This is a genomic window from Streptomyces virginiae (assembly GCF_000720455.1).
GTDB classification, from domain to species: Bacteria; Actinomycetota; Actinomycetes; order Streptomycetales; family Streptomycetaceae; genus Streptomyces; species Streptomyces virginiae.
Window position 1 is genome coordinate 168,129 of sequence record NZ_JOAK01000004.1, and the last position, 55,392, is coordinate 223,520.

Consider the following 55,392-nt stretch of genomic DNA (forward strand, 5'->3'; position numbering starts at 1 on the left):
CGCCCGACGACGTTCATGCCGCGGCGCCGGAAGACGTCCTCCAGGACGGCGGCCGCGTCGGGGTCCTCGCCCGGCAGCACGCGGTCGCGGGAGGACACCAGGGTCACCCGGGAGCCGAGCGCCTGGTACGCGCCGGCGAACTCGGCGCCGGTCACACCGGAGCCGACCACGATGAGCTCCTCGGGGAGCTCCTCCAGGTCGTAGACCTGGGTCCAGTTCAGGATGCGCTCGCCGTCGGGCTGGGCGTCGGGGATCTCGCGCGGGGTGCCGCCGGTGGCGATGAGGACGGCGTCGGCCGTCAGGATCGTCTCGGTGCCGTCGGCGGCGGTGACGATGACGTCCCGGGTGCCGTCGATGCCCTGCGGGCCGCCCAGCTTGCCGCGGCCGCGCATGACCTTGGCGCCGGCCCGCGTGACGGAGGCGGTGATGTCGTGCGACTGGGCGAGCGCGAGCCGCTTGACACGCCGGTTCACCTTGCCGAGGTCCACGCCGACCACGCGCGCCGCCTGCTCGATGTGCGGGGTGTCGTCGGCGACGATGATCCCCAGCTCCTCGTAGGAGGAGTCGAAGGTGGTCATCACCTCGGCGGTCGCGATCAGGGTCTTGGAAGGTACGCAGTCGGTGAGGACCGAGGCCCCGCCCAGGCCGTCGCAGTCCACGACGGTCACCTCCGCGCCGAGCTGGGCGCCGACCAGCGCTGCCTCATACCCGCCGGGTCCGCCGCCGATGATCACGATCCGGGTCACGAAAAGTCCGCCTCACGTCTACCCGGCCGGCTGCCGCCCCGGCCGGCGTCCGGGGGGTCCTCCCCGGGGGATGCATTCCGTGCTCCATTGTCCCGCACGCTTCAAGGTGCTTCGCGCCCGGTCCCCGCCGGGGACTCCGTCCGGGTGTACCCCCGCCTGGCACACCTCCACGGCCACCCCTCCCGTACCCTCGACCTCATGTCGCTCTACGCCGCGTACGCCGGCAACCTCGACCCGCGGCTGATGACGCGCCGCGCTCCCCATTCGCCGCTGCGCGGCACGGGCTGGATCAACGACTGGCGGCTGACCTTCGGCGGCGAGCAGATGGGCTGGGAGGGCTCCCTCGCCACGATCGTCGAGGCGCCGCGCCACCAGGTCTTCGTCGCCCTGTACGACATCGCCCCGCTGGACGAGGACTCGATGGACCGCTGGGAGGGCGTCGGGCTCGACATCTACCGGCGCATGCGGATCCGGGTGCACACGCTGGACGGCGAGGAGGCCGCCTGGTGCTACGTGCTCAACGGCTACGAGGGCGGCCTGCCCTCGGCGCGCTACCTGGGCGAGATCGCCGACGCGGCCGAGTCCGCGGGCGCCCCGCACGACTACGTGATGGAGCTGCGCAAGCGCCCCTGCTGACCCCGGCGCGGGGCTCCCGCGGCCGACGCCCGCCGGTCACCGCAGGTCACGGTGGGTCACGGCGGACATTTGGTCGGAAACGACAAGACAACGATCCGAGCATGGTGAGCTGTGCCATCTACGCGCGTAGGCAATGAGCGGCTACGCTCGTCTGCGTGAACGCATCTGTTACCGATCCCACCGCCGCCGCCGACGCCGCAGCCGCCCGCCTGCGGGAGCTCACCGGTGCCGAGACCCACGATGTCGCCCTCGTCATGGGCTCCGGCTGGGCCCCGGCCGCCGAGGCCCTGGGCGCCCCCGAGGCCGAGTTCCTCGTCACCGAGCTGCCCGGGTTCCCCCCGGCCGCCGTCGAAGGACACGGCGGCAAGGTCCGCTCGTACAAGATCGGCGACAAGCGCGCGCTGGTCTTCCTCGGCCGCACCCACTACTACGAGGGCCGTGGCGTCGCCGCCGTCGCCCACGGTGTCCGCACCGCCGTCGCCGCGGGCTGCAAGACCGTCGTGCTGACCAACGGCTGCGGTGGTCTGCGCGAGGGCATGCAGCCCGGCCAGCCGGTCCTGATCAGCGACCACATCAACATGACGGCCACCTCGCCGATCATCGGCGCGAACTTCGTGGACCTGACGAACCTGTACTCGCCCGAGCTGCGCGCGCTGTGCAAGGAGATCGACCCCTCCCTGGAGGAGGGCGTCTACGTCCAGTTCCCCGGCCCGCACTACGAGACCCCGGCCGAGATCAACATGATCCGCGTGATGGGCGCCGACCTCGTCGGCATGTCCACCGTGCTGGAGGCCATCGCCGCCCGTGAGGCCGGCGCCGAGGTGCTCGGCATCTCCCTGGTCACGAACCTGGCGGCGGGCATCTCCGGCGAGCCGCTGAACCACGAAGAGGTCCTCCAGGCCGGCCGTGACTCGGCCGCGCGCATGGGCAAGCTGCTGACCCAGGTCCTCGCCCGCATCTGAGGCCCCGGGACCGTACGAGAGGTAAGGCGGAAGTAGTGCAGGAACAGGACGACCTGATCACCCGGGCGCAGGCCTGGCTGGCGGAGGACCCCGACCCGGAGACGGCGGCCGAGCTCGCCGGGCTGATCGGGGCCGGCGACACGGCGGAACTGACCGACCGTTTCTCCGGCACCCTCCAGTTCGGCACCGCCGGTCTGCGCGGTGAGATCGGCGCGGGCCCGATGCGGATGAACCGCAGCGTGGTCATCCGGGCCGCGGCGGGCCTCGCGGCCTACCTGAAGGCCCAGGGCCACGCCGGCGGCCTGGTCGTCGTCGGCTACGACGCCCGCTACAAGTCGGCGGACTTCGCCCGCGACACCGCGGCCGTCATGACCGGCGCCGGCCTGCGCGCGGCCGTCCTGCCCCGCCCGCTGCCCACGCCCGTCCTCGCGTACGCCATAAGGCACCTGGGCGCCGTCGCCGGCGTCGAGGTGACCGCGAGCCACAACCCGCCCCGGGACAACGGCTACAAGGTCTACCTCGGCGACGGCTCGCAGATCGTCTCCCCGGCGGACACGGAGATCGCGGCGGAGATCGCCCGCGTCGACACGCTCGCCTCGGTGCCCCGCCCGGAGTCCGGCTGGGAGGACCTCGGCGACGAGGTCCTGGAGGCCTACCTGGCCCGTACCGACGCCGTCCTGACCCCCGGCTCCCCCCGGGGCGTGCGGACCGTCTACACGGCCATGCACGGTGTCGGCAAGGACGTCGTCATGGCGGCCTTCGCCCGGCACGGCTTCCCGGAGCCGGTCCTGGTCGCCGAGCAGGCCGAACCGGACCCGGCCTTCCCGACGGTGGCGTTCCCCAACCCGGAGGAGCCGGGCGCGATGGACCTGGCCTTCGCCAGGGCCGCCGAGGTCCAGCCCGACATCGTGATCGCGAACGACCCCGACGCGGACCGTTGCGCGGTGGCCGTCCCCACCGCGGACGGCTGGCGGATGCTGCGCGGCGACGAGGTCGGCGCGCTGCTCGCGGCGCACCTGGTCCACAAGGGCGCGACCGGCGTCTTCGCCGAGTCCATCGTCTCCTCCAGCCTCCTGGGCCGGATCGCGGAGGCGGCGGGCGTCGGCCACGAGGAGACCCTCACGGGCTTCAAGTGGATCGCCCGCGTCGAGGGCCTGCGCTACGGCTACGAGGAGGCGCTCGGCTACTGCGTGGACCCCGAGGGCGTCCGCGACAAGGACGGCGTGACCGCCGCCCTGCTGGTCGCCGAACTGGCCTCCGAGCTCAAGGAGCAGGGCCGCACGCTGAGCGACCTGCTGGACGACCTGGCGATGGCCCACGGCCTGCACGCCACCGACCAGCTGTCGGTCCGCGTCTCGGACCTGTCGGTGATCGCCTCGGCGATGGCCGCGCTGCGGGCGGAGCCGCCGGTCTCGCTGGCGGGCCTGCGGGTGGTCTCGGCGGAGGACCTGGCGAAGGGCACGGAGTCGCTGCCGCCGACGGACGGCCTGCGGTACTACCTGGACGGCGCGTACAAGGCCCGTGTCATCGCGCGGCCGTCCGGCACGGAGCCGAAGCTGAAGTGCTACCTGGAGGTCGTGGTCCCGGTGGCCGAGGCCTCCGACCTCGCGGCCGCCCGCGTGACCGGCCAGGAAGTCCTGGACGCGGTCAAGAAGGACCTCGCGGCGGCGATGGGCCTCTGACCCGTCGGCACCGGACCGGGTCCGGGGCTCCGGCCCCGCCCGGCCAGGCTCCCGCCCCGTCCGGCGGGGCCTGGCCACCCGCTTCCCCCGGCCCCCTGAGCACCGGCTCGGGGGGCCGTCGGCGTATCCGGGCCGCTGCGCGGAGCTTCTCCCCCGCCCCGCCCTTTCGCCGTTTCCCGGGCTCCGCCCGGACCCGCGGCGCCGGGCTCAGCGTCCGGCGGACGGGGACGCCGTCGGCCGGACGATCTCGCCCAGCGTCGGGACCGACTCCGGACGGGAGCGGACCGCGTCCGTGCACTCCCACGCCCGCGGCGGATCGGCGTCCGGCCCGCCCAGGACCACCGGGCCCGGCCCGGCCGACACCGTCTCGCTGCCCGCCAGGGTGCACACGATCTGTGACAGCGCCACCGGCGGCAGGTCCTCCGGCTTGCGGCTGAGCCGTACCGTGCCCGCCGGGTCGCCCGCCTTCGGGGCGCCCGCCGTCAGCCCGGCCGGGACCCCGGTCGTGAAGCCGGCGTCCCGCTCCTCCGCGCTCGGCGTCCGCTCCAGCGTCTCCAGCAGCGCCTGCGCGGCCTGCGTGACGGGATCCCGTACGGTGCCCTTCTCCGGCATCGCGACCAGTCGCTCCACACCCACCAGCTGCGAACCGCAGACCAGCTCCACCGTGGCCGGGAAGCCCGGCGCGCCGCTCTGCCCGCCCGGCTGCGCCGGGGTGTCGCACGAGACGCGCGACGGCGCCGCGCCCACGTCCACGGGCACGGTCGTCGCCCGGATCCCGCAGCCCGCCGTCGCGAGCAGCGCCATCCCGACGAGCGGGACCAGTACGGCCGGTACCACCGGCAGGGCCCTACGCATCCAGGTCACCACTGATCGCCTTTCCCACGTCCACCGGCAGCCGCAGGGTGAACAGCGCCCCGCCACCCGGCACGTTGGCCGCGGTGATGTCACCGCCGTGGATGTGCGCGTTCTCCACGGCGATCGACAGGCCGAGCCCGCTCCCGTCCGACTTCGGCCGCGACGCGCTCGCCTTGTAGAAGCGGTCGAAGACGTGCGGCAGGACCTCCTCGGGGATGCCCGGCCCGTTGTCCTGGACCGCGATCACCAGCCAGTCACCTTCCACGGTCACCGAGACCCGCACCGGCGATCCGCCGTGCTTGAGCGCGTTGCCGATCAGGTTGGCCAGGATGACGTCGAGGCGGCGCGGGTCGAGCCGCACCGTGATGTCCCGCTCGGCGTCGAGTTCGACCGCGTCGAGCCAGGCCCGGGCGTCGATGCAGGCCGTGACCTGGTCGGCGACGTTGACGTCGTCCAGGACCAGCTTGGCCGTACCCGCGTCGAAACGGGTGACCTCCATCAGGTTCTCGACCAGGATGTTCAGCCGGCGGGTCTCGCTGACCACCAGGCCGACCGCCGGTGCGATCATCGGATCGAGGTCCTCGACCTCTTCCTCCAGCACTTCGGCGACCGCCGTCAGCGCCGTCAGCGGGGTGCGCAGCTCGTGCGACATGTCCGCGACGAAGCGCCGGCTGGCCTCCTCCCGCGCGCTCATGTCGGCGACCTTCTTCTCCAGCGCCTCGGCCGTCTTGTTGAAAGTGTGGGACAGGTCGGCGAGTTCGTCCGTGCCCGACACGTCGAGCCGGTGGTCCAGTTCGCCCTCGCCGAGCCGCCGCGCCGCGTCCCCGAGCCGCTGTACGGGCTTGAGCACGGTACGGGCCGCGGCCTGCGCGAGCAGCGCGGAGCCGAGCAACGCGAGGCCGGTGGCGATGGTCAACGACCAGGCGAGCGCGTTCAGGTCGTCCCGTTCCTGGGCGAGGGACTTGTACATGTAACCGGTCGGCCCGCCGCCCACGATCCGCGTTCCGCCGACCAGGTAGGGGTTGCCGCGCGGCTTCGTCCGCTGCCAGTACACGTGGTATTCGGCATCGTTGGCCGCGGTCGTCTTCTGCCGGTCGTTCACGGCGTTCTGCAGGGACTTCGGCACGTCCGCGAGCCGGAAGTTGTCGGGCCCGGCCGCGCCGTACATCTGACGGTTGTCCTTGCCCTCCTGCACGAGCAGCACGCTGTAGCCGGGGCTGCTGCCCGCCATCAGCTCGGCGGTGCGCTGCAGCTCCTCGGGCGTGGGGTCGGCGGGCAGCGCGGCGGCACGGTTCTGCATCTCCTGCCGGAAGTCGCCGAGGGCGGCCTCCTGGACACGGGTCAGCACGGCCTCGCGGTTGAGCCAGTAGGCGATCCCGGACGCGGACACGGCGGCCGTCAGGGCGACCAGCGCGAAGACCACGAGGAGCCGCAGCCGCAGGCTGGTCCAGCGCCGGCCCGCGAGCAACGACCGGATCACTGCGGGGAGTCCAGGCGGTATCCGACGCCCCGGACCGTACGGATGAGGGTGGGTGAGGAGGGCACGTCCTCGACCTTGGCGCGCAGCCGCTGGACGCAGGCGTCCACGAGCCGCGAGTCGCCGAGGTAGTCGTGCTCCCAGACCAGGCGCAGCAGCTGCTGGCGGGAGAGGGCCTGTCCGGGCCGGCGGCTCAGTTCGAGGAGCAGCCGCAGCTCGGTCGGCGTGAGCTGGAGGTCCTCGCCGTTCTTCGTCACCGTCATGGCGGCCCGGTCGATGACGAGGGAGCCGAAGCTCGCCGAGTCGCTCGACTCGCGTTCGCCGCGGCGCAGCACGGCCCGGATGCGGGCGTCGAGGACCCGCCCCTGGACGGGCTTGACCACGTAGTCGTCGGCTCCGGACTCCAGGCCGACGACCACGTCGATGTCGTCGCTGCGCGCGGTGAGCAGGATGATCGGCAGTTGGTCGGTACGGCGGATCCGCCGGCACACCTCGAAACCGTCGATCCCGGGCAGCATCACGTCCAGCACGATCAGATCCGGCCGCTGCTCGCGGAGCAGTTTGAGGCCGTCCTCGCCCGTCGCCGCGGTGGCCACACGGTGGCCCTGGCGAGACAGGGAGAGTTCGAGGGCCGTGCGGATGGCGTCGTCGTCCTCGATCAGCAACAGGAAAGGCACGGGCTCATTCTGTCCCATAGCCCGTCGGGAGTTCGACCGTCAGGTGGACGAGATCCTGCGGGAGTCCGCCGACGTCCTTCCGATGGTCGCTGTGACAGTGCTGTGACAGTCGACGGACACCCCGGTTAAGTCGGCCGGGCAGTCTTCTTGTCAACGCACAGCGATCCGAAGCAGAGACACTCCACGACGGGGGGCGCGAGATGAACACGCTGCACAGCACCAGCACCAGCGCGGTTGTCACGCGGCTGCACGATGTGAACCGCCGGACGGGTGTCCGTACGGTGGCGGTCGCCCGGCCCCGGCCGGCCCACGTCGTAGCCATTGACGCAAACCAGTACCAGGCGGTTCCCGCCCAGCAGCAGACCCCGTCCTCCACGTCGGAGGCGGAGTTCACGGCGTACGTCCAGGAGCGGCGGGCCGCCCTGTACGCCACGGCCTTCCACCTGACCGGTGACCGTTACGAGGCCGAGGACCTGCTGCAGAGCGCACTGTTCTCCACATACCGCGCCTGGGACCGGATCAGCGACAAGGCGGCGGTCGGCGGGTACCTGCGCCGCACGATGACGAACCTCCACATCAGCGCGTGGCGTCGGCGGAAGCTGAACGAGTACCCGACGGAGGAGCTGCCGGAGACGGCGTCGGACACGGACGCGATGCGCGGTACGGAGCTGCGCGCGGTGCTGTGGCAGGCGCTGACCCGGATCCCGGAGCCGCAGCGCACGATGCTGGTGCTGCGCTACTACGAGGGCCGTACGGACCCGGAGATCGCGGAGATCCTCGGGATCAGCGTCGGCACGGTGAAGTCGAGCATCTGGCGCTCGCTGCGGCGCCTGCGGGAGGACGAGTCGCTGAGCTTCGGCCGCGACGAGGCGGAGTCCTTCGAGGAGCTGGTCGCGTAACGCGACCCACATGGACCATCGGGCCGGGGGGCCCGTCCTGCGGGGGTGGGACGGGGGCCGTTGGGGGGAGAAGAGGCGGGATCAAGGGGCCGGGGGTCCGCCTGATCCCGCCTTTTCACGTCCGCGGGTCAGCAGTTCACGGGGCCGCTCTCGGCGATCAGGCCGGGGTCGTCGTGCGGTGGCGGCCCGCGGCGGCCGCGGCCAGGCGGCCCAGGGCCTCGTCGCGGCCGCAGGCGTGTGCGCCGAGGGCGACGTGGCGGGCGACGATGCCGCGTTCGGCGCGCATCAGCCGCAGACCCCTGCGCAGCAGGAACGGCACGGACTTGCGGCCCTCGCGCAGATCGCGGGCCAGCCGGCGGCGGAAGGTCGTCGAGGGGCGGCCGCGCAGGCAGATGGCGTCGGCGAGGAGGCCGAGTTCCTGACAGCGGGCGGCGACGTCCGCGGCGAAGATGCCCTCCGCGATGAACAGCGGGGTGCGCGCGATGTCGAGGGTGTCCCAGCCGGTGCGGGAGCTGGTGGAGATGTCGTACACCGGCACGTCCGTGCGTCCCGACGCGCACAGTTCGGCGATCGCGGCGACGGCGGTGTCGGCGTCCCACGAGAGCGGGGAGTCCCAGTCGATGTCGGAGCTGCCCTCCACCAGCGGGAGGGTGGGGTCCTCGCACTCCTTGTAGAAGTCGTCGAGGCGCAGCACGGGGAGCCCGGAGCGGGCGGCCAGGGAGGATTTGCCGGAGCCCGACGGACCGGTCAGCAGGACGACCCGGGTCGGCGAAGGAGAGGAAGAGCTCACGGGACACCAGTCTGAACCATTCCCCCGGGTAGGGGATCCTCCCGGTGACCGGTTGGTGTCCAGGAACACACCTCCACTACGCTGCGTGCGCACGCGACTACGACCACAGGCGGGATCCTCATGGCACGTCACGCAGCCCCTTCGGCACCGAACCGGCTCCGCAGCGCGGGTCTGACCCTCTCCATGGCCGGCGCCGCGCTGGCGATGGCGGCGGGGGGTGCGCAGGCCGGTGAGCTGGACGTTCCGGCGGCCCTGGCGGGGGTCACGGACCCGATCGCGAACCTCAAGGTGAACCCGCTGGCCCACACCGGTGTGGACCCGCTGGACAACGGGGTCGCCACCAAGGTCGCGGACTTCCCGGCGGTGGGCACGACAGCGGTCACGGGGATCCTCACCCAGGGCCCGTCGGTCGGCGAACTCCCCACGGCGGCGGTCTCGTCCCTCCTGGGCCCCCTGGCCCCCCGCTGAGCCCCGGCGAGTGAGCCGAAGGCGGCGCGCCGGCGAAGGCGGGCGAGCGCCCGGAGGAACCGTGAGGAACGAGCGGTTTCGAGGACGTACGCCCGCCTGGAGCCGGCAGCAGCGCCGCCGGAGGCGAACCGAGCCCGGGAAAAGGGGAGGACGAGCGGTTTCGAGGACGCACGCCCGCCTGGAGCCGGCAGCAGCGCCGCCGGAGGCGAACCGAGCCCCAAAAAACGCGAGAGGCCCCGGCAGCGCGGGGGACGCTGCCGGGGCCGGTCTCGTAGGGGGCGCGTCTAGTAGGACGAGCCGCCCGCGCCCAGCGACCCGGTGGGGTGCCAGACGGTCTTGGTCTCCAGGAACGCCGTCATGCGCGACGTGCCCGGGTCGGCGTTCCAGTCGTCCACAGGCTGTGGACGCAGGACGCGCTTGAGGTTGTCGGCCGCGGCGATCTCCAGCTCCTTGGCCAGGACGGGGCCGGCGCCGGCCAGGTCGATCGCGTTGACGTCCTGGTGGGAGGCCAGGTGCGGGCCCATCTCGTCGGCCTTGCCGGACAGGATGTTGACCACGCCGCCGGGCAGGTCGGAGGTGGCGAGCACCTCGCCCAGGGAGAGGGCGGGCAGCGGGGACTTCTCGCTGGCGATGACGACGGCGGTGTTGCCCGTCGCGATCACCGGGGCGATCACGCAGACCAGGCCCAGGAACGAGGAGTCCTGCGGGGCGACGACCGTGACGACACCGGTCGGCTCCGGGGTGGAGAGGTTGAAGAACGGGCCCGCGACCGGGTTGGCCCCGCCCACGAGCTGGCCGATCTTGTCGGTCCAGCCCGCGTACCAGACCCATCGGTCGATGGCGGCGTCGACGACGGCGGCCGCCTTCGACTTGGACAGGCCCTCGGCCTCGCCGACCTCGCGGACGAACTGCTCGCGGCGGCCCTCCAGCATCTCGGCGATGCGGTAGAGGATCTGGCCGCGGTTGTAGGCGGTGGCGCCGGACCAGCCGCCGAAGGCCTTGCGGGCCGCGACGACCGCGTCACGGGCGTCCTTGCGGGAGGACAGCGGGGCGTTGGCCAGCCACTTGCCCTTGGAGTCGCTCACCTCGTACACCCGGCCGCTCTCGGAACGGGGGAACTTGCCCCCGACGTACAGCTTGTAGGTCTTGAAGACGTTCAGACGCACAGAGGACTCAGACATCGAGGTAGGCCTCCAGACCGTGGCGGCCGCCTTCGCGGCCGAAGCCCGATTCCTTGTAGCCGCCGAAGGGCGAGGTCGGGTCGAACTTGTTGAACGTGTTGGCCCACACCACACCGGCGCGGAGCTGGTTCGCGACCGCGAGGATGCGCGAGCCCTTCTCCGTCCAGATGCCGGCGGAGAGCCCGTACTGGCTGTTGTTGGCCTTGGCGACGGCCTCGTCGGGCGTGCGGAAGGTCAGTACGGACAGCACCGGGCCGAAGATCTCGTCGCGGGCGACGGTGTGCGCCTGGGTGACGTTGCTGAAGAGCGTCGGGGCGAACCAGTAGCCGGCGGACGGCAGCTCGCACGCCGGGGACCAGCGCTCGGCGCCCTCGGCCTCGCCGGTGTCCGCGAGGGCGGTGATCCGGGCGAGCTGCTCGGCGGAGTTGATCGCGCCGATGTCGGTGTTCTTGTCGAGCGGGTCGCCCAGGCGCAGCGTGGAGAGGCGGCGCTTGAGGGAGTCCAGCAGCTCGTCGTGGATCGACTCCTGGACGAGGAGGCGGGAGCCCGCGCAGCAGACCTGGCCCTGGTTGAAGAAGATGCCGTTGACGATGCCTTCGACGGCCTGGTCGATGGGGGCGTCGTCGAAGACGATGTTGGCGCCCTTGCCGCCCAGCTCCAGGGTGACCTTCTTGTCGGTGCCGGCGATCGAGCGGGCGATGGCCTTGCCGACCGCGGTGGAGCCGGTGAAGGCGACCTTGTTGACGTCCGGGTGCTCGACGAGGGCCGCGCCCGCGTCGCCGTATCCGGTGAGGATGTTGACGACGCCCTTGGGCAGGCCCGCCTGGCGGCAGATGTCCGCGAAGAAGAGCGCGGAGAGCGGGGTGGTCTCGGCGGGCTTCAGGACGACCGTGTTGCCGGTGGCGAGCGCCGGGGCGATCTTCCAGGCGAGCATCAGCAGCGGGAAGTTCCACGGGATGACCTGGCCGGCGACGCCGAGCGGGCGCGGGTTCGCGCCGTAGCCCGCGTGGTCGAGCTTGTCGGCCCAGCCCGCGTAGTAGAAGAAGTGCGCGGCGACCAGCGGGAGGTCCGCGTCGCGGGTCTCCTTGATCGGCTTGCCGTTGTCCAGGGTCTCCAGGACGGCGAGCTCGCGGCTGCGCTCCTGGATGATCCGGGCGATGCGGAAGAGGTACTTGGCCCGCTCGGAGCCCGGCAGCGCGGACCACTTCTCGAAGGCCTTGCGGGCGGCCTTGACGGCGCGGTCCACGTCGGCGGCGCCGGCCTGGGCGACCTCGGACAGGACCTCCTCGCTGCTGGGCGAGACGGTCTTGAAGACCTTGCCGTCGGCGGCGTCGGTGAACTCGCCGTCGATGAAGAGCCCGTAGGAGGGGGCGATGTCGACGACCGAGCGGGACTCGGGAGCCGGTGCGTACTCGAAGAGGGATGCCATGGTGATCAGTCCACCGTCACGTAGTCGGGACCGGAGTAACGGCCGGTGCTCAGCTTCTGGCGCTGCATCAGCAGGTCGTTGAGCAGGCTGGAGGCGCCGAAGCGGAACCAGGTGTTGCTCAGCCAGTCCTCGCCCACGGTCTCGTTGACCAGGACCAGGAACTTGATCGCGTCCTTGGTGGTGCGGATGCCGCCGGCCGGCTTCACGCCGATCTGGATTCCAGTCTGCGCCTTGAAGTCGCGGACGGCTTCGAGCATGAGCAGGGTGTTGGCGGGGGTGGCGTTCACGCCCACCTTGCCGGTCGACGTCTTGATGAAGTCGGCGCCCGCGAGCATGCCGATCCAGGAGGCGCGGCGGATGTTGTCGTAGGTCGACAGTTCGCCGGTCTCGAAGATGACCTTCAGGCGGGCGGCGCTGCCGTCGGGGCGGACGCAGGCCTCCTTGACGGCCTTGATCAGCTCGTACGTCTCCAGGTAGCGGCCGGCGAGGAAGGCGCCACGGTCGATGACCATGTCGATCTCGTCGGCGCCGGCGGCGACGGCGTCGCGGGTGTCCGCGAGCTTGACGGGCAGGGCGGCGCGGCCGGCCGGGAAGGCGGTGGCGACGGAGGCGACCTTGACGTCGGCGCCGTTCAGCGCGGCCTTGGCGGTGGCCACCATGTCGGGGTAGACGCAGACGGCGGCCGTCATCGGGGTCGTGCGGTCGGTCGGATCGGGGTTGACGGCCTTGGCGGAGAGCGCCCGGACCTTGCCCGGGGTGTCCGCGCCTTCCAGCGTCGTCAGGTCGATCATCGAGATGGCCAGGTCGATGGCGTACGCCTTGGCCGTCGTCTTGATCGAACGGGTGCCGAGGGAGGCCGCGCGGGCCTCCAGGCCGACAGCGTCGACGCCGGGCAGCCCGTGCAGGAAGCGGCGCAGCGCACTGTCGGACGTCGTCACGTCAGCGAATGCGGTGAGGGTGGTGGGCATGGTCACCAGATGAGCATATCTACGCGCGTAGCGACCTGTCACCCCCCTCGCCCGGTTCTGGCCGATCCGCTATGGAATCGACACCTCCACACCGACACCCGTTTGCCCGTTACGCGACCATGACAGGAGGCGGATCGTCCGCCCGCACAAGATCCATAGATTTGTCCCCAGCAGCCCGCCACACCTGACCCGGTGAACCAGACCGAACAGAGACAACGCGGCATGCGGCTCTCCTCCGCTCTCCTCATCGACGCTTCAAGGAGTCGTTATGCGTACCGCCCTCCGCACCTCCCTCGTCACCGTCGCCCTCGCCGGCGCGATGCTCGTCCCGGCCGCGGGCGCCGCGTTCGCTGCGCCCGCCACGGCCCCGCAGTCCGCCTCGGCCCCGGCCTCGGACAACAGCCGCTACGAGGGCGAGCCCGTCTACATCGGGGAGGGCCTGGTCGCGGTGCTGCGCAACAAGGCGGAGGGCCCCGAGGCGTGGATCCGCGAGGTCGGCCCCCACTGGAAGCCGGGCGACGACTACATGGTCCGCGTCGTGACGAAGCTGGACCGGACCCTGCCCCACGACAAGGCCAAGGGCCTCGACCTCGAACTCACCAAGGCCGCGAGCGCCCGTCCCGTCCTCGTCGTCACCGCCGCGGACGGCAGCGCCAAGTCCTACCCGCTGCCGGCGGGCGAGGCCAGCACGGACTGCCGGGTCGGTCCGGTGGGGCAGGAGATAGGCGCGGGCATGTCGGCCGAGCTGTACCTCTCCGAGCTGGGCCCGAAGGTGCTGCTCTTCGAGGCCGGCGACGGCGGCCGCGGCTTCGCCCAGCTGGACCGCACCCACCCCTCGCTGCCCGAGTCCGCCGGCTTCATCGCCCGGATCGTGAACCCGAGCGGCGCCAAGCCCGTCTTCGAGTGGAAGACGCAGGGCGGCAACGACACGGTCGGCCGGGTCGCGTTCCCCGCCTTCCCCGAGGGGTGCAAGCCGAGCTACGCGTTCAGCGACGACAAGCCGGTGACGAAGCCCACCACCCCCGCCTCCACCCCCGCTCCGGTGAAGCCGCAGACCGCGGGCCAGACGGCGGTGGTCCCGAAGGGCCCGGTCGCCGCGGGCGTCGAACTCCCGGTCGAGACCGCCGCGGACACCGTCGACACCGCCACCATGACGGCCGGCGCCGCCCTGGTCGCCGCCTTCGGCGCGCTGGCCGCCAGCGTGGTCCTGCGCCGCCGCCGCGCCACCCGCGACTGACGCCCCCGTCCCTGACCCCCTGCCCTCCTCCGGCGGGCCACCGATGCGGTGGCCCGCCGCTCCCGGAGCACTCCATGGCCCACCGCGTCCGCCCGCTGCTCGCCGCCGTCCTCCTGGCCGCCGCCCTGACCGGCTGCGGCGCGGCCACCGCCGGCGCGCCCGCGCCCGGGGCGGCCTCCCCCTCCGCCGCCCCGCCCGCCGTCACGCCCACCACCGCCCCCGCGACCCACGCCCCGGCCGCCCCGCTGCCCGCGTCCGAGCCCGTTCGCGTGAGGATCCCCGCAGCCGGTGTGGACGCCTCACCGGTGCTGAAACTGGGGCTGGCCGCCGACGGCACCGTCGAGGTGCCCTCCGTGGCCGACGGGGACAAGATCGGCTGGTACACGAAGGGCGTCACGCCCGGTGAGACCGGACCCGCCGTGCTGATCGGCCACTTCGACACCGCCCGCGGCCCGGCCGTGCTCAAGGACGTCTCGCGGGTCCGCACCGGCGAGGAGATCACGGTCTCCCGCGCCGACGGCAGCACCGCCGTCTTCCGCGTCCGCGAGCTGGAGCAGGTCGCCAAGGACCGCTTCCCGACCGCCAAGGTGTACGGCGACACCCCCCGCCCGGAGCTGCGCGTCATCACCTGCGGCGGCGAGATCACGGACGGCCACCGCCCCGACAACATCATCCTGTACGCCGATCTCGTGGGCTGATACGCCCGGGCGGCGCAGTGGGGCAGAATCGACCCCATGAGCAGCCAGCAGCCGACCGATGAACCGGTCTACGACGACCGGGTCTACCGCTCCTCCATGGGCGTCGTCTCGGGGGTGCTGCTGCTCGCGCTGACGGCGTGGCTCTGCGGGGACGCGGTGGTCCGCGGCTCGGGGAACACCCCCTGGATCGCGCTGGCGGTGGCGCTGTGCGTCGTACCGCTGATCGTGGCGTTCACGATCCGCCCGGCCGTCTTCGCCAACGACGACCGGATGCGCGTGCGCAACCCCTTCCGGATCATCGAGCTGCCGTGGGCCGCCGTGGACGCCGTGCGCTCCGGTTACTCGGCGGAGGTGCTGGCCGAGGGTTCGAAGTACCAGCTGTGGTCCGTGCCCGTCTCGCTACGCGAGCGGAAGAAGGCCAACCGCCAGCGCCTTCGCCACGAGGGGCTCCGCGACCGGGAGGAGCGGTCCCCCGGGCGGTCCCCCGGCGAGAAGGCCCGGGTCCAGGCCGAGCCGATGCGGGCCAGCGCGGACCGCATCGTCGACGAGCTCCAGCGGATGGCCGAGCGCGGGGCCGAGCGGGCGGGTGCCCAGGGCAGCGTGCGCGTGCAGTGGTCGTACGAGATCATCGCGCCCGCGGTGGCCGGCGCACTGCTGCTGATCGTCCTGTTCGCCACCCGCTGAGCGGCCGGACGGCCCCTGGACGGTTCGTGCCCGCCGCCACACCAGCGAGGCGGAACCGGGGCTACCAGGTGATGCGTCCTCGCAGGTGTGCAGCGTATTGAGGCCGACGGCAGCACCGCCGGCGCCACCGCGATCCCCCTCCGTCTCCGACTCCTGGCCGGGGTCCTGCTCGCCGCCCATCTCCTGGTCGTCGGCTGGCTGACCCTGCGGCCCCTCGACGTCCCCTGGGCCGCCGCCGGCAATCTGACCCCGCTGGAGGGGATCCGGGCCGACCTCGCCCTGGGGCCGCTGGAGGCCACGCGGCGGATCGGGGAGGGGCTGGCGCTGCTGGCCCCGCTGGGGGTGCTGGTGCCGCTGGTCAGCGGGCGGCTCCGGCTGTCGCGGCTGGCCGCGTGGTCCTCCCTGGTACGGACCGCCGCGGCGGGCGCGCTGGTCTCGCTGAGCATCGAGATGCTCCAGAGCGGGGTCCCGGGCCAGGTCGTCGACGTGGACTCGGTGCTGCTGAACACCCTCGGCGTACTGATCGCGCACGCGGCCGTCGTACCGGCGCTGCGGGCCAGGCTGCGCCGCTCACATGCCGTTTATCAGGGGGACACCCCGAGGATTTCCAGGGTCGGGCTCGGCCCCTGGACCGACGTTCTGTCCGCGGTCCAGCGGGAGTATTGAGTCATCGCAAGAAAGCGATCCCGACGAAGGAGAACCTCATGAGCGCCCTGGTCCGCCCCCGTGACGGCCGTTGGATCGGCGGAGTCTGCGCCGGACTCGCACGGCGTTTCGGAATTTCCGCGAACACGATGCGCGCCGTATTCGCCGTCTCGTGCCTGCTGCCCGGCCCGCAGTTCCTGATCTACATCGCGCTGTGGGTGCTGCTGCCGAACGAGAAGTCCACCTCGACCGCCTGGTAGTGGGGCCGTTCAGCCGGCCTTGCGGACCTTCTCCAGCTGCTTGTCGGTCACTTCCTGCGGCACCTGGGTCTTCTGCTGGGCCGCCGCCACGTTGAGGGCCATCAGCCGTACGACGGTGTCCCCCTGGCGTACGACGACCAGGTGGACCTGCGCCGAGACGCCCTGGCCGGCCGCGGTCGTGGTCCAGCTGACGCTCTCGTCGCCGCTCGTGCGGTAGTCGGCGGCGCGGACCTCGCGGTAGCTGCCGGTCTGCTTGTCGACCGTGGCGGAGAAGCCCGTACCGCAGGCGGCGACGGCGGCCTTGAGCCGGGAGATCAGTGCCTTGGCGTCGCTCTCGGAGTAGGAGCTGACGGACGCGGAGACCGCGAGCCCCATCTGCTTCTGGGATCCGATGCCCCGGTTGACGGTCTCGCGCGCGGCGGGGTCCGGCTTGTCGCCCATGATGTCGGCCAACGGCTGGCAGGCCTTCTTGTCGGCCTGCGGCTGACCGTCCGGGGCGTTGGGGTTCTTCCCCTGGGCGGAGATCTGGTAGCCGGGCAGGTCGCCCTGGGCGAGCGCGGACCGTTCCAGCTTGGTGCCGCCGGTCTTCGGGGAGGCGGATCCCGCCGGGTCCGGGGACGCCGCGGGGGCGCCGGGCGCGCCGGCGGCGCTGCCCTCGGAGCCCTTGGGGTCGGGGGACCTGCCCGTCGCGGGGGCGTTCGTACTGCTGCAGCCCACCGCCGCGAGGAGCAGTGCGGGGACCAGCGCGACCAGCGTCGCTCGTGCATTGATGCGCATGACCGAGAACCTCATACCCAGTGCGTCGGCGGGCAGTTGGTGGTGATCGTGGCACACCGCACGGCGGCACACACACCTCGTCGAAGAGGCGTGCGACCGCCGTGCGTGCGTTCGTCCGTGTCGCGTCGGCGTCAGCCGTTGAGGGCGCCGGTGACCGGGCCCAGCAGGCCGGTGACCGCGGCGGTGGGGTCGCTCGGCTGTCCTTCTTCGTGCTTCATCTGCTGCTGGCTGGTGACGCCCTCGAGCGCGCCGGTGGCGGTGCCCAGCGCATCGGTGATGCCGATGGCGGGGACGGCGGCGGAGGCGGTACCGGCGGCGACGGCGGCGAGGGCGGCACCGACGGCGGCGGCACCGAGGAACTTGGCAGCTGACTGCTTCATGAAAGGTATTCCTTGCGACGGGGAATTGAGCGGCTCCGCAAACTAGTCACTTCAAACCCTCGCCCGCAAACATCCTTTAATACGAGAAAGCGCCCGGAAATTGCCTCTCCCGGGCGCTTTCAGTACGTCATGCCATGGCCTATGCCGAGACGGAACCGCTGGTGGAAGCGGTCTGACGGAACAGCCACTCCGACTTCAGCTCCGCATAGCCGGGCTTGATGACCTCGTTGATCATGGCCAGTCGTTCATCGAAAGGAATGAACGCGGACTTCATCGCATTGACGGTGAACCACTGCATGTCGTCGAGGGTGTAGCCGAAGGTGTCCACCAGGTGCTCGAACTCGCGGCTCATGCTGGTGCCGCTCATCAGGCGGTTGTCGGTGTTGACCGTGAGCCTGAAGTGCAGCTTCCGCAGCAGACCGATCGGGTGCTCGGCGTACGAGGCGGCCGCGGCCGTCTGCAGGTTCGAGGTCGGGCACATCTCCAGGGGGATGCGCTTGTCCCGGACGTAGCTGGCCAGGCGGCCCAGCGTGACCGAGCCGTCCTCGGCGACCTCGATGTCGTCGATGATCTTCACGCCGTGGCCGAGGCGGTCGGCGCCGCACCACTGCAGGGCCTGCCAGATCGACGGCAGGCCGAAGGCCTCACCGGCGTGGATCGTGAAGTGGTTGTTCTCGCGCTTGAGGTACTCGAAGGCGTCGAGGTGGCGGGTGGGAGGGAACCCGGCCTCGGCGCCGGCGATGTCGAAGCCGACCACGCCGTTGTCGCGGTAGCGGTTGGCCAGCTCGGCGATCTCCAGGGCGCGGGCCGCGTGACGCATCGCGGTCAGCAGGGCGCCGACGCGGATGCGGTGGCCGTTGGCCTTGGCGCGGCGCTCGCCCTCGCGGAAGCCGTCGTTCACGGCCTCGACGACCTCTTCGAGGGTCAGGCCGGCTTCGAGGTGCTGCTCGGGGGCGTAGCGGATCTCGGCGTACACGACGCCGTCCTCGGCCAGGTCCTCGGCGCACTCGGCGGCGACGCGGAAGAGGGCCGCCTTCGTCTGCATGACCGCGCAGGTGTGGGCGAACGTCTCCAGGTAGCGCGGGAGGGAGCCGGAGTCGGCGGCCTCGCGGAACCAGATGCCGAGCTTGTCGGCGTCGGTCTCGGGGAGGTTCTCGTAACCGACCTCGCGGGCCAGCTCGATGATGGTCCCGGGACGCAGTCCACCGTCGAGGTGATCGTGCAGGAGCACCTTCGGGGAACGACGGATCTGATCCGGGGTCGGCAGGTTGGGGGTCTCGCTCGTCATCTGCGCACTCTACTCCTACGCGCGTAGAGCGTCGTGTCCCCGCCGGGCGTCGATATGTAACAGAGACCGCGCGGACGGATGGCGTACACCCGAAGGTCTGAGACTGTTCCGCCATGGCACAGCATGCGCCGCCGGCGCGCGGGGCCCGCCTGGGGCGGGCGGCCGGCGCGAGAACCGGCTCGGTTCCGACGGAAAGCCCGGTCAACGGGGTGGTGCTCCTGCTTCCCGGGGCGTCCAGACTCTCCCCCGGCCCCATGCGGCCGCTGGCGCGGGCGCTGGCCCGGGCGGGCGGAGCTGACGGGCTGGTCACGCACGCCGTCATCCACGGCGGGGAGTCCTCGCGGGCGGAACAGGCGCGGTGGGCGGCCGACGAGGCGGTGCGGCGGTACGGGGACGTGCCGGTGTGCCTGGCCGGCTACGACGCGGGAGGGCTGGCAGCGCTGCGGGCGGCGGGGCACGGGGCCGTCAACTCGGTTCTGGCACTGGCCCCTTGTTTAGAGGACGGGACGCCCGCCGGCTCCCCTGAACCGGTGAAACACCTGTCGGGACGGCAGGTGCTGATCGTGCACGGCACGAACGACGCGCGCAGCGACCCGGAGGTCTCCTTCCGGCTGGCGGAGCGGGCGAAGAAGGCGAACCGCTCGACCTGCCGTTTCGAGGTGCACTCGGACGGACACGGACTGCGCGAGCACCAGGCGGAAGTGGTGGCGCTGGGCGTGGACTTCGTCCTGGGCGCGGTCTTCTCGGGCAGGTACTCGCGCCCCGTCACGGACGCCCTGGCCGCACCGCCGCCGCTGGGCCTGAGGATGCCGCTGGCCTCGGGCTTCGGCAGGTCACTGCGGGGGTGAGGGCGGGTCGGGGGCGCTGCCGCAACGAAGTCCGCGGGGCGGGCCGCGCGGCGTACCGTGAGAAGTGGACTCGGGGTGCCCGCCCCTCCCACCGGAGGCGATCGGCCATGGCAGCGATGGACCGCAGGAACTTCGACGAGCCGGACGAGAGCAGGCCCTTCGTCGGCGGCATGGGCAGGCTGGACCTGGTGGACACGGGGGACGGGGCCGTCGGCCGGGCCGTCTTCGAGCCGGGCTGGAAGTGGTCGGAGCACATCAAGCCGCTGGCCGGGACGGAGAGCTGCCGGGCCGACCACACCGGGTACGTCGTGAGCGGCCGGATGAAGGTCGTCATGGACGACGGGGAGAGCGCCGAGTTCGGTCCGGGCGACTACATGCGGGTGCACCCCGGACACAACGCCTGGGTGGTGGGCGACGAGCCCTGCGTGACGCTGGACTGGACCGGCTTCTCCGACTACGCGAAGCCCACCGGCTGACGGCTGGCGGCCGGGTCCCCCCGTCCCCCCGGGTCTCCCGGCGGTCGCGCCGGGCCGTCCCTGCCCGCCGCTCCGCCCCCTCTCGGTCGGATGGCCCGGACGGCCCGGCGCGATCGTGCTCCCCCTTCACGCCGTGTGACCACTGTGCCTCTTCGGCATGTGCCGAATGGGTCGTCTCAGGCGTCGTCTTGCCGCCTTGCGGGAACACGAGGGGTTTACGAACAGGTCCAGACCGGGACGAATAGCCACATGTCAGCCGAGGGAACCGGAGCGTCCGGGGCGGCGGCCGGGGCAGCCGGTGTGCCCGGGGAGCTGACGCCCGCCGCCCGGCGCCTGTACGCGTACGCCGTCGAGCGGCACGCCTTCGACGCCTGCGAGGCGACGCGGGCCCTCGGCGTGCGCGCGGCCGCCGCGATCACCGAGCTGGCCGCCGCGCACCTGCTCCAGCGGGCGCCGGGCGGCGGACCGGACCGCTGGAGCGCGGTGGCGCCACGGGCGGCCGCGGCCCGCGCCCTGGCCCCGCTGGCCCTGCTCGTCAGGGAGACCCACGACGAGATGGACCGGCTGCGGGGACGGCTGGAGGCGCTCGTACCGGCCTACGAGGCGGGGACCGCGCACCGGGACCTGAGCGGCGCGGGGCGCCTGGAGCTGGTCACGGACCTCGGCGCCGTACGGGGGCTGATCGCGGAGCTGGCGGCGGCGTGCGAGCAGGAGCTGCTGACCTCGCAGCCGGGGGGCGGCCGTCCGCCGGAGACCCTGGAGGAGTCGATCGGGCGGGACGAGTCGCTGCTGGCGCGCGGGGTACGGATGCGGACGATCTACCAGCACACGGCCCGGTACTCGCGGCCCACGGCCGCCTACGTCGAGCGGGTGACGGCGCTGGGCGCGCAGGTACGGACGCTGGGCGACGGGCTGATGCGGATGCTCGTGTTCGACGGGCGCACGGGGCTGATGGCGGTGCCGGACCGCAGCGGGGCGGCGCTGGTGGTGCGGGAGCCGAGCGTCGTGCACTTCATGACCGCGGCCTTCGAGCGTTCGTGGCTGGGGGCGGAGCCGTTCCCGACGTCGGTGAGCCCGGAGGCGGCGCGGTCGATCTCGGACGAGCTGCGCCAGACGATCGTGCGGCTGCTGTCGGAGGGGCTGGAGGACAAGGTGATCGCGCGCCGCCTCGGCATGTCGGAGCGCACGTGCCAGCGCCACATCGCGGAGATCATGCGTGCGGTGGGCGCCAAGTCCCGCTTCCAGGCGGGCTACTTGCTGGGCCCGCCCGCCACGGCGTCGCCCGCCCCGCAGGGTCCGGAGGAGACCCCCTAGGGGTGTCTTGCCGATCAGCAAGGCACCCCCTGGTACGGCCCGCGGTGGCTGTCGTAGTAGGCGCGCAGCCACGGTTCGCGGGCGGCCGGCAGGCGCGCCAGCGTGTGGGCGAAGGCCCGGCCGTGGGGCAGGAAGGACCGCCAGGGGTGGAGCGGCAGCGGATAGTCGTCGCGCAGGACTCCTTCCGGCAGCCCGCCGGTCGCCGGGATCGGCGAGGTCTCCCCGGGGAGGGCGAGGTACGCCCAGACGCCGATGTCCAGGGGCACCACGGGAGCCGTGCCGCCCGGGGGCCGCCACGGGTCACCCGTGAACGGATGGCGCGGGACGAGGAGGACGTCGGGGCCCGGCCGGAGCGGGGGCCTCCCCGGCCCGGCCAGGCCGAGGGTGAGGGTGGGGGGACCGGCGGGCAGGTAGCCGGCGAGGGCGTCGCCGATCAGGTCGGCCAAGGGGCCGGGCAGCGCCACCGGGCGGCCCTCGCAGGCCGCCACCAGGTGTGCGAGCGCCACGGTGACCGAGGCCTCCCAGCGGCGGCTCCACGATCCGTCGGGTTCGACGGGCGCGACGGCGTACGACGCCGGTTCGAGGTCGTCCCAGCCGGGCGGCGGGCCGGCGGGCGGCCCCGTGGGCGCGCGCCGCACGGCGTGGGGCTCCAGCCACACCGCCTGCCACAGTCCGCAGTCGTCCAGCCGGGTCGCGACCGCGCTCCCGCAGGCCGTGCAGGCGAGGTTGGGGCCGTCCCGGCCGTCCACGCCCATGCAGTAGCCGTCGCACTTCTCGGGGATGAAGGCCGTGCCCCGGGAGTCTCCGGGTGCGATGACGACCCTGCCCCGCGCCCCGAACGACACCGAGTACACCGGGGCGTAGATCCCCTGCCGGGCCGCCAGGTCCTCCCCCACCTCGTCCCAGACCCGCCAGGGCGGTCCGGTCGGCAAGGGGTCGACGGCGTACGTCCCCGGCTCCATCAAAGGAGGGTGCAGCTGCTCCCACCCCCCGAAGTAGGTGTGGTCGGGGAGGGCGACCCGGGCCAGCGGCGCCGTCAGTTCCGCACCGCAGCCGGCGCACACGAACACGTCCAAACAAGCTCCCCCTCGACCTGGCGACCCGGCAATTGTCCGGACCGGGCGGTGGCGGGGCCACAGGTTTACGGGCGGGGCCGGGCTCACGCCACGGGGGGTTCCAGGTCCGGGATGAGGCGGCCGCGGCGGGAGATCAGGAAGCGTTTGAACTCGGCGACCGGCGGGGTGTCGGGGTGGCCGTCGAGCCAGGCGACGCCGATCTCCCGGACGGCCCGCGGGGCGGTGACGTTCAGCTCGACCACCCCGGGGCGGGCCACCGCGGGGGGCGGCAGCAGGGCCACGCCGAGGCCGGCGGCGACCAGGCCGCGCAGGGTCTCGGCCTCCTCGCCCTCGAAGGCGACGCGCGGGGTGAACCCGGCCTCCGCGCACAGGTCGTCGGTGATGCGGCGCAGGCCGTAGCCGGCCTCCAGGGTGACGAAGGTTTCCTCCGCGGCCTCGGCGAGGCGGATGCGCTTGCGGCCGGCGAGGCGGTGGTCGTCGGGGACGACCAGCCGCAGCCGCTGTTCGTCGAGGCGTCGGGCGACGAGGTCGGGGGCGTCGGGCAGCGGCGAGGTGAGGCAGAGGTCGAGTTCCCCGGCGCGCAGCTTCTCCAGCATGGCCTCGCCGTAGTTCTGGACCAGGGAGAAGCGCACGCGCGGGTGGTCGGCGCGGAAGGCGCGGATGAGGCCGGGTACGGTCTCGGGGCCGAGGGTGTGGAGGAAGCCGAAGGCGACCTTGCCGTAGGCCGGGTCGGCGTCCTGCTGGACGGACTCGGCGGCGCGGGCGATGCCGTCCAGGGCCTGTTCGGCGGAGGCCAGGAAGGTACGGCCCGCCGTGGTGAGGGCGACGGTGCGGCCCTTGCGGGCGAACAGCGAGACGCCCAGGTCCTGTTCGAGGCGGACCATGGCGCGGGACAGCGTGGACTGCGGTACGCCCAGCTCCTGGGCGGCGCGGGTGACGTGCTCGTGCCGGGCGACCGCGACGAAATGCGCCAGCCGGGGCGCCAGCAGACTTGTCACTGCCATGTCTTCTACGTAACGGTTCGTCGACATCCGCGTTCCTGACCTGGGCTGATGCTGCAGTGGATCGATTATCGCGATTCTGTGCATTGGACGCATGAAAAACACCGGCCTACCGTCGAAGGCATGCCTCCCGTTCATACCGGGGCACCTGTCATCCCGGGTGCCTCCACCGCGTCGTCCCCCGCACCGGAACCCCACTCCCCCGGCCGCCCCGGCCACCGCCGGATGAGCCTCGCGCTCTTCGCCGCCGGACTGGCGACCTTCGCCCTCCTCTACTCCACCCAGGCGCTGCTGCCCGCGATCTCCGACGACCTCGGGGTGACGGCGGGTCAGGCCAGCTGGACCGTGTCCGCGGCGACCGGCGCCCTCGCGCTGTTCGTCCTGCCGCTGAGCGCCCTGTCCGAGCGGTTCGGCCGCACGCGGATGATGACCTGGTCGATGGCGGTCGCCGTCGGCGTGGCACTCCTCATCCCCCTCGCGCCGAACCTGGAGTGGCTGGTGGTGCTGCGCGCCGTGCAGGGTGCGGCGATCGCCGGCATTCCGGCCTCCGCGATGGCGTACCTGGCGGAGGAGGTCCGGCCCAGCGCCCTGGTGGCCGCGATCGGCCTGTTCGTGGCGGGCAACTCCATCGGCGGCATGAGCGGTCGCCTCGTCACCAGCTGGGCGGCGCAGCTGGGGGGCTGGCGGGCGGGCCTGGCGGCCGTCGCCGTGATGGCGCTGGTCTGCGCGGTGACCTTCCTGGTGATGCTGCCGCGCGCACGGTTCTTCCGTCCGGCGTCGCTGAACCCGCGGGCGGTGGGCCGTACCGTGGCCGGCCACCTGCGCGACCCGCTGCTGCTGCGGCTGTACGGGATCGGCGCGCTGTTCATGACGGTCTTCGGCGCGGTCTACACGGTGATCGGCTACCGCCTGGTGGACGAGCCGTTCTCGCTCGGCCAGGGCGTGATCGGGTCGATCTTCCTGATCTACCTGGTCGGTACGGTGTCCTCCGCCGCCGCCGGCCAGCTGGTGGCCCGTACGGGGCGGCGCGGCGCGCTGTACCTGGCTGTGACCACCACGGCGCTGGGGCTGCTGCTGTCGCTGTCGGACTCCCTGGTGACGGTCGTACTGGGGCTGGTCCTGATCACGGCGGGCTTCTTCGCGGGCCACGCGGTGGCCTCGGCCGCGGTGAGCCGGACGGCGAAGACGGGCCGCGCCCAGGCCTCCGCGCTCTACCAGTCGGCGTACTACCTCGGTTCCAGCGCGGGCGGCACCCTCGGCGCCCTCGCCTACCACGAGGCCGGCTGGGCGGCCACGGTCGCCCTCGCGCTGCTCGCGGTGCTCGGCGTCGTGTCGATCACCCTGTACGGGACGCACGCGGCCCGCGCGCAGCGGCGCATACCGGCTTCCGCGGCGGGCGCGCGCTGACGGGACTTCGCTTCCGCCGGAGGCAACCCCTGCTCGTTTTCCGGGCATTCAACACGGAGAACGAAGTGCGGTGAGCAGGGGAGGACCGGATGGGGACGCGAAGGACGCGCGGGCGAGCGGGCCGGCGCACGGCGGTGTGGGGCGGGGCGGCGGCGCTGGCGCTGCCGCTGGTGGTGGTCGCGGGGGGCGGTACGGCAGAGGCCGCCTCCTGCAACCCGGCCACCGGGCCGTACCAGCGGCAGGTCGAGCAGTTCCTGGGGCGGCCCGTGGACGGGAGGCAGTCGGCGGCCGACTGCACCGCCGTCAGGGCGTTCCAGACGAAGCACGCCATCAGCCCGGCCCAGGGCTATGCCGGGCCGCTGACCTGGCAGGTGATGAGCACGATGCTGGCCCAGCGGGCCGCGGGCAGCACCCCGAACAGGGCCGGTGACTGCCCGGTGAACCGGGGGCGGATCGCCTGCGTGGACCTGACGCGGCAGCTGAGCTGGATCCAGGACGGCGCCGCCCTGAAGTACGGCCCCGTCCCGGTGCGCACCGGCAAGGACGGCACGGAGACCCGGACCGGCCTGAAGAAGATCTACCACCGCAGCATCGACCACTGGTCGACGCTCTACAACGTGCCGATGCCGTACGCGCAGTTCTTCGACGGCGGCATCGCCTTCCACTCGACGGCCAAGAGCATGTGGAACCCGCCCGGTTCGGGCGGCTGCGTGAACATGCGGCCCGCCGACGCCAAGGCGTACTGGAACCTGCTGACGAAGGGCGAGGACGTCTACGTGTACGGGCGCAAGCCGGGTACGTAGCGTCAGGCGGAGGCGGCCGGGGCCGGGGCCGGGGCCGGGGCGGGTGTCCCGGCCAGGAGGTCCAACCGGCGCACGGCGGCGCGGCGTTGCACGAGGGAGAGGCCCGCGACCGCCGCCCCGAGGACGAGCCAGCCGGCCGGGCCGGCGGTCATCACCGCGCCGGTCAGCAGCAGCGGCCCGGCGGACTTCTGGACGGACTGGGCCATGCCGGCCACGCCGAGGTACGAGGCGCGCGCCTCCGGGGGCGCGAGGGAGACGGCGAGCTCCCAGGAGCTGACCGAGCGCATCAGCTCGGCCGCGGTGGCCAGCACCGCCGCGGCGAGCAGCGCGGCCGAGGCGGTCCACGCGCCGCCGCCGGTGGAGGCGGCCAGCAGGACGCAGCACAGCAGGGTGGTCAGTCCGTAGAGGGCGACGGCGCCCGCCGCCTGGCGGGGGCCCCGGACCTTCGCCGACACGCGCAGCTGGAGGACGACGACGAGCACGGTGTTGACGACCAGGAAGGCCGGGATCAGTTCGTGCGGCGCCGTGGTGTGGCTGACCAGCCACAGCGGGATGCCGATGCCCAGGATCGAGTCGTCGAGGTTCATCGGGATGTCCAGCAGGACGAAGCGGAGGTAGCCGCGGTCCCGCCAGGGGCCCGGCCCGCCGTCGGCGGCGGCGGCCGCGGGGCCCTCCGCCGGGGCGGCGCCCGCGGCGGGTGCGGCGACGAGCCCGCGGCCGCGCGGCTCCCGGGTGCGCCAGACCAGGGCGGCGGCCACGAGGAACGACAGCGCGTTGGCCAGGATGAGCACGTGGTAGGCGCCCCGGGTGCCGACGGCGAGGCCGATCGCGGCCAGGCCGGCGCCGAGCGCGTAGCCGGCGTTCGCCGAACTGCGCGACAGCGCCTGGTAGGTGGCGCGCCGCTCGCCGGCGACCCGGGTGGCGAAGAGCATCTCCAGGGTCTTGGCCGCCCGGTCTCCCAGGTGGGTGACGGCCACCACGGGCAGCAGCAGCGCGAAGTCGGTGACGACGAGCAGCAGGCAGAGGGTGACCAGGCGCAGCAGGTGGGCGCCGATCAGCAGGGAGCGCACGAGGAAGCGGTCGGCCAGGTGTCCCGCGAGGGGGGATCCGGCGATGCCGGCCACCCCGGACGCCCCCAGCAGGATGCCGAGCCGACCGGCGTCGAGGCCGACCAGGAAGGTGAAGTAGAGGACGCAGGCCGCGGCCCAGACGCCGGTGCCGGCGCGGTCCAGGAGCTGGGCGAGGAGCATGGTGCGCGCGTCGCGGCCGCCGGGCGGCCGCCGCAGCTGCGCCAGCAGGCCGGGTTCCCGTTCACCCTGCCGCCGTTCCTTCCGGATCTCCCCGCCGCGCCGCATCCCAGGCCTCCCCGCCCACCGTCGAAGTATCTCGACATCGAGATACAGGGGAAGCCTGCCCCACATCAATCTTGACGTCAAGATACTTGATGTCGATATACCTGCCCTGTCCTCGCTTCGGGCTGCCGTTGTCAGACCCCTCCGGTAGGTTCCGAAGCAGCCACGAACGTCAGGGGGATGGACCGACATGAGCGACCTCGCGACCACGAGCGGCGACCTCGATGCGGCGATGGACCGGTACCGGGTCGAGCTCACCGGCTACTGCTACCGGATGCTCGGTTCCGCCTTCGACGCCGAGGACGCCGTGCAGGACACCTACATCCGCGCCTGGCGCAGCCACGCGAAGTTCGAGGGCCGGTCCTCGCTGCGGTCGTGGCTCTACCGGATCGCCACGAACGTCTGCCTGGACCTGCTGAACGCCGGCAACAAGCGGGCCCGTCCGATGGACCTGACCGCCCCGCAGCACCAGTCCTCCGCCGTGCTCAACCAGCGGCCCGAGGTGACCTGGCTGGAGCCCGTCCCCGACGGCCGGGTGCTCCCGCAGACCGCGGACCCGGCGGAGACCGCGCTCGCGAAGGAGTCCGTACGGCTCGCCTTCGTCGCGGCGCTCCAGCACCTGCCGGCCAAACAGCGCGCGGTGCTCATCCTGCGCGAGGTACTGGCCTGGAAGGCGGACGAGGTCGCACAGCTGCTGGACACCACGGTGGCGTCGGTGAACAGCGCGCTCCAGCGGGCACGGGCCACGCTCGCCGGGCAGCGGCTGCGCGCGAGCGAGTCGGCCGACCCGCTGAACGCGGAGCAGGCCAAGCTGCTGGAGCAGTACCTCTCCGCCTTCGAGGCCTACGACATCTCGCGCCTGACGACGCTGCTGCACGAGGACGCCGTCCTGTCCATGCCCCCGTTCGACCTGTGGCTGCAGGGCAAGGCGGACATCGCCGCGTGGCACCTCAACCAGGGCATCGGCTGCAAGGGCTCCCGGCTCGTCCCGACGACCGCGAACGGCATGCCGGCCTTCGGCCAGTACCGCCCGCGCGAGGACGGCGGCCCCGGGCACACCCCGTGGGCGCTGCAGGTGCTGGAGGTCTCAGAGGGCAGGATCGTCGGCCTCAACGCCTTCCTGGACACGGCCCGGTGGTTCCCGCTCTTCGGCCTCCCCGAGCAGCTCGACGAGTCCTACGAGGTCCAGCAGGGCGCGTAGGCCCTCCCCGGCGCCGGTCACCCGCAGCGGCCGCCCCCTCGCCGTCACCCGCAGCCGCGCCAGCGCCTCGACATGGGCCAGCCGCGGAGCGGTGACGGCGCGCGCGTCGCACTCCACCGCGCGCGCCCCGCCCTCGTACAGGCGGGCCAGGCGCGCGCACAGGTCTGCGGCGTCACGCGCGGTCGGACCGGGTCCGGGCAGCACGAGTCGGGTGGTCGTCACGAGGGGATGACTCCCGCACCCGCCGGAACTCATCGCCGCGGCCGGACGATGGTGTGATGCAGCCTGCCTACTGGGACCCGATGCCCACCGCCCGCCGACTCACCGAGAGCACGTCCCACCTGAGGGCGAGCATGTTCAAGGGCGTGTGGGAGGAACGGAACTGGCGCAACGTGCCGGGCCCCTTCTACGCCGGCGAGACCGACTCGATGGCCATCGGGCGCCTGGACGCCCCCGACCACATCTGTTAGGACGACGATCACGGCGGTGGCTTCGGCGGGGTGTTCGTCTTCCGCCGGCCCACGGACGAGGGCCAGGTGTTCGACGTACTGTGCGGGGCCTCGCTGGACCTGTACGAGGGCTACCACTGGGACGGTGACGACCACTGGACCGTGGAGTCCGTGCGCGACTGGTGGGCGGACCGGGGGCGCGTCCGCGAATGGGCCGTGGCGATCGCCGCCGACTGGGGCGCCGACACCCACCCCCACTGGGGCTACAACAACGACCCCCAGTTCCTGGGCCACTACCACGACGCCGCCCAGGGCCACCGGGACTTCATCGCCCACATCGACAACGGCCTGGAGGCCTACCTGCGCGGCTACCTGTTCTGGCTGGACCAGCGGCGCGAACCGCGACCGGGCGAGGCCCTGCCGCGGCTGTGAGGTCAGGGCCGCGGGAAGCTGAAGGTGTCGAGGGCGAGGTCGAACGGCGCCGGGATGGGGACGGCTTCCCCGAACTTGCCCGCCCACAGGACGCGGTACGCGCCGTCACTGGGCTCGCCGTACAGGTGGATCGTGGGGCTGCCGGTCGCGTGCGGGTCGATGAGCAGGTAGAGCGGGATTCCGGCTGTGGCGTAGCCGTTGAGCTTGGCGACACGGTCGTGGACGGCGTTCGACCGGGAAGTGATCTCCACGACGAGCTCGGCGACATCCGCGGGAGTGAAGCTCTCGCCCCGGGGAACGGCTTGCCTGGGGACGACGACGAGATCCGGGATGTACAGACCGCTGCGGCTCGGGACTGCGGCGTTGAGGGTCTGGAATACACCCCAGCCTTCCGGGATCACTGAGTACAGCCTTTGCTGCACCAGATCCGCGATCAGGTTGTGGTCGTTGACGGGCGGTGGTGCCACGGTGACGATCCCCTCGATGATCTCCACCTTGCAGCCCTTCGGCGCGCCCGTCCCCTTCCAGAGGCCGATCGTCGAGTCCCAGTCGTCACCGCTCAAGGGTGGATGCTCGACCGCGAGTGCGCTCATGGTGTGCTCCTCATTCGGTTCGTCACCGATCCCAGCATGCCGAACGGGACCGGCGGGGGTCCACCGGTCCCGTTCACCCGAAAGGGAAGCCGCAGGTCAGGCGATGCGGTCGAGGACGATCGGCGTGGCGGTGAAGGACGTGCCCGCCGCGGCGATGTCGAAGGTGCCGTCCAGCGCCGCCAGGGCGTAGTCGAACTTCTCCGGGGTGTCCGTGTGCAGGGTCATCAGCGGCTGGCCGGCCGTGACGGTGTCGCCCGGCTTCGCGTGCAGCTCGATGCCGGCGCCCGCCTGCACCGGGTCCTCCTTGCGGGCGCGGCCCGCGCCGAGGCGCCAGGCGCCGACGCCGACGCCGTACGCGTCCAGGCGGGTCAGGACGCCCGACTCGGGGGCGGTGACGACGTGCTGCTCGCGGGCCACCGGGAGGGTCGCGTCCGGGTCGCCGCCCTGGGCCGCGATCATCCGGCGCCAGTGGTCCATCGCGGAGCCGTCGGCCAGGGCCTTCGCCGGGTCGGCGTCCTTGATGCCCGCCGCGTCCAGCATCTCCTTGGCCAGTGCGATGGTCAGCTCGACGACGTCGGCGGGGCCGCCGCCGGCGAGGACCTCGACCGACTCGCGGACTTCGAGGGCGTTGCCGGCGGTCAGGCCGAGCGGCGTGGACATGTCGGTGAGCAGCGCGACGGTCTTGACGCCCGAGTCGGTGCCGAGGCCGACCATGGTGCGGGCCAGCTCGCGGGCGTCCTCGATGTTCTTCATGAAGGCGCCGGTGCCGACCTTGACGTCCAGGACGAGCGAGCCCGTGCCCTCGGCGATCTTCTTCGACATGATCGAGGAGGCGATCAGCGGGATCGCCTCGACGGTGCCGGTGACGTCGCGCAGCGCGTAGAGCTTCTTGTCGGCGGGGGCCAGGCCGTCGCCCGCCGCGCAGATGACCGCGCCGGTGGTGTCGAGGACGTGCATCATCTCGTCGTTGGAGAGCAGCGCACGCCAGCCGGGGATGGACTCCAGCTTGTCGAGGGTGCCGCCGGTGTGGCCGAGGCCGCGGCCGGACAGCTGCGGCACGGCCGCGCCGCACGCGGCGACGAGCGGGGCCAGCGGGAGGGTGATCTTGTCGCCGACGCCGCCCGTGGAGTGCTTGTCGGCGGTCGGACGGGACAGCGCGTCGAAGTTCATGCGCTCGCCGGAGGCGATCATCGCCGCGGTCCAGCGGGCGATCTCGGTCCGGTTCATGCCGTTGAGCAGGATGGCCATCGCCAGTGCGGACATCTGCTCGTCGGCCACGACGCCGCGGGTGTAGGCGTCGATGACCCAGTCGATCTGCTCGGGGCTCAGCTCACCGCGGTCCCGCTTGGTCCGGATGACGGAGATGACGTCCATGAGGTGCTTCCTTCTACGCGCATAGAGAGAGGGAGGGAGGGGTTCAGGGAACGGAAGTACGACGGCCCTCCGCCCGGCAGGGGCGAAGGGCCGTCGGCACGGCTATCTCAGGTGGTCGGGCCCGAAGGCCTGCGGCAGCATCGCCGCGAGCGGCAGGACCCCGTCCGGGGTCTCCACCAGCAGCTCGTCGCCGCCGAATTCGTAGAGCAGCTGGCGACAGCGCCCGCACGGGACGAGGATCTCGCCCTTGCCGTCCACGCAGGTGAAGTGCGTGAGGCGGCCGCCGCCCGTGGCCTGGAGGGAGGAGACCAGTCCGCACTCGGCGCACAGGCCCAGCCCGTAGCTGGCGTTCTCGACGTTGCAGCCGGTCACGATGCGGCCGTCGTCCACGAGGGCGGCGACCCCGACCGGGAAGCCCGAGTACGGGGCGTACGCCCGGGTCATCGCTTCCCGGGCGCGCGTCCGCAGGGCTTCCCAGTCCACGGCGTGCTCCGCGGTCACTTGCCCTGGCCCTTGCGGTACGGCATGCCGTCCGCCTTGGGCATCCGCAGGCGCTGCGCCGACAGGGCGAGCACGAGCAGCGTGGTCAGGTACGGGGCCGCGTCGACGAACTGGCTCGGCACCGCGTCGGTCAGCGCGTACCAGACGAACAGCAGCGCGGCGAAGGCCGCCGAGATGCCGGCCTGGATGTACTTCTTCTTGTAGAGCTGCCAGACGCACACGATGACCAGCAGGATCGCGATCAGCAGCAGCATCGCGTGGACGTTCTCGGCGCCACCGCGCAGCTTGAGGCTGTCGATGAAGCCGAACAGGCCCGCGCCCAGCGCCATGCCGCCCGGCATCCAGTTACCGAAGATCATCGCGGCGAGACCGATGTAGCCGCGGCCGCCGGTCTGGCCCTCCTGGTAGATGGGGCTGGCGACCTCGGACAGGTACACGCCGCCGAGGCCCGCGAGGGCGCCGGAGACGATCACGGCGATGTACTTGTACTTGTAGACGTTGACGCCGAGGGACTCGGCGGCGATCGGGTTCTCACCGCAGGAGCGCAGGCGCAGACCGAAGGAGGTCCGCCACAGCACCCACCAGGTGGCGGGGATCAGCAGCAGGGCCACGATGGTCAGCAGCGAGATCTCGGTGATCAGGCCGCCGATGACGCCGGCGAGGTCCGAGACGAAGAACCAGTGCTTGGCCTGGAGGTCGGCCATCCAGTCCGAGAGCCCCGGAATGGTGATCTTGGCGATCGGCTCGACCTGCGGGGACTGCTTGGAGGAGCCGCCCGGCGCCTCGGCGAACGTGAAGTTCGAGAGGTACTGGGTGAAGCCCAGCGCGAGGATGTTGATGGCCACACCGGAGACGATGTGGTTGACGTTGAAGGTGACCGTGATGATCGCGTGCAGCAGGCCGCCGACGGCGCCGCCCGCGATGCCGACGAGCACACCGGTCCACGGGCCCCACTGGTAGCCCGCCCAGGCACCGAACCAGGTGCCGAGGATCATCATGCCTTCGAGGCCGATGTTGACGACGCCCGCGCGCTCGGCCCACAGACCGCCGAGACCGGCGAGGCCGATCGGCACGGCGAGGGAGAGGGCGCCGGAGACCTGGCCGACGGAGGTCAGGTCGTTGGCGCCGGAGATCAGGCGGACCAGCGAGACCAGCGCGAGGCCACCCGCGATGATCAGCAGGATCCACGGCAGGGTGAGCTTCTTGCGGCTGCCCGGAGCGGGCGCCGCCTTCTTCGTGGAAACGGTGCTGGCGCTCACGCCGCGACCTCCTTCTCGGTCTTCATGGCGTGGCCCGCGGCCAGCTCCTCGCCGACCTTCTGCTGCTGGCGCCGGATGCCGTAGCGGCGGATGAGCTCGTACGAGACGACCACCGCGATCACGATCAGGCCCTTCATGATCGTGCCGATCTCCTTGGCGTAACCGGCCGTGTCGAGGCCGGCGGACGCCTTGTCGATGAAGGCCATCAGGAGGGCGGCGAAGAAGATCCCGACGGGGCTGTTGCGGCCGAGCAGGGCGATGGTGATGCCGGTGAAGCCGACACCCACGGGGAAGACCAGGGTGTACGTGTGGCTCTCGCCGAGCAGCACCGGCATGCCGGACAGGCCGGCGACGGCACCGGAGATGAGCATCGCGGTGATGATCATCTTCTTGGAGTCGACACCGGAGGCCGCGGCGGCGGACTCGCTCGCGCCGCTGGCGCGCAGGTCGAAGCCGAAGCGGGTGCGGTTGAGCACGAACCAGTAGACGACGCCGAGGGCGAAGGCGATGAAGGTGAAGCCGTAGATCTCACCCGAGTCGCCCATGGAGAGGGCCGGGAACCAGCCGGACTGGGCGATCTCACCGGTGGTGAGGTCGTTGGAGCCCTCCACCTGCACGCCGAGGTTCTTCGGCAGGATCAGCCAGGCGATGAGGCTGGTGGCGATGGCGTTGAGCATGATCGTCGAGACGACCTCGCTCACACCGCGCTTGGCCTTGAGGACACCCGCGATACCGGCCCAGAAGGCACCGGTCAGCATCGCGACGACCACGATCAGCAGGATGTGCAGCGGACCGGGCAGCGCGATGGCGCCACCGACCACGGCGGAGATCATCGCGGCGAGGCGGTACTGGCCGTCGACGCCGATGTTGAAGAGGTTCATCCGGAAGCCGATGGCGACGGCCAGGGCTGCCAGGTAGTACGTGCCGGCCTGGTTGACGATGAGGATCTGGACGTCCTCGTAGCCACCGTTCTCGACCATGATGCGCAGGGGCTCGATCGGGTTGATGCCCGTCGCCGCCAGCACGATCATGGTCAGTACGAAGGCGCTGACCAGCGCGAGCAGGGGCCCGGCGATGGCGAGCAGCAGCCGGTCCTTGTCGAATTTCTTCATCGGGCCTCGTCCTCCGTCGTGTCACCGTCGGCAGCGGCGGAGTGGTTGTCGGTTGCTTCCAGGTGCCCCGAGGCGGCGCCCGTCATGGCGGTGCCGAGCTCCTCCGGGGTGACGGTCGCGGGGTCGGCGTCCGCGACCAGGCGGCCGCGGTAGATCACGCGCAGGGTGTCGGACAGGCCGATGAGCTCGTCCAGGTCGGCGGAGATCAGCAGCACGGCCAGGCCCTCACGGCGGGCCTCGCGGATCGCGTCCCAGATCTGCGCCTGCGCGCCGACGTCCACACCGCGGGTGGGGTGGGCGGCGATGAGGAACTTCGGGTTGTGGCTCATCTCGCGGCCGACGATCAGCTTCTGCTGGTTGCCGCCGGAGAGCGAGGCCGCGGTGACGTCGATGCCGGGCGTGCGCACGTCGTACTCGCGCACGATCCGCTCGGTGTCCTTGCGGGCCGCCTTCGGGTCGAGGATGCCCTTCTTGGAGTTGGGCGCCTCGGTGACGTGGCCGAGGATGCGGTTCTCCCAGAGCGGGGACTCCAGCAGCAGGCCGTGGCGGTGGCGGTCCTCGGGGATGTAGCCGATGCCGCCCTCGCGGCGCTTGCGCACCGACATCTTGGTGATGTCCGCGCCGTCCAGGGTGATGACGCCCGCGTCGGGGGCCATCATGCCCATGAGGGCCTCGATCAGCTCCGTCTGGCCGTTGCCCTCGACGCCCGCGATGCCGAGGATCTCGCCCTTGTGGATCGTGAGGCTGACGTCGTCCAGCAGGAGACGGCCGGCCTCGACGACCTCGTGGGTCGAGGAGTCCGCGGGGGCCGCGGGTACCAGGACCTCCGGCTCGGCGACGACGGCGCCGCCGGCGGCGACGGTCAGGCCCGCCACCTGGAGCATCGGGACGTCCGTGACGGTCGACTCGCGGGTCTCGGGCGACGGCAGCTCCGCACCGACCATCAGCTCGGCGAGCTGCTTGGGGGTGGCGGTCCTCGGGTCGGCGGTACCGACCGTGGTGCCGCGCCGGATGACGGTGATGTCGTCGGCGACCTTCAGCACCTCGCCCAGCTTGTGCGAGATGAAGATGACGGTCAGGCCCTCGGACTTGAGCTCGCGCAGGTTGTCGAAGAGTGCGTCCACCTCCTGCGGCACGAGCACTGCGGTCGGCTCGTCGAGGATGAGGATCTTCGCGCCGCGGTAGAGGACCTTGAGGATCTCCACGCGCTGGCGGTCGGCGACGCCGAGGTCCTCGACGAGGGCGTCGGGGCGCACGCCGAGGCCGTACGCGTCCGAGATCTCCATGATCTTCTTACGGGCCTTGGCGCCGATGCCGTACAGCTTCTCGCCGCCGAGAACGACGTTCTCCAGGACGGTGAGGTTGTCGGCGAGCATGAAGTGCTGGTGCACCATGCCGATGCCACGGGCGATGGCGTCGCCGGGCGTGTTGAAGGCGACCTGCTCCCCGTCGATGGCGATGGTGCCCTCGTCCGGCTTCTGCATGCCGTAGAGGATCTTCATCAGAGTCGACTTGCCGGCGCCGTTCTCACCGATCAGGGCGTGGACCGTGCCCTTGCGGACGGTGATCGCGATGTCCTTGTTGGCGACGACGCCGGGGAAGCGCTTTGTGATGCCGTGCAGTTCTACGGCGGGGGGCGGGCTGGACGCGTTGATGACGCACTCTCCTTGGCGCGAAAGGAGCGGAAGGCAGGGGGGACAGGGCGGGGAGTGAAAGTATCGCGTCCACGATGCTTCTACGCGCGTAGCACTGTCGGAAGTGAAAACTCGCGGCCAGTACGGCCACGTGGTCACAGACTAGTGATCACAGAACGTGGCTCGGGGCCCGGGAGCGATGTCGACCGCTTCCCGGACCCCGGAGACCAGGACTACACGTCAGGGACTGCCTTACGGGGCGGTCTTGACGGTGATCTTCTTGGCGATGATGTCGGCCTTGGCCTTCTCCACCGCGGCGATGACGTCGGTCATCTCCTTGTACTTCGGGTTGGAGTCGGCCAGGCCGACGCCGTCCTTGTCCAGGCCGTAGCGGATCTCACCGGTGGCGGGCTTGCCGTCCTCGACCGACTTGATCAGGTTGAAGACGGAGTCCGAGACGTCCTTGGTGACCGAGGTCAGGATGGAGTCCTTGTACTTCGCCAGACCGGCCTGGTTGTACTGGTCGGAGTCGACGCCGATGGCCCACTTGCCCTTGGCCGAAGCGGCCTCGATGGCACCGGAACCGGCGAGACCGGCGGCGGCGTAGATCACGTCGGCGCCCGCGTCGAGCTGGCCCTGCGCGGCGGCCTTGCCCAGGTCGGGCTTGGCGAAACCGTCGAAGTTCGGCGGCTGGGTCAGGTACGCGGAGAGCACCTTGGCGTTCGGGTTGGTGTCCTTGACGCCCTGGGCGAAGCCCGCCTCGAACTTCTTGATCAGCGGGACCTCGACACCGCCGATGAAGCCGACCGTGCCGGTCTTGGACGCCTTGGCGGCGGCGACGCCGGCCAGGTAGGAGCCCTGCTCCTCGTTGAAGACGAGGTTGGCGATGTTCTCGCCCGTGACCGAGGTGTCGTCGATGATGCCGAAGGTGGTCTTCGGGAACTTCGGCGCGACCTTCTTGATGGCCGGGGCGTAGGCGAAGCCGACGCCGATGACCGGGTTGTTGCCCTTGCGGGCGAGCTCGGTGAGGCGCTGGACCTTGTCGGCCTCGCCCTCGCCGTCGGTGGGCTCCGCCTCGGCGCCCTTGATCTTCAGGTCCGTCTCGGCCTTCTTCAGACCGGCGTAGGCGGCGTCGTTGAACGACTGGTCGCCGCGGCCACCGATGTCGTACGCGATGGCTGCGGACTTCTGACCCGACTCCGAGGGGGAGGAGGAGGCGTCAGAGGACTTCTTTCCGCCACAGGCGGTGGCCGAGAGGGCCAGCGCCGCGGACGCGATGCCCACGGTGGCGATCCTGGTGATCCGGCGCAAGGGGAGGCTCCTTCAAAACCTGACCGAAGCGCCACGACCGGCGCTGGTTTCGCGGCGATCGTAACGCGCGTAGATGTCAGTTAAAGGCCCGTTCATGAGTCGTTATCGGATCGTCGCGAACCGGACAGTGACCGATCGGTAACTGCCAGGGCGTCCAGCCCTTGTGTACCAAGGGCTGGACACGTCCGCCGGAAGGCTCGCCGATGTTGTACGGAGACCGGCCGGACCGCTACCTGGAAGGCGGTGTGCGGCGGCCGTCGATCAGTGCGGCGGCCGTGAAGAACTCGACCCCGACGGCGATCGCGTCCTCGTCCACGTCGAAGTCCCCGCGGTGCAGGTCGCGCTTGGCGGTGTCGCCCGGCGTGCGGACCCCGAGGCGGGCCATGGCGCCCGGCACGTGCTCCAGGTACCAGGAGAAGTCCTCCCCGCCCAGGCTCTGCTCGGTGTCCTCGACCGACTCGGCGCCGCGGCGGGCCCCCATCGCCTCGCGCAGCAGTTCCGTGATCACCGGGTCGTTGACCACCGGCGGCACCCCGCGCACGTGGTTGATCTCGAACTTGGCCCCGTGCATGGTCGCGATCTCGTCGATCGCCGCGTGGATCATGTCCGGCGCCTCGTGCCAGGCCGCGAGGTCCAGGCACCGTACGGTTCCGGACAGCTCGGCGTGCATCGGGATCACGTTGCAGGCGTGCCCGGACTCGATCCGGCCCCAGGTGACCGACATGCCGGAGCGGGCGTCCATCCGGCGGGCGAGCAGGGCCGGGGCGTCGACGGCGACGCGGGCGGCGGCCGTCACCAGGTCGGTGGTCAGGTGCGGCCGGGCGGTGTGCCCGCCGGATCCGGTGAGGCTGACCTCCAGCCGGTCGCAGGCGGAGGTGATGGGGCCGGGCCGCAGTCCGATCCGGCCGGCGTCGACCCGGGGGTCGCAGTGGACGGCGACGATCCGGCCCACGCCGTCCAGCACCCCGGACTCGATGGCGTCGGTGGCGCCGCCGGGCAGCACCTCCTCGGCGGGCTGGAACAGCAGCCGTACGGGCCGGGGCAGGAGGCCCTGCCGGTCGAGCTCGGCGAGGACGAGGCCGGCGCCGAGGACGACGGCGGTGTGCACGTCGTGGCCGCAGGCGTGGGCGCGGTCCGGGGAGGTCGAGCGGTACGAGACGTGCGTCTTGGCGTCCGGGATGGGCAGGGCGTCGATGTCCGCGCGCAGGGCCAGCATCGGCCGGCCTCCGTCCCAGGTGCCCACGTCACAGATCAGGCCGGTGCCGGACTTCAGGACCCGTGGTCGCAGGCCGGCTTTCTCAAGCCTGGCCTTGATCGCCGCGGTGGTGCGGAATTCCTGGTGTCCGAGCTCCGGGTGCATGTGCAAGTCCCGGCGGAAGGCGATCAGTTCGGTGCGCAGGTGGTCCGGAAGTTTGCCGGGCAGCTCGGGCCGGTCGGACGCGACGGGCTGGAGGGTCTGGGACTCGCGGGACATCAACTGGTTCACCCGTTGAAGGGTAGGCGCACGGATGGGTCAACTGACCGGGGATCACGAAAAGTTCATGCCGTTAGGGGAAAGAAACACTGCCTCTGGACGCATGACCGGGTTGACGCGGGGGTAAACTCGCGCGCTCATCCGGCCGTGGGCGCCGCCTGGGCAGGCAGTCTGTGCACATCACGAGCGGTGTCGGTGACGCCCGCGAGGAAGCTGCGTGCGCGGGGGGACGCGGAGCCCGTGAGCCAGGACGGGTCCACATCGCATACGGCGACGGTGACACCGGTACCGGTCAGGGCGTAGGGCAGCGTGTGGACGACCGTGGACGGAAAGCTGAGGATCGTCCGGCCGACGGGACCGCGCCGCGCGATCAGCTCCAGCGGCAGGTCCGGGCGTACGATCTCCAGCCCGGTCGCCCGGCTCAGCGCGCGCAGCTTCTCCGGGGATTCGCGGCGGTGCGCGAAGTAGCGGGTGGCGCCGTGCTCCAGGGTGAGGGAGCGGACCGCGTCCAGGTAGCGCTCGGGGTCCACCACGCCGGTCTCGACGAGCGAGGTGCCGACCAGGTCGGTGCCCCTGGTGAGGCGGGGCGGGCCGAAGCGGGCGCGGGTCCAGGCGAACTCGTTGGGCCGCAGCGTCATCCCGCCGTGCGGGGTGACCGGCATGGAGGTGAACACCTCGACGCGGCGGGCCTTCCCCGGTCCGGACTCCGGCCCGGACCCCGGCCCGGCACCGGCGCCGGCGACGGCCCGGTCCGGGACGAAGCGGCGCCGCGCGGCCGCCGAGACGGGCGCGTAGGCCAGCTCGCGGACGCGCCCGGGCAGCCCGCCGCCGCCGACCCGGTGCCAGCGGACGAGACGTTCGCCGCGGGCGGTCTGCGCGGCGAACTCCATGGTGGCGGTGCCGTCGTCGACCACGACGAGCTCCTCGGCGCGCACCAGGGTGAGCAGGAGCTGGACGTAGCGGGAGAAGGGGTCGCCGACGACGACGGTGCGCGCCGCGCGGACGTCGCCCGCCAGTGCGGCGAGCGCCTTCAGCGGGGCGAGCCGGCTGCCGCGGGCCTCCTGCCACCGCACCTCGCACCCCTCGTCCCGGGCCAGTGCCGCCATCCGGCGCAGCTGGCCGCGGGACATGGGGTCGGTGGGCGGCAGGACGACGATCCGCACGGGCGCGAGCGCGCCCGCCGGGCGCGGGCCGGGCTCCTTCCGCGCCGCCCGGCCGGCGCGGCGCGCGCGCTGGCTCGGGACGCCGTCCAGCGGTCTGCCGGGCGCGGCGGCGCGCGCGTACGCCCACTCCAGCACGTTGAGGAGTTGGACCGGGCTCTCGACGAACGCCAGGGTGGAGGCGGAGGTGCTCACACGTACTCCTTGTCGTGGGGCGGGACGGAACGCGCCTGACCGGAGCCGGACAGGGCCGGGGGGGGTGTCCGACCCTGATCCGCCGGACATCCCCGAGAGACCCCCTAGACGGCTGCGAGCTCGCCGCGGACGCGGCGGAGCTTCTTCATGGGGCCGAGCTCCGACTCGTAGACGCGCTTGACCCCGTCGCCGAGGGCGGTCTCGATGGTGCGGATGTCGCGGACCAGGCGGGCCAGGCCGCCGGGCTCGACGGAGGCGGCCTGGTCGGAGCCCCACATCGCGCGGTCGAGGGTGATGTGGCGCTCGACGAAGGTGGCGCCGAGGGCGACGGCGGCGAGGGTGGTCTGCAGGCCCGTCTCGTGGCCCGAGTAGCCGATCGGGACGTTGGGGTACTCGTCGCGCAGGGTGTTGATGACCCGCAGGTTGAGCTCCTCGGCCTTGGCCGGGTACGTCGAAGTGGCGTGGCAGAGCAGGATGTTGGCGCTCCCGAGCACCTCCACCGCGTGGCGGATCTGCTGCGGGGTGGACATGCCGGTGGACAGCACGACGGTGCGGCCGGTGGCGCGCAGGGCGCGCAGCAGCTCGTCGTCGGTGAGGGAGGCGGAGGCCACCTTGTGGGCGGGGACGTCGAACTTCTCCAGGAAGGCGACCGCCTCGGTGTCCCACGGGGAGGCGAACCAGTCGATGCCGCGCTTGGCGCAGTGCTCGTCGATGGCGCGGTACTCGTCCTCGCCGAATTCGACGCGGTGGCGGTAGTCGATGTAGGTCATCCGGCCCCAGGGGGTGTCGCGCTCGATGTCCCACTGGTCGCGCGGGGTGCAGATCTCCGGGGTGCGCTTCTGGAACTTCACGGCGTCGCAGCCCGCTTCGGCGGCGGCGTCGATGAGGGCGAAGGCGTTGCCGAGGTCGCCGTTGTGGTTGATGCCGATCTCGCCGACGACGTAGACGGGGCGGCCGGGGCCGGCGGTGCGCGCTCCGAAGGTACGCAGGCGCGGGTCGGGGAGGGAGGTCATGGCAGGGGACGTCCTTCGGTGCGGGGGTGTACGGGGTGTGGGCTGCGGGTCGGGGTGCGGGGCGGTTTCCGCGTCGGGCCGCGGGTCTTCCGGTGCGCCGGGGCGCGGGTCGAGCAGCGGGGCGAGCAGCCGTGCGCGGGCCAGGTCGTGGGGGTCGTCGATCTCCAGGACCCGGGCGGGATCGGTGGGGACGGGCAGGGTGCGGCCGAAGAAGCGGTGGCGGGCGGTGCGGAAGCCGGCCGCGTCCATGGCGTAGGCGGCGCCGGTCTCCAGCAGATCCTGCGGCCGGTCCTGGCGGCGGGGCCGGAAGGCGGGGTCGTGGTTGACCCCGGTCCAGGAGCCGTCGGGGTCCTCGCGCCAGAGGAAGCCGTGGAAGGGGGCCACGGTCAGGGCCGAGTCGGCGGCCCCGGTGGCGACGGCCACGGCGACCGACTCGACGTCGGAGGTGGCGAGGAAGGGGCTGGTGCACTGGACGAGGAGGACCACGTCCACGGTGAGCGAGTGCAGTTCCTCGAAGGCGGCGAGCGCGTGCAGGACGGCGGCCTCGCTGCTCGCGGTGTCGCCGGAGATGGCGGTGGGGCGGGCGATCACGTCGGCGCCCGCGGCGCGGGCGGCCTCGGCGATGGACTCGGAGTCGGTGGAGACGACCACGTCGGTGACGGTCGGCGCGGCCCGGCAGGCCAGGACGGCCCGGGCGACGAGCGGGGTGCCGGCGACGTCGGCGAGGTTCTTGCCGGGGACCCCCTTGGAGCCGCCGCGGGCGGGGACGACGGCCAGGACCCTCACAGCTCCCCCAGCCTTCGGATCACCGGGGCGACGCGCTGCACCCCGTGCCGGTACGCCCCGCGGGCGGCCTCGCGCAGGTGGGCCCGGAGCCGGCGGCGCAGCCGGGACTCCCCCGCCTCCCGCCGTGCGGCGCCGGGCAGCGGGCGGCCGTCGGGGGCGAGGCGGTGCCGGGCCAGGATGCCGGGCAGGTATCCGGGGGCGGTGGTGAGCGTGTAATGGGGAGCGGGCGGGGGCAGCCGGGCCGCGGCGAGCAGTCCGGCGACCTTGGCCCGGGCGACGGCGTGGGCGTCGGCGTCCGCGTCCGCGGCGGTCCCGACGGCGGCCTTCCCGGACGGGCCGGACGGGTCCGGGGTACCGGCGGGCCGTACGCCGTGGGCGGCCAGCCAGACCGGGTCGCCCTCGGGCAGCAGCCCGGAGTCGAGCTGGTCCCACGAGGCCAGGCAGCCGGAGCCCAGGAAGTGGTGGTTGCCGAGGGCCTCGCGGATGCCGAGGTCGGTGAGGACCGCCGTCGGGATGGAGCGGTGCAGGGACTCCAGGGCGGCCGTGGAGGAGACGGTGACCAGCAGGTCGGTGCCGTCCAGCACCTCGCTCATGTTCCCGTACACCAGGCGGCAGTTGGCGGGCAGCCCGCCCGGAACGCGCTCGGCGAGGCGCTGGTAGGGCTGCTCCTCCAGGTGCGTGGTGTGCTCCCCGGGCTTGCTGCGCAGCTTGACCAGCACCTCGCGTTCGGGGTGCAGCCGGGCGTGGCGGGCCGCGCGTTCCAGCAGGTAGGCGCGGTCGCCGCGGTTGTCGGGTACGGAGGGCTGCACGGCGAAGACCACCGTGTGGGCCCGGCTCCCCGCCGGCTCGTACGGGGCCCCGCCGAGGAAGGGCAGCGCGGTCTCGGTGACGGCGCCGGCGTCCGCGCCGACGCCCTCGTACACGGCGCGGAAGCGCTCCGCGTCGTGGCGGGAGTTGGCGAGGACGAGGTCGGCGCCGTGCCGCAGCAGCAGCCCGTCGGCGAGCTTCTCGTACACGACTCCGACGTAGCCGGTGACGAGTACGGGGCGCCGGGCGGGAGCCGGCCACAGGGCGCGGGCCCCGTGCAGCACGGCCTGGACGGCCCCGCCGACGAGCGCGAGGACGACCACGTCGTAGTGCTCGCGCTCGATCTCGGCGAGGAACTCGGCGCAGGTCACCTCGGCCAGCCGGTCGGCCCGCACCCCCACCTCGCCGAGCTGGCGCGCGGTGGGCGTGGCACGGCCGCGCAGCAGGTATCCGGTGAGCTGGTGGTCGGGCACGAGACGACGGGCGGTCGATGCGCCCCATTTCCATCTCGTGTCGGAATCGGCGAGTACGGCGACGCGTTTGCGTTCTGGCACGCGGCAGAAGCTATTGCGCAATTTCGGTGATCGGCCCAACGAACGCACAACAGCGGGTTAACAACGCGTCGACTGAATGCGAAAGCGCACGGGTTAACCCGCCCGCCCCGCGCCGTTCACGTGAAATCCGCGTCCGGGCCACAGTGAATGCCGGGCGGCGCCCTAATGTCTCGCGGGTGCCCAAGCTCTCTGTTGTCGTGCCGTTCCACAACGTGCAGACATACGCGCCGGACGCCCTGAAGAGTCTCGAACTGAACGCCCGGGAGGATTTCGAGTTCCTGCTCGTCGACGACTGCTCGACGGACGGGACGCCCGACCTGCTGGAACGGGCGGCGCGCGAGCTGCCGGGGGCGGTGCACCTCAGACACGAGCGCAACGGCGGCCTGGCCACCGCCCGGAACACCGGGCTGGACGCGGCCCGCGGCGAGTACCTCGCCTTCCTGGACGGGGACGACTGGCTGGCGCCCGGCCACCTGGCCCGGATGCTGGCCGCCATAGAGGCCCTGAACTGCGATTTCATCCGCACCGACCATGTACGGTGCACGGGCCGGACGCGGAGCGTGCAGCGCGTCCCCTTCGGTCCGCAGTCCGTCGTCGCCGATCCGCGCGGCGCGATCCTGCCCGCCGACCGGGCGACCTCGGTGGACTATCCGTACGCCTGGGCCGGCCTGTACCACCGGCGACTGCTGGACCGCGGCCTGCTGCACTTCACCGACGGGCTGCGCACGGCGGAGGACCGGCCGTGGATCTGGCGGCTGCACCGGGAGGCCGAGTCCTTCGCCGCGGTCGGACTGCCCGGGGTCTTCTACCGGCGCGGGGTTTCCACCTCGTTGACGCAGATCAGGGACGAACGGCAGCTCGATTTCATCCGGGCATTCGACCAGGTCCTCGCCGACGTCGCCACCGACCGGGAATTCGATCTCCTGCTCCCGAAATCCGTCCGAACGTATTGCGCAATTATCGCGCACCATTTCGGGTCCATCGAAAGGTACGAACCGGCCGTGGCCAAGAAACTCCGCCTCATGAGTGCGGCCGCTCTCGGCCGCATGCCCCAGGACGTGCTGGACCAGGTGCTGGACGCGATGGACGTCGAGCGCTCCACGGTCCTGCGCCGCCTGCGCGGCAGCCGCCGCACCCCGTCGGGGGCGACCGCCTGATGCTCACGCAGATCTTCCTGGCCTCCACCCTCTACGGTGCGGCCACGCTCGCGGCGGGCGTCGACGCGGGCTGCTTCCCGCCCGCGGGCCGCCGGATCCTGCTGACCAGCAACCACGCCGTCACCGCCGAGGTGGCCCCGGGAGTGGCGGGCATGCCGGGTTTCGCCGCTCTGCGCACCCGTTTCGACGAGGTGCTCGACTGGAACACCGTGATCGAGCCGCAGCACCCGAGCACCTGGGCCCCGCGCGCCGAGGACGTCCCGATCTGGGAGCGGCAGCTGCGCACCCTGTGGGGCCTGGGCGAGGACCGGGTCGAGCTGATCGTGGAATCCCTCCAGGTGCCCCCCGCCCAGTCCCTGTGCCGGCTCTTCCCGGGCGCGGCGGTCGACGTCTACGCCGACGGGCTGATGAGCTACGGCCCCACCCGCTTCCGCCTCGACCCGCAGCTCGGGATGCGCGTACGGCGGGTGCTCCACCTGGATCTGGTGCCCGGCCTGCAGCCGCTGCTGCTGACGGAGTTCGGGGCGCGGCTGGAGCTGGTGCCCACGGAGTCCTTCCTGAAGGTCCTCGCGGAGCTCCCCCCGCACGGTGCGGACCTGGACGGCGTCGGGGAGTCCCCGGCCCTGCTGCTGGGCCAGTACCTGTCGGCGCTCGACCTGATGACCGCCGACGAGGAGGAGGAGCTGCACGCCTCGATGGTCCGGGGCGCCTTCGCGCTCGGCCACCGGGAGCTGGTCTTCAAGCCCCACCCCAGCGCGCCGGCCGAGTACGCCCGCCGGGCCGCGGCGGAGGCCGAACGGCTCGGCGCCCGGCTCACCGTGGCCGGCACCCCGGTGCTGGCCGAGACCCTCTACCAGCGGCTGCGCCCGGCGCTGGTCGTCGGCTGCTTCTCCACGGGCCTGCTGACCGCCGCGACGCTGTACGGCCTGCCGGTCGCGCGCACCGGCACCGGGACGGTGCTGGCCCGCCTGGCCCCGTACCAGAACAGCAACCGGGTGCCGCTGGCACTGGTGGACTCGCTGCTGCCGGACCTGGCGGACCCGGAGGCGGTACGCGCGTGGACGCCCGCGTCCGTCGGGCGGGCGGGAGCGGAGCGGGCCGGGCTCCTGACGGCGGTCGGGTTCACGATGCAGCCGCAGATCCTGGCCGCGCGCCGGGCGGCGGCCGAGGCGTACCTGGCCGCGCATCTGACGCCCACGACCTGGCGGTACTTCACGCGGCGCCGGCTGACGACGCTGGGCCTGCCCGGCGGCATTCCCGCGCAGCTGTCGTTCCTGCCGCGCAGCCGGACGGTGCGGCGCATGGCCCGGACCCTGCGCCGCGTCCTGAACTGACGCGTTCTGACCTGACGTGATCTGACCTGACGCGTTCTGACCTCACGCGTCCCGAGCCGAGGGGCGTCAGCTGACGGCGAGCTTGGCCGCGAAGCCCAGGAACAGCACGCCCGCCGCCGAGGTCGCCCCGGCCGACAGCCGCTTGCGGCGGCGGAAGGCCTCCGAGAGGCGGGTGCCGCCGAATATCAGCAGGGTCAGGTAGAGGAAGCTGCCGGTCTGCAGCAGCCCGCCGAGGACCAGGAACGACAGCGCCGGGTAGGCGTAGGACGGGTCCACGAACTGCACGAAGAAGGACATCAGGAAGAGGATGGCCTTCGGGTTCAGGAGGCTGATCAGCAGGGCGCGGCGGTAGGGCCGCTCGTTCTCGGCAGGGTCGGCGGGGCCCGCGGCCCGCGCCTCGTCCCGCTCCCGGCGCGTGCGCCACAGCGCCCAGGCGCCCCGCATCATCCCGACGGCCAGCCAGGCCAGGTACCCGGCGCCGAGGAACTTCACCACGGTGAAGACCAGCGGGCTCGCCCGGAGCAGCGCCCCGGCGCCCACGGCGGTCAGGGCCATCAGCACGGCGTCGCCGGTGAACACCCCGGCGGCGGCCTTGTAGCCCGTGCGCACACCGCGGCGGGCGGCGACGGACAGCACGTAGAGCGAGTTCGGTCCCGGCAACAGAATGATCAGGACGAGGCCGGCGAGGTACGTCGGCAGATCGGTGACACCCAGCATGGGCAGGAGTGTCCCATGAGGACACACCTGACAGTCGAATGGGTTTCACCATGTGGAACCGGTGGGCTCGTACGTCCCCCAGACCTCCCGCAGCGCCCCGCACACCTCGCCCACCGTGGCCCGTGCGCGCAGCGCCTCCTTCATCGGGTACAGCACGTTCGCCGCGCCCGCCGCCGCCTCCTTCAGCGCTCCGAGCGCCGCCGTCACCGCCGCCCCGTCGCGCTCCGCCCGCAGCCGCGCCAGCGCCGCGCACTGCCGCTCCTCGATCGCCGGGTCCACGCGCAGCGGCTCGTACGGCTCCTCGCGCTCCAGCGCGAAGCGGTTGACCCCGACCACCACCCGCTCCCCGCTGTCGGTCTCCCGCGCGATGCGGTAGGCGTTCCGCTCGATCTCGGCCTTCTGGAAGCCGGCCTCGATCGCGGCCACCGCCCCGCCCTGCTCCTCGACCCGCCGCATCAGGTCCATGGCCGCCGCCTCCAGTTCGTCCGTCATCCGCTCCACCGCGTACGACCCGGCGAAGGGGTCCACGGTGTGGGTGACGTCCGTTTCGTGCGCGAGGACCTGCTGGGTGCGCAGCGCGAGGCGGGCCGACTTCTCCGTGGGCAGCGCGATCGCCTCGTCGAAGGAGTTGGTGTGCAGCGACTGGGTGCCGCCCAGCACGGCGGCCAGTGCCTGCACGGCGACGCGTACGAGGTTCAGCTCGGGCTGCTGCGCGGTGAGCTGCACGCCGGCGGTCTGGGTGTGGAAGCGCAGCATCATCGACTTCGGGTCCCGCGCCCCGAACTCCTCCCGCATGACGCGGGCCCAGATCCGACGGGCGGCGCGGAACTTCGCGACCTCCTCCAGCAGGGTGGTGCGGGCGACGAAGAAGAAGGACAGCCGGGGCGCGAACTCGTCGACCGCCATCCCGGCCGCGAGGGCCGTTCGGACGTAGGCGATCCCGTCGGCGAGGGTGAAGGCCACCTCCTGCGCGGGCGAGGCCCCCGCTTCGGCCATGTGGTAGCCGGAGATGGAGATGGTGTTCCACCGGGGGATCTCGGCCCGGCAGTAGCGGAAGGTGTCGGCCGTCAGCCGCAGCGAGGGGCCGGGCGGGAAGATGTACGTCCCCCGGGCGATGTACTCCTTCAGGACGTCGTTCTGGATCGTCCCCGTCAGCTGCGCGCCCGCGATGCCCTGTTCCTCCGCGACCAGCTGGTAGAGCAGCAGGAGCAGCGCCGCGGGCGCGTTGATCGTCATGGAGGTGGAGACCCGGTCGAGGGGGATCCCGTCGAACAGCGTGCGCATGTCGTCGAGCGAGTCGACGGCGACCCCGACCTTGCCGACCTCGCCGTGGGCGAGGGGCGCGTCGGAGTCGTGGCCCATCTGGGTCGGCAGGTCGAAGGCGACGGACAGCCCGGTGCCGCCGCCCTCGATGAGCTGGCGGTAGCGGGCGTTGGACTCGGTGGCCGTGCCGAAACCGGCGTACTGCCGCATCGTCCACGGCCGACCGGTGTACATGTTCGGATAAATCCCCCGGGTGTAGGGGAAGTCCCCAGGTGCACCCAATTGGACCTCTGGGTCCCATTCCGTCAGATCGCCCGGCCCGTAGACCGGTTCGACCGGGATTCCGCTCTCCGTGCTTGCCATGTGACGAAGTCCTCCGTAGAGCAACCGGGCCCGGGGCTGATACAACCTTGCCCGCGCGTCGCTTCGTAAGGCTGCGGACGGTTGCTGGTCACAATGGCGCAACATCCCGGGACCCTGTGCAACTCTCCACGCGCGCCAGGCATCACCTAGATACACGACGTAGAAACCGGGGGACTGCAATGCAGCGCCAGAGAGTCATAATCCGCACGATCGGGGTGGCCGCCGCCGTCGCGCTCGCCGCGACCGCCTGCGGTCCGCAGAAGACGGAGTCGGCCGGCTCCTCCTCCGCGGCACCGTCATCGCCCACGGCGGGCGCCACCCCCGAAGCCTCTCCGACCGCCGACAACAAGCCCGGTGAGCCCTCGCCGTCGGCCTCGGCGTCCGCCTCCGCCTCCCCGTCGGCCTCGCCTTCGCCCTCGGTGAAGCAGATCATGGCCAACGGCGACGAGAGCGAGCAGGTCCGCGAGCTCCAGGCCCGTCTGAAGCAGCTCAAGCTGATGACGGTGGCGCCGACCGGTTTCTACGGCTCGAAGACCACGGCCGCGGTGAAGTCCTTCCAGTCGAAGAACGGCCTGGACGCGACCGGCGGGGTCGACGAGAAGACCTGGAAGAAGATCCAGAGCTCCAGCAAGAAGCCCACCGCCGAGGAGCTGCGCCCGCCGACCGTCAACGAGGTCGCCGCACCGGACCCGCGCTGCATGACGGGCCGCGTCATGTGCATCAGCAAGGAGAGCCGCACCCTCGCCTGGATGATCGACGGCAAGGTCGTCTCGACGATGGACGTGCGCTTCGGCTCGGAGAACACCCCGACCCGCGAGGGCGTGTTCAACGTGGGCTGGAAGGCCAAGGAGTGGACGTCGACGATCTACCACACGCCGATGCCGTACGCGATGTTCTTCAGCGGCGGCCAGGCCGTGCACTACTCCGCGGACTTCGCGGCCCGCGGCTACGCCGGCGCCTCGCACGGCTGCGTGAACGTCCGGGACAAGGGCAAGCTGTCGAAGCTCTTCGACGACGTGCAGGTCGGCGACAAGGTCGTCGTCTACTGGTGAGCCCGCACGGGGTGACACCGGGGGCCCGGGATCCGGGCCCCGACCACCGCCGGCCCCGGGCCGGAGAAACACATCAGGCCGTCCGTTTCGCGACCCGCCGTACCGGCGTGTCGCGAAACGGACGGCCTGTCCCGTTGCACGGGTCGAAGTAAAGGGCGCGGGCAGGGCCGGGGGAACGTGCCCCGCCCGCGCCGGTTGCGCAGAGCCCAGGGGTACGGGGGGAACCCCGGCTCATGCGCGGCCGATGACCAGTCGGCTCGATACGTACTGCGCCGCCGGTTCGAAAAGTGTTACAGGCGGGTCAGCGCATGTGTCAGCGGCCGACGCGCAGGGGCGTGGAGCCCTGCGGAACCGCCGGTGACAGCGACGGCGCCCGGAGCGTCCCGCCCCCCAGCGGGGCGTCGCGGCGCTTGGCGCCGTCGGACTCCCCGTCCAGCACCGAGGCGCAGTAGGCCGGGATCCGCAGGAGTCCGTCGGCCAGCCGTGAGAGCCGCTCGCGCCGGTCGTCGTTGAGCCGGCCCTTGCGGTACTCCTGGCAGAGGTCCGCCTTGAGCCGGCTGTCCTGCTCCTGCTGGCGGTCCTTGCCGAGTTCCCCGGTGCCCAGGGTGTCGCGGCTGCCTTCGTGGTCGCCCTGACCGCTGCGGTCGTCCTGGGGGTCCTTGCCCGCGCCGCCGCCGGTCGTGGTGGTGCCCGTGGAGGTGTCGGGGCCCGCCGCGGTGCCGGGTGCCGTACGCCCGTCCGGGCCCGGCGACGGCGTCACGGGGGCGAACCCCGGGTTGGAGCCGTCCGGCAGCGGGGTGGGCCGCAGCTTCGGGGTGAGGGTCGGGGCGCTGGTGCCGACGCCGGGGACCGGGCTCTCGCCGGCGCTGACGGACATCGCCGGCCCGGGTCCGGCGGTGTCGTGCCGGGACCGGTCCAGCAGCCCCGCTCCGGCCGCGGCGGCCAGTCCGCCGGCGGCGACGCTCGCGAGGGCCGCGGCCAGGCCGAAGCTCACGGTCCGGGCGCGCCGTCGGGCCGGTACGGGCGCGGGTGCGGGGAAGACGCGGCCGAGGGCGACCAGGGGCTCCCCGGACCCGTCGGCCGCGGACGGCGCGGCGGCGGGACGCACGGCAGCGGGACGCACGGCGCCGCGCGCCGCGCGGTAGGCGTCCACCGCCACGCCCTCGCCGGGCAGTTCCGTACCCCGGGGCGCCGGCACCGCCATCGCGGCCAGGGCGTCCAGGGCGGCCCGCAGCCGGGCGGCCTCCATCGCGGCACGCGTGTCGGCGGCGGGCCCCACAGGTTCCGTCGGTCCGCCGCGCAGGAATGCTTCCGCCGCGGCCTCGTCCAGCCACCTGTCGCGCTCGTCGGCCATCACATGTCCTTCTGCGTCCGCCAACGTGAATGCGTCACACCGGTTTGTTCTGCGTAGCTGCCGCCCCGGCCACGCTGTGCGGGTACGGCGTCGAGATCCCTCCCGCCCCCGCCGTCCCACGCATGGCCATCGGCATTATGGCCGACCGTGACGCCCGCCTTGGCGCCGGTGCCCGGACCGGCCTCGAAGCCGCCGTCCGCGCCCTGCGCGGCGAGCAGTTCCGCCAGCTTCTTCAGGCCGCGGTGCGCGGCGGTGCGTACGGCGCCGGGCCGCTTGCCCAGGGTCTCGGCCGCGCTCTTGGCGTCGAGGCCGACCACGACCCGCAGCACGACGGCCTCGGCCTGGTCCTGGGGCAGCTGGGCTATGAGCGCCATGGTGCGCCCGGTGTCGAGGGACTCCATCGCCGCGCCGGCGGTGTCGCACTCGGCGGCCCAGCTCGTCAGCTCGGTGTCGTCACCGCCGATGGCGGGCCGGCGGCCGCGCATGCGTATGTGGTCCAGGGCCCGGTTGCGCGCGATGCGCGCCGCCCAGCCGCGGAAGCGGTCGGCGTCTCCGGTGAAGGAGTCGAGGTCGCGGGCTATCTGCAGCCAGGCCTCGGAGGTCACGTCCTCGGCGTCGCCGTCCCCGACGAGCGTGCGTACGTAACCGAGCAGGCGTGGGTGCACGGCGCGGTACACAGCACGGAACGCGTTCTCGTCGCCGTCCTGTGCCGCGAGCACCGCGGCGGTCAGCTCCGCGTCGTCCCCCAGCAAAGTCCCCAACCCGTTCACTGTCCTGTACGTGTGGCGCAAATCAGCACGTTACGGCTTTCAAGCACCTCTCGTCCACGAGTGATACAACGTGCAACCAATCCTGCGCGGAGCGAGGTGTGACACAAAACGCACCTCCGGCGCTGACAGGGGTACGGGCTTGTCGCACGAGCCCGTGACGGATGGCGGCCGGGGCCTCTCCTGTGGGGGGTGGCGGCCTCGGTCGCCCTCCCCCTTTCGGGCATCCCACCATGCCTGTCCGTGGCGCTCACGTCATCCTTTCGGCTCACTTCCGGGTGAAATCCCCGCATGGGTACGACACACCCTGCCCTGCATCGATAGCGTTGCGGCACACCCGCGCCACGCCCCGAGGAGCCCCCCGCTGTCCAGCCACCTTCCGGCACAGGCCCGCGGCTGCTCCGACCCCGCCCACGGCCCCGGACTGGCGCGGTTCAACGCACTGTCCCCCGAGGCCGCCCGGGCGGTCCTCCTGCACTGCTGCGGGAGCCGCCGCTGGGCGCACCGGGTGGCGGCGCACCGCCCCTACCCCGACGCGGACGCCCTGCTCGCCGCCGCGGACGAGGCCTCGTACGACCTCTCGCAGGCGGACCTGACCGAGGCGCTGGCCGCGGAGCACTCGGCCGAGCTGGACCACGGGGCGTCCTACGCCGCACTGCTGGCGCTCGACGCGGCCCACGCGGAGTACGAACGGAAGTTCGGCCACGCCTTCGTGATCTGCCTGGACGGGTACCCGCCGGAGGAGCAGGCCGACCAGCTGCTGGGGGCCATCCGCCGGCGGATGGGGCACGAGGTGGACGAGGAGCGCTCGCTCTCCGCGGACGAGCTGCGCCGCGTCGCGCAGTCCCGGCTGCTGGACGTGACGCGCCGACTGACCCGCTCCGATGGGCTGCCTACGGCCGAAATCGGGCTATTCGCCCCTGTGGGATAGCCCGTACGTGCCTGTTTGATCACACAGCCGGACCCCGGGCGAGGGAACCGACAACTCGTCGCTACGATGTCCGGGGCCGGTGGACCGTACCCGGCCGGGCCCGACCGACAAAGAAGCCGGCTGGCCCCCGCCCCGCTTCCGGAGGGTTTTCCGTGCCGGCTGGAACGTTGTACCGCGGCCGGGAAGGAATGTGGTCCTGGGTGGCTCATCGAGTCACCGGCGTCCTCATCTTCTTCTTCCTGTTCGTACACGTCCTCGACACCGCTCTCGTCCGCGTCTCCCCCGAGGCGTACGACGATGTCGTGGCTACCTATAAGACTCCGATCGTCGCGCTGCTGGAGTACGGCCTCGTCGCCGCCATCCTGTTCCACGCGCTCAACGGTCTCCGTGTCATCGCCGTGGACTTCTGGTCCAAGGGCCCGCGCCACCAGAAGACGATGCTCTGGTGGGTCGTGGGCATCTGGGTCGTGCTGATGGTCGGGGCTCTCTACCCCGTGCTCGGCCACGCAGCCGCTGAACTGTTCGGGAAGTGACGCGCATGTCCTCTGACACTTCTTCCGCCAAGGTCATCGGCGACGTGGAGGGTGTTTCCCTCTACGACGTGGACAACCCCGCGCCCTACATCGAGGCGCCGCGCAAGCGCACGGGCAAGACGCCCCGCTCGACCCGCGGCAACTTCGAGATGGTCGCGTGGCTCTTCATGCGCCTCTCGGGCATCGTGCTCGTCGTCCTCGTCATCGGCCACCTGCTGATCCAGCTGGTGCTCGACGGCGGCGTCTCCAAGATCGGCTTCGCCTTCGTGGCCGGCCGCTGGGCGTCCCCGTTCTGGCAGGTCTGGGACCTGCTGATGCTGTGGCTGGCGATGCTGCACGGCGCCAACGGCCTGCGTACCGTCATCAACGACTACGCGGAGCGTGCCAACACGCGGCTGTGGCTGAAGGGCCTGCTCTACACCGCCACGGTGTTCACCATCCTTCTGGGCACGCTGGTGATCTTCACCTTCGACCCGAACATCCGCTAGGCAACGGGGCTGAGGCGAAACCAATGAAGATCCACAAGTACGACACCGTCATCGTCGGCGCAGGTGGCGCCGGCATGCGCGCCGCCATCGAGTCGACGAAGCGCAGCCGCACCGCGGTGCTGACGAAGCTCTACCCCACCCGCTCCCACACGGGCGCCGCGCAGGGCGGCATGGCCGCCGCGCTGGCGAACGTGGAGGAGGACAACTGGGAGTGGCACACCTTCGACACGGTCAAGGGCGGTGACTACCTGGTCGACCAGGACGCCGCCGAGATCCTGGCGAAGGAGGCCATCGACGCGGTCCTCGACCTGGAGAAGATGGGCCTGCCGTTCAACCGCACCCCGGACGGCACCATCGACCAGCGCCGCTTCGGCGGCCACTCCCGCAACCACGGCGAGGCGCCGGTCCGCCGGTCCTGCTACGCCGCGGACCGCACCGGTCACATGATCCTCCAGACGCTGTACCAGAACTGCGTCAAGGAGGGCGTGGAGTTCTTCAACGAGTTCTACGTCCTGGACCAGCTCCTGGTCGAGGAGGACGGCGTCAAGAAGTCGGCCGGTGTGGTCGCGTACGAGCTCGCCACCGGCGAGATCCACGTGTTCCAGGCCAAGGCCGTCATCTACGCCTCCGGCGGCACCGGCAAGTTCTTCAAGGTGACCTCCAACGCGCACACCCTCACGGGTGACGGCCAGGCGGCCTGCTACCGCCGCGGTCTGCCGCTGGAGGACATGGAGTTCTTCCAGTTCCACCCGACGGGCATCTGGCGCATGGGCATCCTGCTGACGGAGGGCGCCCGCGGTGAGGGCGGCATCCTCCGCAACAAGGACGGCGAGCGCTTCATGGAGAAGTACGCGCCGGTCATGAAGGACCTCGCGTCCCGTGACGTCGTCTCGCGCTCCATCTACACCGAGATCCGTGAGGGCCGCGGCTGCGGTCCGGCCGGTGACCACGTGTACCTGGACCTGACGCACCTGCCGCCGGAGCAGCTCGACGCGAAGCTCCCGGACATCACCGAGTTCGCGCGCACCTACCTGGGCATCGAGCCGTACACGGACCCGATCCCGATCCAGCCCACCGCGCACTACGCCATGGGCGGCATCCCGACCAACGTCGAGGGTGAGGTCCTCAGCGACAACACCACCGTCGTCCCGGGCCTGTACGCGGCCGGCGAGGTCGCGTGCGTGTCGGTGCACGGCGCGAACCGCCTGGGCACCAACTCGCTGCTGGACATCAACGTCTTCGGCAAGCGTTCCGGCATCGCCGCGGCGAAGTACTCGCAGGAGAACGACTACGTCGAGCTCCCCGAGAACCCGGCGCAGCAGGTGGTCGACCTCGTCGAGCGCCTGCGCAACTCCACGGGCAACGAGCGGGTCGCCGACCTGCGTCTGGAGCTCCAGGAGACGATGGACGCGAACGTGATGGTGTTCCGCACGGAGCAGACCATCAAGACCGCGGTCGAGAAGATCGCGGAGCTGCGCGAGCGCTACAAGAACGTGTCCGTCCAGGACAAGGGCAAGCGCTTCAACACGGACCTGCTGGAGGCCATCGAGCTGGGCAACCTGCTCGACCTGGCCGAGGTCATGGCCGTGTCCGCCCTGGCGCGCAAGGAGTCCCGCGGCGGTCACTACCGCGAGGACTACCCGAACCGCGACGACGTCAACTTCATGCGCCACACCATGGCGTACCGCGAGGTCGGAGCCGACGGCTCGGACTCGGTCCGGCTCGACTACAAGCCGGTCGTCACGACCCGCTACCAGCCGATGGAGCGTAAGTACTGATGGCTACCCCCACCCTGGACAAGATGGAAGAGGCGGCCGCGGCCTCCCCGTACATCACGGTCACCTTCCGGATCCGCCGCTTCAACCCCGAGATCTCGGACGAGTCGCAGTGGCAGGACTTCCAGATCGAGATCGACCCGAAGGAGCGCGTGCTCGACGGTCTCCACAAGATCAAGTGGGACCTGGACGGCACGCTGACCTTCCGCCGCTCGTGCGCGCACGGCATCTGCGGCTCGGACGCGATGCGGATCAACGGCAAGAACAGGCTCGCCTGCAAGACGCTGATCAAGGACATCAACCCCGAGAAGCCGATCACCGTCGAGGCCATCAAGGGCCTCACGGTGATGAAGGACCTCGTGGTCGACATGGAGCCCTTCTTCCAGGCGTACCGGGACGTCATGCCGTTCCTGGTCACCAAGGGCAACGAGCCGACGCGCGAGCGCCTGCAGTCCGCCGAGGACCGCGAGCGCTTCGACGACACCACCAAGTGCATCCTGTGCGCCGCGTGCACGTCCTCGTGCCCGGTGTTCTGGAACGACGGCCAGTACTTCGGCCCGGCGGCGATCGTCAACGCGCACCGCTTCATCTTCGACTCGCGTGACGAGGCCGGCGAGCAGCGGCTGGAGATCCTGAACGACAAGGACGGCGTGTGGCGCTGCCGCACGACCTTCAACTGCACCGACGCGTGCCCGCGCGGCATCGAGGTCACCAAGGCGATCCAGGAAGTCAAGCGTGCGCTGATCACGCGCCGCTTCTGACCTCCCGGTCCCGCCTGTACGAGGGC

General features: G+C 71.9%; 55 protein-coding genes and 1 pseudogene (1 of these 56 cut by a window edge). 26 read left to right on the plus strand and 30 right to left on the minus strand.

The features are described from left to right. Window positions 1–746, minus strand: the 5' portion of a protein-coding gene (locus IG86_RS0109075) for an NAD(P)H-quinone dehydrogenase (protein ID WP_030661593.1). Its footprint begins 694 nt before the window's first position; 746 of the gene's 1,440 nt are visible here — the first part of the coding sequence; it begins with the start codon at window positions 744–746; the stop codon falls past the left edge of the window. Window positions 747–944: 198 nt separating this feature from the next. Here IG86_RS0109075 and IG86_RS0109080 point away from each other — a divergent pair, with 198 nt between their 5' ends. The 3 genes from IG86_RS0109080 to IG86_RS0109090 all read left to right on the plus strand — a co-directional run bounded on the left by IG86_RS0109080 (window position 945) and on the right by IG86_RS0109090 (window position 4,026). Then, on the plus strand, window positions 945–1,382 hold the full coding sequence (locus IG86_RS0109080) for a gamma-glutamylcyclotransferase family protein (RefSeq protein WP_030822886.1): 438 nt from the start codon (window positions 945–947) through the stop codon (window positions 1,380–1,382). 155 nt (window positions 1,383–1,537) lie between these two features. Beyond that, entirely contained in the window at window positions 1,538–2,344 is an 807-nt protein-coding gene (locus tag IG86_RS0109085) for a purine-nucleoside phosphorylase (RefSeq protein ID WP_030661588.1), read from the plus strand. 35 nt (window positions 2,345–2,379) lie between these two features. After that, complete coding sequence (locus IG86_RS0109090; protein WP_030896155.1) at window positions 2,380–4,026, plus strand: phospho-sugar mutase; 1,647 nt, start codon at window positions 2,380–2,382, stop codon at window positions 4,024–4,026. Between the two features lie 207 nt (window positions 4,027–4,233). Here IG86_RS0109090 and IG86_RS0109095 read toward each other — a convergent pair whose 3' ends face one another. From IG86_RS0109095 to afsQ1, 3 genes are read right to left on the minus strand one after another with little or no spacing between them, the layout of a single operon-like run. Then, entirely contained in the window at window positions 4,234–4,881 is a 648-nt protein-coding gene (locus tag IG86_RS0109095) for a hypothetical protein (protein WP_045936388.1), read from the minus strand. Further along, entirely contained in the window at window positions 4,874–6,361 is a 1,488-nt protein-coding gene (locus IG86_RS0109100) for a sensor histidine kinase (RefSeq protein ID WP_030822877.1), read from the minus strand. Before IG86_RS0109100 ends, IG86_RS0109095 begins: the two co-directional genes overlap by 8 nt. Next, a complete protein-coding gene (gene afsQ1 / locus IG86_RS0109105) occupies window positions 6,358–7,035 on the minus strand; it encodes a two-component system response regulator AfsQ1 (RefSeq protein WP_063754818.1) in 678 nt (225 codons plus the stop codon). The genes IG86_RS0109100 and afsQ1 overlap by 4 nt, the downstream gene beginning before the upstream one ends. Before the next feature lie 200 nt (window positions 7,036–7,235). On the opposite strand from afsQ1, the gene IG86_RS0109110 reads away from it, so the two are divergent. Beyond that, window positions 7,236–7,934, plus strand: coding sequence for a SigE family RNA polymerase sigma factor (locus IG86_RS0109110; RefSeq protein WP_030661574.1), 699 nt, complete (start codon window positions 7,236–7,238; stop codon window positions 7,932–7,934). A gap of 157 nt (window positions 7,935–8,091) precedes the next feature. Here the strand turns inward: IG86_RS0109110 and IG86_RS0109115 are convergent, their stop codons facing one another. Further along, on the minus strand, window positions 8,092–8,793 hold the full coding sequence (locus tag IG86_RS0109115; protein WP_045936377.1) for a uridine kinase family protein: 702 nt from the start codon (window positions 8,791–8,793) through the stop codon (window positions 8,092–8,094). Between the two features lie 51 nt (window positions 8,794–8,844). Between IG86_RS0109115 and IG86_RS0109120 the strand changes: the two genes are divergently transcribed. Further along, on the plus strand, window positions 8,845–9,192 hold the full coding sequence (locus IG86_RS0109120) for a hypothetical protein (protein ID WP_030822874.1): 348 nt from the start codon (window positions 8,845–8,847) through the stop codon (window positions 9,190–9,192). Window positions 9,193–9,476: 284 nt separating this feature from the next. On the opposite strand, the gene IG86_RS0109125 is transcribed toward IG86_RS0109120, so the two are convergent. The 3 genes from IG86_RS0109125 to deoC are packed head-to-tail and all read right to left on the minus strand — an operon-like array spanning window position 9,477 to window position 12,770. Next, window positions 9,477–10,373 carry an aldehyde dehydrogenase family protein gene (locus IG86_RS0109125; protein WP_030896163.1) on the minus strand — a complete coding sequence of 299 codons (897 nt, stop codon included), beginning with the start codon at window positions 10,371–10,373 and terminating at the stop codon, window positions 9,477–9,479. Next, window positions 10,366–11,802, minus strand: a complete 1,437-nt coding sequence (locus IG86_RS0109130; protein ID WP_030661561.1) for an aldehyde dehydrogenase family protein — start codon at window positions 11,800–11,802, stop codon at window positions 10,366–10,368. The genes IG86_RS0109125 and IG86_RS0109130 overlap by 8 nt, the downstream gene beginning before the upstream one ends. A 5-nt stretch (window positions 11,803–11,807) precedes the next feature. After that, complete coding sequence (gene deoC, locus IG86_RS0109135; protein WP_030896165.1) at window positions 11,808–12,770, minus strand: deoxyribose-phosphate aldolase; 963 nt, start codon at window positions 12,768–12,770, stop codon at window positions 11,808–11,810. A gap of 268 nt (window positions 12,771–13,038) precedes the next feature. On the opposite strand from deoC, the gene IG86_RS0109140 reads away from it, so the two are divergent. The 5 genes from IG86_RS0109140 to IG86_RS0109160 all read left to right on the plus strand — a co-directional run bounded on the left by IG86_RS0109140 (window position 13,039) and on the right by IG86_RS0109160 (window position 16,294). Continuing rightward, complete coding sequence (locus tag IG86_RS0109140; protein WP_030822868.1) at window positions 13,039–14,007, plus strand: hypothetical protein; 969 nt, start codon at window positions 13,039–13,041, stop codon at window positions 14,005–14,007. 74 nt (window positions 14,008–14,081) lie between these two features. Then, window positions 14,082–14,705, plus strand: a complete 624-nt coding sequence (locus tag IG86_RS0109145; RefSeq protein ID WP_030896166.1) for a class F sortase — start codon at window positions 14,082–14,084, stop codon at window positions 14,703–14,705. A 36-nt stretch (window positions 14,706–14,741) separates the two neighbouring features. Then, window positions 14,742–15,389 (plus strand): PH domain-containing protein, encoded by a 648-nt coding sequence (locus tag IG86_RS0109150; protein WP_030822862.1) that lies wholly within the window; start codon window positions 14,742–14,744, stop codon window positions 15,387–15,389. Window positions 15,390–15,485: 96 nt separating this feature from the next. Then, the gene (locus IG86_RS0109155) at window positions 15,486–16,055 is read left to right on the plus strand and encodes a VanZ family protein (protein ID WP_037848419.1); all 570 of its coding nucleotides are present in this window, start codon (window positions 15,486–15,488) and stop codon (window positions 16,053–16,055) included. 38 nt (window positions 16,056–16,093) lie between these two features. Beyond that, window positions 16,094–16,294, plus strand: coding sequence for a PspC domain-containing protein (locus IG86_RS0109160; protein ID WP_030822856.1), 201 nt, complete (start codon window positions 16,094–16,096; stop codon window positions 16,292–16,294). A gap of 9 nt (window positions 16,295–16,303) precedes the next feature. On the opposite strand, the gene IG86_RS0109165 is transcribed toward IG86_RS0109160, so the two are convergent. The 3 genes from IG86_RS0109165 to IG86_RS0109175 form a co-directional block, all read right to left on the minus strand. After that, window positions 16,304–17,071, minus strand: a complete 768-nt coding sequence (locus IG86_RS0109165) for a hypothetical protein (RefSeq protein WP_030896172.1) — start codon at window positions 17,069–17,071, stop codon at window positions 16,304–16,306. A gap of 131 nt (window positions 17,072–17,202) precedes the next feature. Next, complete coding sequence (locus IG86_RS0109170) at window positions 17,203–17,451, minus strand: hypothetical protein (protein ID WP_030663834.1); 249 nt, start codon at window positions 17,449–17,451, stop codon at window positions 17,203–17,205. Window positions 17,452–17,590: 139 nt separating this feature from the next. Further along, on the minus strand, window positions 17,591–18,739 hold the full coding sequence (locus IG86_RS0109175; RefSeq protein WP_030663837.1) for an adenosine deaminase: 1,149 nt from the start codon (window positions 18,737–18,739) through the stop codon (window positions 17,591–17,593). A 113-nt stretch (window positions 18,740–18,852) separates the two neighbouring features. On the opposite strand from IG86_RS0109175, the gene IG86_RS0109180 reads away from it, so the two are divergent. From IG86_RS0109180 to IG86_RS0109190, 3 genes are all read left to right on the plus strand, one after another. Next, window positions 18,853–19,587, plus strand: coding sequence for an alpha/beta hydrolase (locus tag IG86_RS0109180; protein ID WP_045936376.1), 735 nt, complete (start codon window positions 18,853–18,855; stop codon window positions 19,585–19,587). Window positions 19,588–19,694: 107 nt separating this feature from the next. Continuing rightward, on the plus strand, window positions 19,695–20,063 hold the full coding sequence (locus IG86_RS0109185; protein ID WP_030822845.1) for a cupin domain-containing protein: 369 nt from the start codon (window positions 19,695–19,697) through the stop codon (window positions 20,061–20,063). Between the two features lie 249 nt (window positions 20,064–20,312). After that, window positions 20,313–21,377, plus strand: coding sequence for a helix-turn-helix domain-containing protein (locus IG86_RS0109190; protein ID WP_030822842.1), 1,065 nt, complete (start codon window positions 20,313–20,315; stop codon window positions 21,375–21,377). Between the two features lie 14 nt (window positions 21,378–21,391). On the opposite strand, the gene IG86_RS0109195 is transcribed toward IG86_RS0109190, so the two are convergent. Both IG86_RS0109195 and IG86_RS0109200 read right to left on the minus strand, forming a co-directional pair. Further along, on the minus strand, window positions 21,392–22,453 hold the full coding sequence (locus IG86_RS0109195) for a hypothetical protein (RefSeq protein ID WP_030896176.1): 1,062 nt from the start codon (window positions 22,451–22,453) through the stop codon (window positions 21,392–21,394). An 83-nt stretch (window positions 22,454–22,536) separates the two neighbouring features. Further along, window positions 22,537–23,457, minus strand: a complete 921-nt coding sequence (locus IG86_RS0109200) for a LysR family transcriptional regulator (RefSeq protein ID WP_037697606.1) — start codon at window positions 23,455–23,457, stop codon at window positions 22,537–22,539. 120 nt (window positions 23,458–23,577) lie between these two features. Here IG86_RS0109200 and IG86_RS0109205 point away from each other — a divergent pair, with 120 nt between their 5' ends. Together IG86_RS0109205 and IG86_RS0109210 are read left to right on the plus strand one after the other, a co-directional pair. Beyond that, on the plus strand, window positions 23,578–24,861 hold the full coding sequence (locus tag IG86_RS0109205) for an MFS transporter (protein WP_030896180.1): 1,284 nt from the start codon (window positions 23,578–23,580) through the stop codon (window positions 24,859–24,861). A gap of 89 nt (window positions 24,862–24,950) precedes the next feature. Continuing rightward, a complete protein-coding gene (locus IG86_RS0109210; RefSeq protein WP_030822830.1) occupies window positions 24,951–25,664 on the plus strand; it encodes a L,D-transpeptidase family protein in 714 nt (237 codons plus the stop codon). Between the two features lie 2 nt (window positions 25,665–25,666). Here the strand turns inward: IG86_RS0109210 and IG86_RS0109215 are convergent, their stop codons facing one another. Beyond that, window positions 25,667–27,019, minus strand: a complete 1,353-nt coding sequence (locus IG86_RS0109215) for an MFS transporter (RefSeq protein ID WP_157854798.1) — start codon at window positions 27,017–27,019, stop codon at window positions 25,667–25,669. A 187-nt stretch (window positions 27,020–27,206) separates the two neighbouring features. Here IG86_RS0109215 and IG86_RS0109220 point away from each other — a divergent pair, with 187 nt between their 5' ends. From IG86_RS0109220 to IG86_RS0109230, 3 genes are all read left to right on the plus strand, one after another. After that, complete coding sequence (locus IG86_RS0109220) at window positions 27,207–28,217, plus strand: sigma-70 family RNA polymerase sigma factor (protein WP_030822824.1); 1,011 nt, start codon at window positions 27,207–27,209, stop codon at window positions 28,215–28,217. A gap of 278 nt (window positions 28,218–28,495) precedes the next feature. Then, entirely contained in the window at window positions 28,496–28,687 is a 192-nt protein-coding gene (locus IG86_RS0109225) for a hypothetical protein (protein WP_030822821.1), read from the plus strand. Between the two features lie 30 nt (window positions 28,688–28,717). Further along, window positions 28,718–29,098: a hypothetical protein gene (locus IG86_RS0109230; protein ID WP_030822819.1), complete on the plus strand. Its 381-nt coding sequence runs from the start codon at window positions 28,718–28,720 to the stop codon at window positions 29,096–29,098. Window positions 29,099–29,100: 2 nt separating this feature from the next. On the opposite strand, the gene IG86_RS0109235 is transcribed toward IG86_RS0109230, so the two are convergent. The 12 genes and pseudogenes from IG86_RS0109235 to IG86_RS0109285 all read right to left on the minus strand — a co-directional run bounded on the left by IG86_RS0109235 (window position 29,101) and on the right by IG86_RS0109285 (window position 42,871). Continuing rightward, window positions 29,101–29,691: a Uma2 family endonuclease gene (locus IG86_RS0109235; protein WP_030896184.1), complete on the minus strand. Its 591-nt coding sequence runs from the start codon at window positions 29,689–29,691 to the stop codon at window positions 29,101–29,103. Window positions 29,692–29,787: 96 nt separating this feature from the next. Continuing rightward, on the minus strand, window positions 29,788–31,065 hold the full coding sequence (locus tag IG86_RS0109240) for a thymidine phosphorylase (RefSeq protein WP_030663876.1): 1,278 nt from the start codon (window positions 31,063–31,065) through the stop codon (window positions 29,788–29,790). Between the two features lie 102 nt (window positions 31,066–31,167). After that, window positions 31,168–31,566: a cytidine deaminase gene (locus IG86_RS0109245; RefSeq protein ID WP_030822813.1), complete on the minus strand. Its 399-nt coding sequence runs from the start codon at window positions 31,564–31,566 to the stop codon at window positions 31,168–31,170. Continuing rightward, window positions 31,563–32,825 (minus strand): ABC transporter permease, encoded by a 1,263-nt coding sequence (locus tag IG86_RS0109250; protein WP_030896187.1) that lies wholly within the window; start codon window positions 32,823–32,825, stop codon window positions 31,563–31,565. The genes IG86_RS0109245 and IG86_RS0109250 overlap by 4 nt, the downstream gene beginning before the upstream one ends. Further along, window positions 32,822–33,937: an ABC transporter permease gene (locus IG86_RS0109255; protein ID WP_030822807.1), complete on the minus strand. Its 1,116-nt coding sequence runs from the start codon at window positions 33,935–33,937 to the stop codon at window positions 32,822–32,824. Before IG86_RS0109255 ends, IG86_RS0109250 begins: the two co-directional genes overlap by 4 nt. Further along, window positions 33,934–35,592: an ABC transporter ATP-binding protein gene (locus IG86_RS0109260; RefSeq protein ID WP_078905860.1), complete on the minus strand. Its 1,659-nt coding sequence runs from the start codon at window positions 35,590–35,592 to the stop codon at window positions 33,934–33,936. Before IG86_RS0109260 ends, IG86_RS0109255 begins: the two co-directional genes overlap by 4 nt. A 231-nt stretch (window positions 35,593–35,823) precedes the next feature. Beyond that, window positions 35,824–36,882, minus strand: a complete 1,059-nt coding sequence (locus tag IG86_RS0109265; RefSeq protein ID WP_030822800.1) for a BMP family lipoprotein — start codon at window positions 36,880–36,882, stop codon at window positions 35,824–35,826. Between the two features lie 229 nt (window positions 36,883–37,111). Next, the gene (locus tag IG86_RS0109270) at window positions 37,112–38,356 is read right to left on the minus strand and encodes an amidohydrolase (protein WP_030663891.1); all 1,245 of its coding nucleotides are present in this window, start codon (window positions 38,354–38,356) and stop codon (window positions 37,112–37,114) included. A gap of 137 nt (window positions 38,357–38,493) precedes the next feature. Further along, window positions 38,494–39,801 carry a hypothetical protein gene (locus tag IG86_RS0109275; RefSeq protein WP_420894076.1) on the minus strand — a complete coding sequence of 436 codons (1,308 nt, stop codon included), beginning with the start codon at window positions 39,799–39,801 and terminating at the stop codon, window positions 38,494–38,496. Window positions 39,802–39,815: 14 nt separating this feature from the next. After that, window positions 39,816–40,724 (minus strand): N-acetylneuraminate synthase family protein, encoded by a 909-nt coding sequence (locus tag IG86_RS44230; RefSeq protein WP_030663896.1) that lies wholly within the window; start codon window positions 40,722–40,724, stop codon window positions 39,816–39,818. Between the two features lie 420 nt (window positions 40,725–41,144). Next, a pseudogene (locus tag IG86_RS44235) lies at window positions 41,145–41,510 on the minus strand (acylneuraminate cytidylyltransferase family protein); the annotation flags it as partial. Next, window positions 41,507–42,871 (minus strand): DUF6716 putative glycosyltransferase, encoded by a 1,365-nt coding sequence (locus tag IG86_RS0109285; protein ID WP_030822793.1) that lies wholly within the window; start codon window positions 42,869–42,871, stop codon window positions 41,507–41,509. The pseudogene IG86_RS44235 and the gene IG86_RS0109285, both read right to left, overlap by 4 nt. Before the next feature lie 176 nt (window positions 42,872–43,047). Here IG86_RS0109285 and IG86_RS0109290 point away from each other — a divergent pair, with 176 nt between their 5' ends. Together IG86_RS0109290 and IG86_RS0109295 are read left to right on the plus strand one after the other, a co-directional pair. Further along, the gene (locus IG86_RS0109290; RefSeq protein ID WP_030822791.1) at window positions 43,048–44,028 is read left to right on the plus strand and encodes a glycosyltransferase family 2 protein; all 981 of its coding nucleotides are present in this window, start codon (window positions 43,048–43,050) and stop codon (window positions 44,026–44,028) included. Next, complete coding sequence (locus tag IG86_RS0109295) at window positions 44,028–45,362, plus strand: polysialyltransferase family glycosyltransferase (protein WP_030822788.1); 1,335 nt, start codon at window positions 44,028–44,030, stop codon at window positions 45,360–45,362. The genes IG86_RS0109290 and IG86_RS0109295 overlap by 1 nt, the downstream gene beginning before the upstream one ends. 66 nt (window positions 45,363–45,428) lie before the next feature. Here the strand turns inward: IG86_RS0109295 and leuE are convergent, their stop codons facing one another. Both leuE and IG86_RS0109305 read right to left on the minus strand, forming a co-directional pair. After that, window positions 45,429–46,079: a leucine efflux protein LeuE gene (gene leuE / locus IG86_RS0109300; protein ID WP_030822785.1), complete on the minus strand. Its 651-nt coding sequence runs from the start codon at window positions 46,077–46,079 to the stop codon at window positions 45,429–45,431. A gap of 45 nt (window positions 46,080–46,124) precedes the next feature. Continuing rightward, a complete protein-coding gene (locus IG86_RS0109305; protein WP_030822782.1) occupies window positions 46,125–47,705 on the minus strand; it encodes an acyl-CoA mutase large subunit family protein in 1,581 nt (526 codons plus the stop codon). Between the two features lie 179 nt (window positions 47,706–47,884). Between IG86_RS0109305 and IG86_RS0109315 the strand changes: the two genes are divergently transcribed. Next, window positions 47,885–48,757, plus strand: coding sequence for a L,D-transpeptidase family protein (locus IG86_RS0109315; protein WP_078848113.1), 873 nt, complete (start codon window positions 47,885–47,887; stop codon window positions 48,755–48,757). Window positions 48,758–49,070: 313 nt separating this feature from the next. Here the strand turns inward: IG86_RS0109315 and IG86_RS42920 are convergent, their stop codons facing one another. Together IG86_RS42920 and IG86_RS0109325 are read right to left on the minus strand one after the other, a co-directional pair. After that, entirely contained in the window at window positions 49,071–50,111 is a 1,041-nt protein-coding gene (locus IG86_RS42920; protein ID WP_051785060.1) for a hypothetical protein, read from the minus strand. Then, a complete protein-coding gene (locus tag IG86_RS0109325) occupies window positions 50,111–50,863 on the minus strand; it encodes an RNA polymerase sigma factor (protein ID WP_030663920.1) in 753 nt (250 codons plus the stop codon). The genes IG86_RS42920 and IG86_RS0109325 overlap by 1 nt, the downstream gene beginning before the upstream one ends. Window positions 50,864–51,242: 379 nt before the next feature. Here IG86_RS0109325 and IG86_RS38540 point away from each other — a divergent pair, with 379 nt between their 5' ends. The 5 genes from IG86_RS38540 to IG86_RS0109350 all read left to right on the plus strand — a co-directional run bounded on the left by IG86_RS38540 (window position 51,243) and on the right by IG86_RS0109350 (window position 55,366). Further along, window positions 51,243–51,809, plus strand: coding sequence for a 2-oxo-4-hydroxy-4-carboxy-5-ureidoimidazoline decarboxylase (locus tag IG86_RS38540; RefSeq protein WP_045936385.1), 567 nt, complete (start codon window positions 51,243–51,245; stop codon window positions 51,807–51,809). A 152-nt stretch (window positions 51,810–51,961) separates the two neighbouring features. Next, entirely contained in the window at window positions 51,962–52,342 is a 381-nt protein-coding gene (gene sdhC / locus IG86_RS0109335) for a succinate dehydrogenase, cytochrome b556 subunit (RefSeq protein WP_078628202.1), read from the plus strand. Between the two features lie 5 nt (window positions 52,343–52,347). Beyond that, window positions 52,348–52,830, plus strand: a complete 483-nt coding sequence (locus tag IG86_RS0109340; RefSeq protein WP_030663932.1) for a succinate dehydrogenase hydrophobic membrane anchor subunit — start codon at window positions 52,348–52,350, stop codon at window positions 52,828–52,830. Between the two features lie 23 nt (window positions 52,831–52,853). Then, the gene (gene sdhA, locus IG86_RS0109345; RefSeq protein WP_030822765.1) at window positions 52,854–54,608 is read left to right on the plus strand and encodes a succinate dehydrogenase flavoprotein subunit; all 1,755 of its coding nucleotides are present in this window, start codon (window positions 52,854–52,856) and stop codon (window positions 54,606–54,608) included. Then, window positions 54,608–55,366, plus strand: coding sequence for a succinate dehydrogenase iron-sulfur subunit (locus IG86_RS0109350; RefSeq protein WP_030663937.1), 759 nt, complete (start codon window positions 54,608–54,610; stop codon window positions 55,364–55,366). Before sdhA ends, IG86_RS0109350 begins: the two co-directional genes overlap by 1 nt. Window positions 55,367–55,392 lie beyond the last annotated feature (26 nt).

What these genes read in the sequence shown, in the direction of transcription:
- sdhA (WP_030822765.1), top strand. Translation starts at nt 52,854, where the DNA reads ATGAAGATCCACAAGTACGACACCGTCATCGTCGGCGCAGGTGGCGCC.
- IG86_RS42920 (WP_051785060.1), bottom strand. Translation starts at nt 50,111, where the DNA reads ATGGCCGACGAGCGCGACAGGTGGCTGGACGAGGCCGCGGCGGAAGCA.
- IG86_RS0109190 (WP_030822842.1), top strand. Translation starts at nt 20,313, where the DNA reads ATGTCAGCCGAGGGAACCGGAGCGTCCGGGGCGGCGGCCGGGGCAGCC.
- IG86_RS0109170 (WP_030663834.1), bottom strand. Translation starts at nt 17,451, where the DNA reads ATGAAGCAGTCAGCTGCCAAGTTCCTCGGTGCCGCCGCCGTCGGTGCC.
- IG86_RS0109140 (WP_030822868.1), top strand. Translation starts at nt 13,039, where the DNA reads ATGCGTACCGCCCTCCGCACCTCCCTCGTCACCGTCGCCCTCGCCGGC.
- IG86_RS0109255 (WP_030822807.1), bottom strand. Translation starts at nt 33,937, where the DNA reads ATGAAGAAATTCGACAAGGACCGGCTGCTGCTCGCCATCGCCGGGCCC.
- deoC (WP_030896165.1), bottom strand. Translation starts at nt 12,770, where the DNA reads ATGCCCACCACCCTCACCGCATTCGCTGACGTGACGACGTCCGACAGT.
- IG86_RS0109130 (WP_030661561.1), bottom strand. Translation starts at nt 11,802, where the DNA reads ATGGCATCCCTCTTCGAGTACGCACCGGCTCCCGAGTCCCGCTCGGTC.
- IG86_RS0109095 (WP_045936388.1), bottom strand. Translation starts at nt 4,881, where the DNA reads ATGCGTAGGGCCCTGCCGGTGGTACCGGCCGTACTGGTCCCGCTCGTC.
- IG86_RS0109215 (WP_157854798.1), bottom strand. Translation starts at nt 27,019, where the DNA reads ATGCGGCGCGGCGGGGAGATCCGGAAGGAACGGCGGCAGGGTGAACGG.
- IG86_RS0109150 (WP_030822862.1), top strand. Translation starts at nt 14,742, where the DNA reads ATGAGCAGCCAGCAGCCGACCGATGAACCGGTCTACGACGACCGGGTC.
- IG86_RS0109210 (WP_030822830.1), top strand. Translation starts at nt 24,951, where the DNA reads ATGGGGACGCGAAGGACGCGCGGGCGAGCGGGCCGGCGCACGGCGGTG.
- IG86_RS0109110 (WP_030661574.1), top strand. Translation starts at nt 7,236, where the DNA reads ATGAACACGCTGCACAGCACCAGCACCAGCGCGGTTGTCACGCGGCTG.
- IG86_RS0109205 (WP_030896180.1), top strand. Translation starts at nt 23,578, where the DNA reads ATGCCTCCCGTTCATACCGGGGCACCTGTCATCCCGGGTGCCTCCACC.
- IG86_RS0109180 (WP_045936376.1), top strand. Translation starts at nt 18,853, where the DNA reads ATGGCACAGCATGCGCCGCCGGCGCGCGGGGCCCGCCTGGGGCGGGCG.
- IG86_RS0109340 (WP_030663932.1), top strand. Translation starts at nt 52,348, where the DNA reads ATGTCCTCTGACACTTCTTCCGCCAAGGTCATCGGCGACGTGGAGGGT.
- IG86_RS0109315 (WP_078848113.1), top strand. Translation starts at nt 47,885, where the DNA reads ATGCAGCGCCAGAGAGTCATAATCCGCACGATCGGGGTGGCCGCCGCC.
- IG86_RS0109270 (WP_030663891.1), bottom strand. Translation starts at nt 38,356, where the DNA reads ATGTCCCGCGAGTCCCAGACCCTCCAGCCCGTCGCGTCCGACCGGCCC.
- IG86_RS0109175 (WP_030663837.1), bottom strand. Translation starts at nt 18,739, where the DNA reads ATGACGAGCGAGACCCCCAACCTGCCGACCCCGGATCAGATCCGTCGT.
- IG86_RS0109225 (WP_030822821.1), top strand. Translation starts at nt 28,496, where the DNA reads ATGCAGCCTGCCTACTGGGACCCGATGCCCACCGCCCGCCGACTCACC.
- IG86_RS0109185 (WP_030822845.1), top strand. Translation starts at nt 19,695, where the DNA reads ATGGCAGCGATGGACCGCAGGAACTTCGACGAGCCGGACGAGAGCAGG.
- IG86_RS0109240 (WP_030663876.1), bottom strand. Translation starts at nt 31,065, where the DNA reads ATGGACGTCATCTCCGTCATCCGGACCAAGCGGGACCGCGGTGAGCTG.
- IG86_RS0109120 (WP_030822874.1), top strand. Translation starts at nt 8,845, where the DNA reads ATGGCACGTCACGCAGCCCCTTCGGCACCGAACCGGCTCCGCAGCGCG.
- IG86_RS0109145 (WP_030896166.1), top strand. Translation starts at nt 14,082, where the DNA reads ATGGCCCACCGCGTCCGCCCGCTGCTCGCCGCCGTCCTCCTGGCCGCC.
- IG86_RS44230 (WP_030663896.1), bottom strand. Translation starts at nt 40,724, where the DNA reads ATGACCTCCCTCCCCGACCCGCGCCTGCGTACCTTCGGAGCGCGCACC.
- IG86_RS0109165 (WP_030896172.1), bottom strand. Translation starts at nt 17,071, where the DNA reads ATGCGCATCAATGCACGAGCGACGCTGGTCGCGCTGGTCCCCGCACTG.
- IG86_RS0109275 (WP_420894076.1), bottom strand. Translation starts at nt 39,801, where the DNA reads ATGTCCGGCGGATCAGGGTCGGACACCCCCCCCGGCCCTGTCCGGCTC.
- IG86_RS0109160 (WP_030822856.1), top strand. Translation starts at nt 16,094, where the DNA reads ATGAGCGCCCTGGTCCGCCCCCGTGACGGCCGTTGGATCGGCGGAGTC.
- IG86_RS0109295 (WP_030822788.1), top strand. Translation starts at nt 44,028, where the DNA reads ATGCTCACGCAGATCTTCCTGGCCTCCACCCTCTACGGTGCGGCCACG.
- IG86_RS0109235 (WP_030896184.1), bottom strand. Translation starts at nt 29,691, where the DNA reads ATGAGCGCACTCGCGGTCGAGCATCCACCCTTGAGCGGTGACGACTGG.
- IG86_RS0109350 (WP_030663937.1), top strand. Translation starts at nt 54,608, where the DNA reads ATGGCTACCCCCACCCTGGACAAGATGGAAGAGGCGGCCGCGGCCTCC.
- IG86_RS0109125 (WP_030896163.1), bottom strand. Translation starts at nt 10,373, where the DNA reads ATGTCTGAGTCCTCTGTGCGTCTGAACGTCTTCAAGACCTACAAGCTG.
- IG86_RS0109220 (WP_030822824.1), top strand. Translation starts at nt 27,207, where the DNA reads ATGAGCGACCTCGCGACCACGAGCGGCGACCTCGATGCGGCGATGGAC.
- leuE (WP_030822785.1), bottom strand. Translation starts at nt 46,079, where the DNA reads ATGCTGGGTGTCACCGATCTGCCGACGTACCTCGCCGGCCTCGTCCTG.
- IG86_RS0109080 (WP_030822886.1), top strand. Translation starts at nt 945, where the DNA reads ATGTCGCTCTACGCCGCGTACGCCGGCAACCTCGACCCGCGGCTGATG.
- IG86_RS0109200 (WP_037697606.1), bottom strand. Translation starts at nt 23,457, where the DNA reads ATGGCAGTGACAAGTCTGCTGGCGCCCCGGCTGGCGCATTTCGTCGCG.
- IG86_RS0109305 (WP_030822782.1), bottom strand. Translation starts at nt 47,705, where the DNA reads ATGGCAAGCACGGAGAGCGGAATCCCGGTCGAACCGGTCTACGGGCCG.